Genomic DNA, 52,326 nt, shown 5'->3' with positions numbered 1-52,326 from the left:
GCGTAGGCGGTCGCGACACCCGCGGCGTTGTCGACGTCGGCGATCTGGTCGCCGGGCTTGGGTTGGGAGTACCAGACCCCGTTGTGTCGCTGGTTGCGTTCGATGCGGTCCTGCTGGGTGGTGGTGTCGGCCTCGATGATCTTGGCCTCGGCGATCGCGAGGATCCGGTTCGGTGCCTGACCCAACGCTGCAGCGACCGCGACATCGACGATCCGGGCCTGGTCGCGGGTGAGCTTGCGCGACAGGGCCGCGACACGGCGCACCACCCAGGTCTCACACTCGAGCTTCTGGGCGCCTGCCCACACGAGCGGGAGCCGGTGCCGCAGGTCCAGAGCGTCGGCCAATGCCCGTCGGGTGGCGCCGACGCCTTCGCAGCGGGCGATGGCGATCTCGTCCAACGCCAGGTCGCTGATGCCGGGGGTGCCCTCGCCGCCGGGGTGGACCAGCTTGGGTCCACCGCGCCGGACCGGCACGGCGCCGGGCTCGGCTTGAGGGTCGCCGGAGAACAGNCTCGAGGAGGACCTGGAGTGCTTCGATCTCGACCAGGCGGCGTTCGGTCACGAGGTCCTCGGCGCGCGCCAGCAACGAGGCCGGGGCGTGGGTCGAGGGGTCCGAGATCATGGGTCCATTCTACTCGAACGCCTGTTCGAACGCTACTGGGGAGTGGGTTCTCCACAGGGCACTTTGGCCAGTGTTCTAGCGGGTTCCGGGCCCATGCGCTGGTCTGCAAGCCGACCGGCGGACCCGCCCATCCACCCAGCCCTCTCGTCGCTGCCGCTTGAAAACCCGACCCCGCGACCAACGGAACCCGAAGGAGAAGTCCCAGCACCGACCACAGAGGTTTCGAGGCTCGGCGCCAGGGCGCCTCGCACCTCAACCAGCGAGGGCGACGGTCGCTGCCCGAGATCGCACCTCAACCACTGCGCGGCTCAACCCAGCGGGTAGCCCTGCACGAACTCGGTGAGCCGCGCGAGCTGGTCCGGGTCGGTCGACGGGATGACCCCGTGGCCCAGGTTGAAGATGTGACCGCGCGCCGCTCGTCCAGCCTCGATCACCTCGGCCGCGCGCGCCGTCATCACGTCGGTCGGCGCGAACACGAGCGTCGGGTCGAGGTTGCCCTGCACCGAGCGGTCGCCCACGACGGGGATGGCCCGGTCGAGGGGGGTGCGCCAGTCGACGCCGACGACGTCGGCACCGGCCTCCCCCATCAGGTCGAGCAGGTTCGTCGTACCGACGCCGAAGTGGATCTTCGGCACCCCGAGCTCACCCACCCGCGCGAGGACCCGCGCCGAGTGCGGCTGCACGTGGCGGACGTAGTCGCCCGGCGTCAGGGCGCCGGCCCACGAGTCGAACAGCTGGATCGCCGACGCGCCGGCGGCGACCTGGGTCTCGAGGAAGACCGCGGAGATGTCGGAGATCTTGCGCATCAGCGCGTCCCACACGTCGGGTGCACCAAACATCAGCGCCTTCGTCTTGGCGTGCTCCTTCGACGGCCCGCCCTCGACGAGGTACGACGCCACCGTGAACGGCGCCCCGGCGAACCCGATCAGCGGGGTCCCGCCGTTGATGCCGGCCAGCTCGCCGACGAGGTTCTGCACCGCCGCCGTGATGTAGGGGATCTGCTCCGGAGTGAGGTCCGGGATCGCCGCGACGTCGTCGAGCGTGCGCACCGGGGCGGCCACGACCGGGCCGACACCGGGCTTGATGTCGAGGTCGACACCGACGGCCTTGAGCGGCAGCACGATGTCGGAGAAGAAGATCGCCGCGTCGACGCCGTACCGGCGCACGGGCTGGAGCGTGATCTCGGTGATCAGCTCGGCGTTCATGCACGACTCGAGCATGCCGACGCCCTCGCGCACCTTGAGGTACTCGGGCAGCGAGCGCCCGGCCTGCCGCATGAACCACACCGGGGTGTGCGGCACGGCCTCCCCGCGGGCGGCCTTCAGGAACGCGGAGTCGCGGAGTGCAGTCGTCACGGGGTCAGCGTCTCAGGTGAACGGCGTGGGACGCACATCGATCCGGCCAGTCGGGCCTAGGGTGACCTCATGGTCGCCCGGCAAGAGACGCACCAGGGGTCCGGCGCTGCCGGCACCCCTCGGGAGTTCACCCAGGCGGTCGACAGCCTCCGCGCCGCGACCTTCCGGCCCGAGGTGTTCTGCGAGGAGATGCCGGCGCCGCAGCGGATCGCGCCGTACGCCACCGCCCTGTCGGCCGACGTCACCGTCGACGACGAGGAGGTCGCGACCGGACGCCTCGTGGTGCTGCACGACCCGGCGGGCAACGACGCGTGGGAGGGCACCTTCCGGTGCGTGGCCTACTGCCGCGCCGAGATCGACAGCGACCTCGCGACCGACCCGCTGCTGACCGACGTCGGGTGGACCTGGCTGACCGACGCACTCCAGGCGCACGGCGCCGAGTACGTCGCCGAGTCGGGCACCGTGACCCGGGTGGCGACCGAGAGCTACGGCTCGATGGCGGGCGAGGCGGGCAGCGCGCAGCTGGAGATCCGTGCCTCCTGGACGCCCGTCGAGACCACCGACCTGACCGCCCACGCCGAGGCGTGGGGCGAGCTGATGTGCACCGCCGGGGGCCTGGAGCCGGTGCCGGACGGGGTGGCCGTGATGCCCTCCCGTCGTGGCCAGCGGGGCGGCGCCGTCTGATGGCTGAGCAGCCGGAGGAGCCGGGCAACGACGACGTGGAGGAGACAGCTCCCGTCGAGCTGCTCACCCTCGCCGACGGCCTGCCGCCGGTGATCGACACCCCCGACGCGCTCGCGGCCTACTGCGCCGCCATCGCCGCCGGGTCGGGTCCGGTGGCGATCGACGCCGAGCGGGCGTCGGGCTACCGCTACTCCAACCGCGCCTACCTGATCCAGGTCAAGCGTGACGGCGCCGGGATCGGTCTGATCGACCCGATCCCGTTCGGCGACCTCACTCCCCTGGCCGACGCGATCGGCGACGCGGAGTGGATCCTGCACGCCGCCACCCAGGACCTGCCCTGCCTCGCCGAGGTCGGCCTGCGCCCGGCCGCGCTCTTCGACACCGAGCTCGCCGGGCGGCTGCTCAACTACCCGCGCGTCGGGCTCGCGACCCTCGTCGAGGTGCTGCTCGAGCGCCAGCTGCTCAAGGAGCACTCCGCCGTCGACTGGTCGACCCGGCCGCTGCCCGAGCCGTGGCTGGAGTACGCCGCCCTCGACGTCGAGGTCCTGGTGGAGCTCCGCAACCTGCTGGCCGCCCAGCTCGAGGAGGCCGGCAAGGCCGACTGGGCGCGTCAGGAGTTCGAGAACCTGCGCGGCTTCGAGCCGACCGTGCGCGTGGACGCGTGGCGGCGTACGTCGGGCCTGCACAAGGTCCGCGGGCGCCGTACCCTCGGCGCGGTGCGGTCCCTGTGGGAGACCCGCGACCGGATCGCCCAGGAGCGCGACGTCACGCCGGGCCGGCTGATCCCCGACTCGGCGCTGGTCGCCGCGGCGACCGCGATGCCGACCACCCGCGGCGCGCTGATGTCCACGCAGGGCTTCCACGGCCGCGGGGCGTCGCGCTACGCCAACGAGTGGCTGGCCGCGGTCAAGGAGGCCGCGGAGATGCCCGAGGACGAGCTGCCGACCCGGGTCTCGCACGGCGACGGTCCGCCGGCGCCGCGTGCGTGGGCCGACAAGGACCCCGTCGCCGCCCGCCGCCTCGACCTGGCCAAGGTCGCGATCGCGAAGATCGCCGAGGAGCACTCCCTCCCGCTGGAGAACCTGCTCACTCCCGACACGCTGCGCCGCACGATGTGGACGCCGCCGCGCACCCGCGAGCCCGTCGAGCTGCTGGAGGCGGTCATCGACCAGCTCCACGCCCTGGGCGCGCGCAGCTGGCAGGTCGGGCTGACCGCGCCGGCGCTGAGCCGGGCGATCCTCGACGCCGAGGCGCCGAAGCGTCAGTCGCGCTCGCGGTCGTCGGTGGCCGAGGAGGACGCCGACGACGAAGCGGTGCCCGACGGCGACGTACCGTCCGACGAGCCCTCCGACGGTGCGTCCGACGGCTCGTAGTCCGGGTCGAGCAGCGAGCGCGACTTCTCGTCGATCGCCAGCAGGGACTCCCGCAGGTCCTTGAAGAACGGCGTCGTGAGCAGGTCCTCGATGTCCGGGTCGACCAGTGCGCGCAGCTCGGCACCCTGCTGCATGAGCGGCGACGGCACGATGCTGCGCACCGCGTTGGTGAAGACCACCGCGTGCTCGGGCATCAGGTCGGGCTGCAGGAACTGGTCACTCAGGGCGACCGTGCGCTTGGCCGGCTCGATGTAGCCGGTCTCGGCGAGCGTGCCGACGGCGTCGTCCTCGACGAGATAGCTCAGGAAGTTGGCGGCGGCACCGGTGCGACTGGCCTTGCCGCGCGACAGGCAGATGCCGTTGAGGTCGCCGACGGTCTGCGCGGAGCCGAGGTTCGGCATCGGCATCACGTCGAAGTCGACGCCGGATGCCCGCAGCTGCGGGGTGAGGTTGCGGAAGCCGGCGATCATGCCGAGCTTGCCGCGCTCGAACCACTTCAGCGCCGGGCGCTGCGCGAGCTGCTTGGTCGACAGCGTGAGCCGCGGGTCGCGCAGCAGCTCGAGGGTCTGGCGCAGGGCGTCGACCGAGCCGTCCTCGCCGAGGGTGAGGCTGGTCGGCTCGTCGGCCTCGTTGAAGACCTGGCCGCCGCCGGAGTAGATGAACGGCGCCAGCCCGCGCAGGGTCGGGTCGATGTGGACGCCGCGGGTGTTGAGGCGCGGGCGGCTCGCGAACTCGGCGGCCGCCCTGAACTCGGCGAAGTTCCACGCGAGGTGGTCGGGCTTCGGGACCGGCAGGTCCTCGGCCGCCATCGCGTCGAAGTCGACGAGCTTGGTGTTGTAGTAGATGACCATCGGCGAGACCGTGTAGGGCATGCACTGCAGGTCGTTGTCGACCGAGAACGCCTCGACGGCCTCCCGGGCGAAGTCGTCACCGATCGGGATCTCGCGCTCGGCGACGAGGTCGAGCAGCGGCAGGTTGCGCTTCTCCGCGATCGTCTCGGCCAGCTCGGAGCGCGGCAGCAGGTAGAGGTCCGGCTTCGCCCTGCCCGAGCGCACGTCGGTCAGCATCGCCGCGACCGTCGGCCAGGACGAGATGGTGACGTTGGTGTCCAGGCTCTTGGCGTTGTAGGTGTCGACCACCGACTGGTAGGCGGCGATCTCCTCCGTGGTGCCCCACACGGCGAAGTCGAGCTCGGTCAGCGCCGGCTCGCTGGGCCGCGGGCGAGGAGTCTTCTCCTCGGTGCCCTCGGCCAGCACCATCATGCCGATCAGCACCGTCACTGCGACGACGACGACCACGGCACCCGTGCGCCAGTCGAACCGAGCCACGCGCGTTCCCTCGCTCTCCCCGCCCGTGGCGGAATCCTCGGCCACCCTACCCAGACGTCTGCTGACGCCTCGTGGTGGAACCGGGAGATCGAGCACACCGGGCCGGGAGCGCCTCACGGCGCAGGGCCGCTCGTAGCGGCTTGTTTTTGGGACCCGGGGCTGCCGCGACCCGGCGTGCTCGACTGCCTACTCTAGTCGGTCGACCCCAGTCCGCGCGCCAGCTCCACATGACCCGCCGCCTCGAGCTGCTCGGCGAGCGCCAGCATGCGGCGTACGTCGGCGTCGGCGACCTCCGCCAGACCGGCTCGTCCGGCCGCCACCACCCGCGCGAACGCGGCCGCACGGAACAGGACGTCGGCGAAGTCGCTCGACGCGATGCCGCGCAGCACCTCGTCGACCATGTGACGAAGCTCATCGGGGCCGGGCGGGTCGGCGACGCCCGCGACCACCTGGGCGAACTCCGCGCTCGACCGGCCCGCGTCGAACTGGCGCGCGACGCCGGCCGGGTCCGCGTAGACCCACGACCGGAGGAGGTAGAGGCGCCACAGGCAGCCGGCGAGCGAGTCGGCGGCGGCGTGCGACCAGACCTCCGCGATCGCCTCGATGCCCTCGGTGTCGGCGAGGTGGACCAGGCGCTCGGCGACGTCGGCGTCACCGCTGTCGTGGGCGCCGCGGACCAGCAGCACCGCGGCACGCTCGGCGGCCTCGGTCACCAGGGCGGGATCGACGCCGTCCTGCTGCTCGTCGAAGAAGGCAGCCTCCCGCGGGACGGGCTTGTGGTGGGGGCGGTCGGCCATCGGACCAGCCTAGTGCCGCCTGGTGCCGCCTGGTGCCGCCTGGTGCCGCCTCGAACCGCTCAGCCGAGCGCGTCGAAGGCCTTGCGCAGGCGTACGTCGGAGACGGGGCCGTCCACGCCGAGCTGCTGCGCCCACTGCGAGACGCGGTACTCCTCCAGCATCCAGCGGATCGCGCGCAGCCCTGCCCCCGGCGGGCGCCCCTCGGGCAGCGCGTCGACACGCGCCAGCCAGGCCTCCTGCATCGGCTGGACCAGGTCCATCCGCTGCCGGTCCTTGGCCAGCGCAGCGGGGCCACCGTTCTCGAGCGCGGTACGACGCTCGCGCATCGCCGCCAGGTAGGTGCGGTGGCGTCGCAGCCGCGTCGTGCCCGCCTCACCGACGAAGCCGTCGAAGACCAGCCGGCCGAGCTGGCCCTGCAGGTCGGTGAGGGCCGGCAGCAGCGGGAGGTCGGCGCGGCCGCTGAGCAGCCGGTCGACCTCGCGCCACACCTCGAGCACGCGCAGCAGCTCGGCCAGGGTGGCGCGCACCTCGCTGGCGGCGCTCGTGCGCAGCGCGGCGAGCAGGGCGTCGTACCCCTCGCGGGTGCGGACCGGCTCGCGGGCGTCGACGGCGTCGACGACGACGGCGCGGAGGCAGTCGGCGAGCAGCGCCTGCGTGGACGGGTACGGCGTGCCGGCGAGGCCGAGCTTCTCGGCGTTGGAGAGCGCGTCGGCGATGCCCTTGGTCGGGCCGTTGCCGAGGGCCAGGAGGAGCAGGCGCACCACGCCGAGCCGGTGGCGCGCGTCGCGCTCGTCGGCAGATCCGGAGACCTGCAGGCCGACGGTCGTGCCCTCGTCGACCAGCCCGGGGAAGGCCTCGACCTCGTGGCCGGCGCGGGTCCAGGTCGCGGTCACCGGGATCTCGTCGAAGACCCAGTCGGTCTCGCCGGTGCGCGCGACCCCGGAGTCGGAGGCGACCGCCGCGAGGGCCTCGTCGAACTGCGGCTGGAGCGGCGCCTTGAGGTCGGCGAGCGACTTGCCGCGGCCCTGCACCCTGCCGCGCTCGTCGACGACCCGGTAGGTCGGCGAGAGGTGCGCCGGCAGCGCGGCCAGGTCCCACGCGTCGCGCGGCACGTGGATGCCCGTCGTGGAGCGGAGGTAGCGCTCGAGCGCGCCGAGCAGCGCCTCCTCCCCCGCAGGTACGGCGGCGAGGAACTCGCGCGCGGTGTTCGGCGCCGGCACGAAGTTCACCCGCAGCGCCTTCGGCAGGCCGCGGATCAGCTCGACCACGAGCTGCTCGCGCAGTCCGGGCACGATCCACGAGAAGTCGTCGTCGTCGACCCGGTTGAGCGTCGACACGGGGATGTCGATCGTCAGCCCGTCGTCCTGGGCGCCCGGCTCGAAGTGGTAGCTGATCGGGAAGGTGAGCCCGCCCGCGACCGACCACTCCTCCGGGTAGTCGGCCTCAGAGACCTCCTCCGCGGCGTCGTGCGTGAGCATCGCGGGGTCGAAGGTCAGCAGGTTCGGCTGCTTGCGGCGCTCGTCGCGCCACCAGCGGTCGAAGTGCGCCCCGCTGACCGCGTCGGCGGGCACGCGGGCGTCGTAGAAGTCGAAGAGGGTGTGCTCGTCGACGACGAGGTCGCGACGCCGGGCGCGGTGCTCGAGCTCCTCGGCCTCCTCGAGCAGGCGCTTGTTGTCGCGCAGGAAGTGGTGGCGGGTGTCCCACTCGCCGTGGACCAGCGCGTGCCGGATGAACAGCTCTCGAGACAGCTCGGGGTCGATCCGGGCGTAGTTGACCGGACGGTCCGCGGCCAGCGGCACGCCGTAGAGGGTGACCCGCTCGTTGGCCATGACGGCCTGCCGCTTGCGCGACCAGTGCGGCTCGGAGTAGGACCGCTTCACCAGGTGTGCGCCGAGGCGCTCGGCCCATTCGGGCTGGATCTCGGCGTTCTGGCGGGCCCAGAGCCGGCCGGTCTCGACGAGCTCGCCGGCCATCAGGAACTGCGGGTTCTTCCGCGCCAGTCCGCTGCCGGGGAAGATCGCGAAGCGCGCGCCGCGGGCGCCGAGGTACTCCCGCGGTCCCGGGCGCCGGCCGTCCTTGCGGGCGCCGGGCCCCGACCTGCTGGACTTCTCGCGCTCCTCCAGCAGGCCGACGTGCGACAGCAGCCCGGACAGCAGGGCCTGGTGGATGCCGTCGGCGTCGGGGACGTCGCCCGGGGCCTCGAGCCGGACGCCCATCTCCTTGGTGACCTGGCGCAGCTGGGCGACGAACTCCTGCCACTCCCGCACCCGCAGGTAGTTGAGGAACTCGCGCTTGCACATCCGGCGGAAGGCGCTGCCGGAGAGCTCCTTCTGCTGCTGGCGCAGGTGGTTCCAGAGGTTGAGCCAGGTGAGGAAGTCCGAGCGCTCGGCCTTGAACCGGGCGTGCAGCTGGTCGGCCTGCGCCTGCTCCACCGGGTGGTCGGCACCGGGCCGCTCACGGGGGTCCTGCAGCGAGAGCGCCGCCACGATGACCAGCACGTCGCGCACGCAGCCGAGGCGCTCGGCCTCGAGCAGCATCCGGCCCAGCCGCGGGTCGATGGGCAGCCGTGCCAGCCGCCGGCCCGTCTTCGTCAGATCGCCCTTCGCGGAGACCGCGCCGAGCTCCTCGAGGAGCTGGACGCCGGCCTGCACGTTGCGGCGGTCCGGCGGCTCGACGAAGGGGAAGCGCGCGATGTCACCGAGGCCGAGCGAGGTCATCTGCAGGATGACCGAGGCGAGGTTGGTGCGCAGGATCTCGGGGTCGGTGAACTCCGGACGCGCCTCGAAGTCCTCCTCGTCGTACAGCCGGACGGCGATGCCGGCCGCGACGCGACCGCAGCGGCCCGAGCGCTGGTTGGCCGAGGCCTGGCTGATCGGCTCGATGGGCAGCCGCTGGACCTTCGTGCGGGCGGAGTAGCGCGAGATGCGGGCCACGCCGGTGTCGATGACGTAGCGGATGCCGGGCACGGTCAGCGAGGTCTCGGCGACGTTCGTGGCCAGGACGACGCGGCGACGCGACCCCTTCGCCGGCGCGAAGACCCGGTGCTGCTCGGCGGCCGAGAGCCGGCTGTAGAGCGGCAGGACGTCGACTCCCCGAATCCCGTCTCCCAGCGGGGCGAGCGCCTCGGCGGTGTCGCGGATCTCCCGCTCGCCGGGCAGGAACACGAGGATGTCGCCGGGGCCCTCGGCCGAGAGCTCCTTGACCGCGTCGACGATCGCCTCGGTCTGGTCCCTGACGATCGGCTCCCCGTCGGCGTCGTCCTCCGGCAGGTCCATCAGGGGGCGGTACCGGATCTCCACCGGATAGGTGCGGCCGGACACCTCGACGATCGGCGCAGGCTCGCCCGTCCGGACGTCGGCGAAGTGCTGGGCGAAGCGCTCAGGATCGATCGTCGCGCTGGTGATGATGATCTTGAGGTCGGGGCGCCTGGGCAGCAGCTGGCGCAGGTAGCCCAGCAGGAAGTCGATGTTGAGGCTGCGCTCATGGGCCTCGTCGATGATGATCGTGTCGTAGCGGCGCAGCAGGCGGTCGCGCTGCAGCTCGGCCAGCAGGATGCCGTCGGTCATCAGCTTGATGCGGCTCTGCTTCGACGTCTTGTCGGTGAACCGCACCTGGTAGCCGACCACGTCGCCGAGCTCGGTGCCGAGCTCCTCGGCGATCCGCTCGGAGACCGAGCGCGCCGCGATCCGCCGGGGCTGGGTGTGGCCGATCATCCGCGGCCGGCCGTCCTCGCCCGGCGTACCGCGGCCCAGCTCGAGGCAGATCTTCGGGAGCTGGGTGGTCTTGCCGGAGCCGGTCTCGCCCGCCACGATCACGACCTGGTGGTCGCGGATCGCGGCGGCGATGTCGTCACGGCGGGCACTGACCGGCAGGTCGGGCGGGTAGGAGATCTTCACAGCGGGGACATTCTCCCACCCGCACGTCAGCGGTTAAGGGCGAGTGCCGCCCCAGGCGACCTCCGCCGGTCGCTCGTCGGCCCCGTTGAGGGTGAACAGGTGGACGTGGCCGTCGACCTCGACCGCGAGCTGGTGCACCGTGCCCGCCTCGGCCCACCGGGCCCGGTCGGCGCCACGGACCTGCGCGTCCTCGCACGTCCATCCCCGCGGGCAGGCCTCCGCGCCACTCGCCCGCCACGAGTCGGAGGTGCCGACCGAGAGCCATCCCAGGGGCCCTGACACGCGGTCCACCAGCGCATCGGTGATCCACCGGAGCTGGCGCACCGTGATCGCGGGCAGCTCGTCCTCCCGGCTGCGCGTGGGGGCGGCGAGCTCGCGCACCCTCGCCTCCAGGTCGTCCCGCAGGTCGGCGGGCGCACCCGGCTGGATCGTCGCCGGCTCCCCCGCCACGGGAGGTGCGCTGTCGGTGTCGAGCGCGGACCAGGCCAGCCCTCCGGCCAGCGCGACGGTGAGCACGCCGCCCGCGAGCGTCGTACGACGGCGGCGCAGCCGTGCCCGCCCCCGGACCAGGTCGCCGTCGGCGTCACCGGGTGGTGCCTCGAGGCCCTCGGCGAGGCGGTGGATCTGCTCGGTCAGCTGGGCCTCGGTCATCGGTGGTCTCCTGTCGCGTCGGCGGGGACGAGGACGTCCCGCAGTCGGGCGAGAGCGGCGGAGGTCTGGCTCTTGACGGTGCCGGGGCTGACGCCGAGGTCGGCGGCGGTCTCCTCGACCGACAGCCCCCAGTAGTGCCGCAGCACGACCACCCGGCGCTGGCCCGGCGGGAGCTCACGCAGCGCCTGCCAGAGCGCGTCGGAGTCCTCGTGCGTCAGCGGGTCGGCCTGCGCGCGGTCCTGGATCTCGGCGACCACCTCGCGACGCCAGCCGCGGGCGCCGTCATCGAGGAAGGCGTTGAGCACGCTGCGGCGGGCGTAGGCGTCGACGGAGTCGGCCCGTCGTACGCGCGGCCACGAGACGTAGAGCTTCGCCAGCGCCTGCTGGACGATGTCCTCCGCCCGGTGCGGGTCACCGCACAGCAGGTACGCCGTGCGGTGCAGCCGCACCCGTCGCGACGCGACGAACTCCGTGAACTCCGCATCTCGTCGTCGAGTGCCCACCGCCACCTCCGTTGTCTCTCACCCTGCAGGACCGGGGCCGGAGCGGATCGGTTGGCTCGCGCGACCGACTTTCTCGGCGGACTCAGAGAGCCAGCACGTTGCGCACGAGCGTCTCGCTCGTGTGCTTCACGGCGATGCCGACGACCGGCTTGACCGCCGCCGCGATCGCCTTGCCCGCAGGTCCGCCGGGCAGGGTGTAGCTGACCCAGGCGTCGACGCGGGTCCGGTCGCCGCCGAGGTCGGTGAAGCTCCAGCGCTGGGTGGTCTGGATGCCCTTGACCGAGGTCAGCTCGATCAGTGCGTCCTGCTCCCAGGCGGTGCACCGGATGCGGGCCTTGAGCGGCACGCCGACCTTCATGATCCCGTCGTACTGGGCGCCGACGCCGTGGAGCTGGTCGGTGACCGGGGCGATCTTGGTCAGGCCGTACATCCAGTCCTTGGTCGTGGTGAAGTCGTCGACGTACGCGAACACCTTGCTGACGGGCGCGTCGATCTCGACGCTCTGCTCCACGACGTTGGTCACGGCGGGGATTCTGGCACGCGAAGCATGGGTTGTCGGGCGAAGCAGAGCTGGTGGCGCCACATGCGCGAGCGGAGCGAGTGCCGTCAACGCGGCGGCGGCAACGCGTCGGTCGCCTCGAGCTGGCCCATGCCGGTGACCATCAGCAGGTCGGCGACGATCGCGCGCAGCTGCGCGAGGATCGCCTCGGCGGTGAGCACCTCGCTGCGCTCGACCTGGCCCGTGGCAGCACCGACCGAGAGCAGCGCGTCGCGTGCCTCGACGGCCAGGCGGTCGGCCGCGAGCTCGCCGGCCACCGCCTCGGCGGCGTCCGCGAGGTCGGAGGCGACGAGGGCGTACGACGACGGCACCGGCCGGCGCCGGTAGGCCGCGATCGAGACCTGGCGCACGAGCACCCGGGTGCTGCGCAGCGCACGGTCGAGCGGGTCGACCAGCTCGACCATCCGGCGCAGCGGCTCGCGGTGCCGGACGCGGAAGGGCGAGGAGCTGACCACCGACATGCCCTCCTCGGCGGCGGCCTGCAGCTCGCGGATCAGCCGGTCCGTGGTCCGGGCGTCGGCGAGCAGCTCGAGCGCCGGGGTGACCTCGCCGTCCACCATCACGTCGGAGGCGGCCCGCAGCAGCTCGGCGATCTTGCGGGCGACCACGGCTGCCTGCTCGCGCGGACGGCGCAGCGGCGCGGCCGGCACGACCATCGCCGCGACGAGGGCGACGGCGCCACCGACGACGGCGTCGGTCCAGCGCAGGAAGGCGCCGTCGGCACCGGGCAGGAGCAGGGTGACCACGATCGACTGGACCGCGGCCTGCGAGACGAACATGATCCCGGCGTCGAGCAACAGCGCCATCGACATCGAGAGGAAGACGATCAGGCCGAGCTGCCAGGCGCCCGAGCCGATGCCCGCGACCAGGACGTCGGCCATGAACACGCCGATCGCGACCCCGAGGGTCACCTCGACGACACGACGCAGCCGCTGGCCGTACGACGTACCGAGGCACAGGACCGCGGCGATGGGCGCGAAGAACGGCAGGTCGTGACCCAGCAGGTCGTAGGCGACGAACCAGGCGACCCCGGCCGCGATCGAGCACTGCGCGACCACCCACAGCTTGTCGCGCCAGCGATCGATGCGGCCGCGCAGCGACAGGCGGCTGCGCGACCACATCCGATCGAGCGACGACGCCTCCATGGAGGCGAGGCTAGCGGCCCGGCTCAGACGACCTTGGTCGGGAGCACCCGCTTCGAGACGATGGCGATGACGTCCTCGTAGCGCGAGCCGGTGAACTTCTGGAAGTTGTGCAGGGCGTGGGCGTCGAGGCCGACGAGCACACGGGCCTGGTTCTTCGTGATGCCCCTGACGATGATCTCGGCGGCGCGCTCCGGCGTCATCCGCGCGAGCTTCTCGTCGAACAGCTTCGCCGTCGCGGCCTGGTCCTCCTTCTCGGAGACCCGGGCGCTGCGGGCGATCGCGGTCTTGATGCCGCCGGGGTGCACGGAGGTCACGCCGACCTTGTGGCCCGCGATGAGCATCTCCTCGCGCAGCGCCTCGGTGAACCCGCGGACGGCGAACTTGGTCGCGTTGTAGGCGCTCTGGCCCGGCATCGCGAGCAGGCCGAAGAGCGACGACAGGTTGACGACGTGGCCGTCGCCCGACGCGATCAGGTGCGGCAGGAACTCCTTGGTGCCGTAGACGACGCCCCAGAAGTTGATGCCGACGATCCACTCCATGTCCTCGTAGGTCAGGTCGACCGCGTCACCGGCCAGCGCGACGCCGGCGTTGTTGATGACGACGTTGACCTGGCCGAAGTGGGCCGCGACCTCGGTGGCGTACGACGCGAAGGCGGCCTTGTCGGCGACGTCGAGACGAGCGGTGTGCACGTCCGGCGAGCCGGCCTTGATCGCGAGCTCCACGGTCTCCCCGAGGCCGGCCTCGTTGACGTCGGACAGCGCCAGACGGGCACCCTTGCCGGCGAGGTTCACCGCGAGGGCGCGGCCGATGCCCGAGCCCGCACCGGTGATGACGACGACCTTGTTGTTGAGGTTCTTCACGAGGTGACCTTCTCCTTGGAGTGACGGACGGGCTCGACGTCGTACTTGTCGACGTCGAAGGTGCTGAGGTGCTGGCGGAACGTGAACGTCTGGCCGGGCCAGAGCGTGGTGTTGTTGCCGAACTTGTCGAGGTACCAGCTGGCGCAGCCGCCGGTCTGCCACACGGTCGGCTTCATCCTGCGGCGGATCTCGGCGGTCCACGCGTCCTGCGCGGCCTGCGTCGGCTCGATGACGCCGAGGTTCTCGCGCCGCATGGCCTTCGCGGCCTCCACGACGTACCGGACCTGGGACTCGATGATGAAGATCATGCTCGAGTGGCCGAGGGCGGTGTTCGGGCCGACGAGCTGGAACAGGTTGGGGAAGCCGTGGATCGTCGTCCCCTTGTAGGCCGCCATGCCGCCGTCGTCCCAGACGTCGGCGAGCGTGCGGCCGTCACGGCCGGTGATGTGCTGGGCGATGGGCGGCTCGGTGACGTAGAAGCCGGTGGCGACCACCAGCACGTCGATCGGGCGCTCGGTGCCGTCGGCGGTGACGATCGCGTCGCCGGTGATCCTGGCGATCGGGTCGGTGACGAGGTCGACGTTGTCGGCGTCGAGCGCGGGGTACCACTTGTTGGAGATCAGGATCCGCTTGCACCCGGCGCGGTACGCCGGCGTGACCTTCCTGCGCAGCTCCGGGTCCGTGATGCCCTTGGCGATGTTGCGCCTGCCCTGCAGCTCGACCGCACGCATCGCCTGCGGGAACCTCGCGAACGCCGGAACGCGCGCCTCGAGCGTGCCGTAGACGATCGACCGGAGGGCGCGCTGGACGCCGGGGACGTTCTTGAACACGGCCTTCTCGAAGCCGGTGAAGGCGCGCTCGTTGCGCGGGATCACCCAGTTGGGCGTGCGCTGGTAGACGTCCATGTGGCCACCCGACCCAGCAAGGACCTTCTGCAGCTCGGGGACGAGCTGGATGGCCGAGGCGCCGGTGCCGATGACGGCGACGCGCTTGCCGGTCAGGTCGACGTCGTGGTCCCAGCGGGCCGAGTGGAAGATCTCGCCGCGGAAGTCGTCGATGCCCTCGACCTCCGGCAGGCGCGGCTCGGAGAGGCCGCCGGAGCCGGAGATGACCGTACGGGCGGCGTACTCCTGCGGGCCGTCGGGACCCTCGGTGCGGACGACCCAGCGCTGGTCCTCCTCGCTCCACGTGGCGTCGACGACCGCCGTACCGAAGACGAAGCGGTCCAGGGTCCCCGAGTCCTCGGCGACCTTGCGGGTGTACTCCCAGATCTCCTGCTGCGGCGAGTAGACCCGCGACCAGTTCGGGTTGAGCGCGAAGGAGTACGAGTACAGCTGGCTCGGGACGTCGCACTCCGCGCCCGGATAGGTGTTGATGTGCCAGGTGCCGCCGACGTCGCTGTCCTTCTCGATCACGACGAAGTCGCGCTCGGCGGCCTCGTCGAGCTTGATCGCGGCGGCGAGACCGGCGAAGCCGGCGCCCACGACGAGGTGGTCGACGTTCCTGCGACCCGGAGTTGCACTCATGGCGAGGACGCTATTGCCACTATTGAACATGTGTCAATAGACTGCGTCGCGTGACGGCCACCACCCGCACCCGCCTCTCCCCCGACGAGCGCCGGACGCAGCTGCTCGAGCTCGGCTTCCGCCTGCTCGCGACCCGCTCGCTCGACGAGCTGTCCATCGACCTGCTCGCCGAGGAGGCCGGCATCTCGCGCGGGTTGCTGTACCACTACTTCGGCACCAAGCTGGGCTTCTTCGAGGCCGTCGTCCAGCACGCCGCCGACGACCTCTACGCCCGGACCGCCCCCGCCCCCGACGGCGAGCCCCTCGAGCGCCTGCTCCACTCCATCACCGGCTACGTCGACTACGTCATCGCCAACCAGGCCGGCTACCGCTCCCTGGTCAAGGCCGCCTCCGGCAGCAACGACGCCCTCCGCGCGATCTACGAGACCACCTTCACCGCCCTCGCCGACCGCTTCTTCACCGCGGACACCGGCACCCTCGACCTCCCCGACACCCCCGCCGTCCGGCTCGTCATCCACGCCTGGCAGGCCATGGTCGAGGACCTCGTCCTCACCTGGTGCGAGACCCCCGCCGGCCTCACCCGCGACGACCTCATCCACGTCATCACCGGCGCCCTCCCCGCCCTCATCGACCACCTCCCCTGACCCACGAGGTGTGCCTCCTAGGGGCGCGAGGCGTGAGGTTTTCGGGGTCGAGGTGTGAGGATTGGGGGTCCGAGAAGTCACCGATCGCGGGCCTTCCTCCGCCGGTACGACGGATGGTCGGGTCCACGCGAGTAGATCCGCTTGGCCTTGTCCGCGGGAGCGCGGGAGGCCATCGCCGCCACCAGCTCCTGCAGCCACACGGCCCGCGCCTGCTCCCCGAGTCCGTCCTTGCGCACCACGATGACGATCCAGCCGGCCCTGCGCAGCGCATCCCTGCGCAGACGATCGTGCTCACGGTCCTCCTCGGAGGTGTGGAACTCCTCGCCGTCGTACTCGACGGCGATGCGCAAATGGGCATAGGCGTTCTCGGTTCGCACCCTGCCCCACTCGGGCAGGAGGCTCCAGACCTGCGGTTCCGGAAGCGGCAGGCCGGCATCGTGAATGATCAGACGGATCCATGACTCCGCTTGGGAGTCGGCCTTGTCCGTCGAGAGCGGAATGAGCTCGCGCAGCTGGATCACGCCTCGATGACGTACGAAGCGAGGCAGCATCGCTCGCAATTCCTGCTCGGAGATGCCATGGACTCTGCGGAACTCGTCCAGGGCGGCAAGGGCCCGGAGTCGTCCGCGTAGTCGAGCGATGTCACAGACGGTACGAACAGGGGTCGTCACCCGCACGCCGTGGACCATCATGATCTCGTCAGCGCGCAGGTCGCGCTTGCCGCCGAACACCTCGGGGCGGCGCGACCCCTCGTGGCCGTCCGTCGACACCACATCGAGACGCGGCACCAGGTCGAGCTCTGCAAAGTCCAGGAGGTCGACTCCGTGCAGCCAAGCGGCGCACAGGTCGCACACCACTGCATGCTCAGGCAGCACCAGAGCGGCCGCCTTCGCGCGCAGCACCAGGGTGTCTGGTTCGGCGGCGGCGACGTACACCGAATGGAGCGGCTGCCGGACCAGACCGTGGGCGAGCAGGTCCCGCAGCCGGTCGCGGGAGAGACCCCGCTCCATCGCCATCGCTGCAGTGAACGGAGAGCCGTGGAAGGAGTCGAGGATGTCCATGCCTGCAGCGTGGCCGCAGCGACGCACCCCCATCGCAGGTCGTCGCCGAGACTGTGGACACTGCACTTCCTCCACAAGGCCACAGCGCCAAGGTGGCTGTTCCTGTTGTCAATGGCGATACCTCGATCCGCCGCACCTTGGCCATCTCGAACCCCCATTCCTCACACCTCGCGCCCCCATTCCCCACACTTCGCGGGAAAACGGAGCGAGCCGGGCTCCCGCTCGGGGAACCCGGCTCGTCAGAGCCCGTGGGGGATCAGGGGAGGGTGGACGCGACGTCCGGGCACTCCTTCTTGACGGCGTCGAGGAACTCGTCCTCGCTGCCCTTCGCGTCCTTGTTGTCCTCCGCCCAGTCGAGGAGGGCCTTGGAGGCCTTCTCGGCGGCCGCGGCGTCGCCGGACTTGACGGCGTCCTGGGCGTCCTGGGCCAGGCCGCAGTACTCCTTGGCCAGCTTCTCCTCGTCGGCACCGCCGCACGCGGAGAGCGACAGCGCCGCCGCGAGGACGATGCTGCCGAGGCCGAGGGTGGTCTTCTTCATGTGTTTCTCCTGTGCTGCAAGCAATGGTCGAGGCGGGAGCCTGCCACCGCAGCGCGAGATGAAACGTGTTTCACGAACTCCGGCCGCGCCGGCGCTTCCGGACCGACCGGGTCACGCCGACGAGACGGGGGCCGGCGAGGCGGGCCTCGACGCGGCGCGCCTCGCGCAGGACGGGCTGGGCGACGTACTCGCCGAGGATGACGCCGGAGGCGAGGGCGATCGCGACGGAGGCGGCGGTGACCATCGCGAGCAGGCCCTGGGCGACCTGCTGGCCGCCGTCCTCGGCGAGGAGGAACAGGCCGCGGTAGATCGACAGTCCCGGCAGCAGGGGTACGACGGCCGAGACCACCACGACGAGCGGCGGCACCCGGAACCGGCGCCCCACGGTGTAGCCGAACAGGCCGATGAAGAAGGCCGCGACGCCGACCGCCCAGGGGCGACCGAAGCCGGCCTCCCCGATCGATTCGGTCGCCGCGATCCCCAGGCCACCGAGGACGCCGACGGGCACGAGGGTCCGCAGCGGCGCGTAGCAGGCGAACGCGAAGGCGGCCGCCGCCACCCCGCCGCCGAGGGCGGCCGAGGTCACGCCGGCGAGGTCGAAGCGTGGGAGCGCCAGGCTCGGGATCTCCAGCCCCACCGTCGCAGCCACGGACAGGCCGCCGCTGACGCCGGCGATGATGCCCGCGGTGGCGAGCACCGCCTCGAGCACACGGGCACCACCGGTGACGAAGAACCCGGAGAGAGCGTCCTGGATCGCGCCGACGAACCCGATGCCGGCGAGCAGCATCACGATGTTCGCGGTCACCACGAGCGAGGCGTTGAGGTGGACCCACGGCTCGGCCAGCCGGGTGCCGAGGGCGGCGAGCAGCGTGGCGACGACGCCGCCGGCGACCTGCTGGTAGAAGCCGGGCAGCCGGCGCCGGGTCATCACCAGCTGCAACCGGTCGATGCAGATCGCGGCCAGCATCGCGACCAGGACGACGACGAAACCGCCACCCAGCTGCAGGCCGACGCCGCCGCACATCACGCCGACACCGAGGGTCGCGGCCCAGCGCGGCCGGGCGTGGCCCGACGACACGATCTGCCCCAGCTCGGTGCGCGCGCCCTCCAGGTCGGTGCGCCCGGCGACCACGTCACGGACGAGGTGGTCGACGCGGGTCAGGTCCTCGTAGTCGATCTCCCGCTGGGTCACGGCGCGCAGCTGGACGACCGGCGGTTCGTCGGGTCCCTGCTGCACGCTCATCGCCAGCGCGGTGAAGGTCACGTCGACCTGCGTGTGCCGTACGCCGAGCGCGCGGGCGAGCGCGCGCATCGTCGCCACCACGTCGGGCGCGCCGGCGCCCGAGGACAGCAGCACCTCCCCGACCTTGAGGCAGAGGTCGAGCGTGCGGTGCAGGGTCCGCAAGTCGTCCATGCCGCCATGCTGACAGGTCGGCAAGGCCCTACGCTGAGGCCGTGCGCATCGACTTCCACGGCTCGGCCGAGCCCACGCTGGGGGTGGAGTGGGAGTTCGCGCTGGTCGACCGTCGTACCCGCGACCTCCGCAACGAGGCCGCCCACCTGTTCGCGCGGGCCAAGCCGCGGATGCCCGACCCCGGCAAGCTCCACAAGGAGCTGCTGAAGAACACCGTCGAGGCGGTCACCGGCATCTGCCCGACCGTCGCCGACGCGATGGCAGACCTGCGCAGCACGTTGCAGTACGTCGTCTCCGCGGCCGACGACCTCGACCTCGACCTGTACGGCGCCGGGACCCACCCCTTCGCGGACTGGACCGGCCAGCAGCTGACCGAGGGCAACCGTTACGAGGAGCTCATCAACCGCACGCAGTGGTGGGGCCGGCAGATGCTGATCTGGGGCGTCCACGTGCACGTCGGGCTGCCCGAGCAGAGCCGTGTGATGCCGGTGCTGTCGGCGCTGCTCACCTACTACCCGCACCTGCAGGCGCTCTCGGCGTCGTCCCCGATCTGGATGGGCGTCGACACGGGGTACGCGTCCAACCGGGCACTGATGTTCCAGCAGCTGCCGACGGCCGGCCTGCCGTTCCAGTTCGAGCGGTGGGAGGAGTTCGAGGCGTTCGCGCACGACCAGATCACCACCGGCGTCATCGACGAGCTGAGCGAGATCCGTTGGGACCTGCGGCCCGCGGTCAAGCACGGCACCCTCGAGAACCGGATCTGCGACGGCGTCTCCACCCTCTCCGACATGGCGGCCCTGGTCGCGCTGATGCACTGCCTGGTCGTCTGGCTCGACGGCCGCGCGGCCGCCGGCGAGACGCTGCCGACGATGCCGCCGTGGCACGTGCAGGAGAACAAGTGGCGCGCCGCCCGGTACGGCGTCGACGCGATCGTCATCCTCGACGCGGACTCCAACGAGCGACTCGTGACCGACGACCTGGCCGACCTCGTCGAGCAGCTCGCCCCCACCGCGGCCCGGCTGGGCTGCGAGGCCGAGCTCGCCACGGTGCTCGACATCCCGGCGCGCGGACCGTCGTACGTGCGCCAGCGTGCCGTCGCGGAGCGGACCGGCGGCGACCTCGTCGCGGTCGTGGACTCGGTCGTGACCGAGCTCCGCAACGAGCTCGACTCCTGAGCCCTGAGCCGCGACACCTCCGAAAACGCCGGAAACACCCGATCCGGTTGTGACGGACGTCTCGAAGCGCAAGGATCGGCAGACTGCACGCGCAGGATGCGACGAAAGGTGCTCCGCATGGTCTCCGTCCCCGGCTTCCGGCCCATCGACCCGACCTCGGCGGCGTTCCTGCTCGCCGAGAACCGGAACCAGCCCATGCACGTCGGCGGCCTGCAGCTGTTCGAGCCCCCGGCGGACGCCGGACCGGGCTACGTGCGCGAGATGTTCGAGTCGATGCGCGACACCGAGAAGATCGCGCCGCTGTTCCTGAAGCACCCGTACCGCTCCGCGAAGACCGCCGGCACGCTGGTCTGGCGCGACGACGAGCAGTTCGACATCGAGCACCACGTCCGGCACAGCGCACTCCCCCAGCCCGGCCGGGTCCGCGAGCTGCTCGAGCTCGTCGGCCGCCTGCACTCCACCCGGCTCGCATGGGAGCGGCCGCTGTGGGAGACCCACGTCATCGAGGGCCTCGCCGACGGCCGGGTCGCGATGTACACCAAGCTCCACCACTCCCTCGTCGACGGCATCTCGGCGATGCGCCTGATGGCGAGCGTGCTGTCCTCCGACCCGGACCGCCGCAACATGGGGGCCCCGTTCGCCGACGGTGCGGCCCGGCGCAGGAAGCCCGAGGAGACGGCCGAGTCGTTGCCCGCCGCCGCCGTCGACGCCGCCACGACGGCCGCCAAGACCATCGCGGACCTTCCGGCCGACGTGCTGCGGGGCGCGATGAGCATCAGCGCCGAGGCCGCCGGCATGCCGATCGCGCTGGTCAAGACGCTGCGCAAGGGGTTGAGGAACGAGACCTCCGCGGTCTCGCTCGCCGCCCCGCGCACGATCTTCAACCAGTCGATCACCGGCGCCCGCCGCTTCGCCGCGCAGGACTGGCCGGTCGAGCGGATGCGCGCCGTAGGCAAGTCCACCGGTACGACGATCAACGACGTCGTCCTCGCGATGTGCAGCGGCGCGATGCGGACCTACCTCGACGAGCTCGACGCGCTGCCCGACCGCTCGCTGGTCTCGATGGTCCCGGTCGGCCTCAACGCCAAGCAGGCCGGCACCGCCTCGTCCGCCGGCGGCAACGCGATCGGCTCGGTGATGGTCCGCCTCGCCACCGACCTCGCCGACCCCGCCGACCGGCTGCGCACGATCAGCCGGTCGATGAAGGACGGCAAGGAGGCGCTGTCGTCGATGACGCCGACCCAGATCGTCGCGATGAGCGCGATCGGCATGGCGCCGTCGATCGTCATCCCGGCCCTGGGCATGCAGGGCATGGTCCGCCCGCCGTTCAACCTCATCATCAGCAACGTGCCGGGCCCGCGGGTCCCGCACTACTGGAACGGCGCGCAGCTCGTCGGCAACTACCCCGTCTCGATCCCGATCAACGGCATGGCGCTCAACATCACCTGCACGTCGTACGCCGGCAACATGGGCTTCGGTCTGACTGGTTGCCGCCGCACGGTGCCGCACCTGCAGCGGCTGCTGACCTTCCTCGACGACGAGCTCGCCGCGCTGGAGAAGGCCGCGGGGATCGCCTGAGCTAACGCTCGCGGTAGCCGCCGCCGACCTGGTCCGCGACGGCACGCAGCCGCGCCCTGGTGATGGCCGAGACGGTGGCATAGCCGGCTCGCTCGGCGTTCGAGCCGACCCGCGTCGGCTCGGGCGCGTTGACCGACAGGCAGGTGCGCACGCCGCCGTCGGCCGCGTTCGCCAGCGCCACCGCGTGCCCGGTCGTGCCGCTGCCGGCGAAGTAGTCGAGGACCCGCGCGTCGGCCGGCATGGTGTCGAGGATCCTGCGGACCAGGCCCGTGGGCTTGGGCGACTCGAAGACGTGGCCGAGCACGTCCTTGAGCTCGGCGACCGCGGTGTCGGTGGAGCCGATCTCCTCGGCCAGCCAGATGGTGCGCAGCTTCTTGCGCCGACCGCCGACCGGGTGGCGCCAGTCCCGCTGGAACACGTCGACCCGCTCCCCCCGCGGGCCCCGCACCGCCCGGCACTCGAGGTCGTCGGGCCGTTCGTCGATGCGCGGGCGCGACCAGCGCCAGACGGCCGGCGTACCGTCGCCGAAGACGGGCTTGATCTCGACCGCGCCGTCGAAGGGCGCGGTCGAGACCCGGCCGGACGACGGGTCGCCCCAGACCGCGAAGTGCAGCGTGGGCGCGGTGAGCGGGTTGAACTTCTTGTTGGTGTTGCGCAGCGGGAGCCGCCGGTAGCGGCGTCCGTCGCTCGCCTCGAGCGGGAAGTCGGACTCGACCACCGTGCTCGCCGAGGAGGCGTCGAGCACGCACTGCTCGGCGTCCCGCGCGTAGACGAGGAGGTATTCGTGCGAGGTCGCGAAGCCCCTGCCCAGCTGGCGGCCCTTCGGGTTCAGGTTGACCACCACCTGCGCGAGGAAGTTCTCCTCGCCGTACACCTCGTCGAGCAGCAGCCGCAGGTACGCCGCCTCGTGGTCGTCGATGCTCACGAAGATCGCGCCCGTCGGCGCCAGCACCCGGCGCCCCGCCTCCAGCCGCGGGCGCATGAAGGCCAGCCACGCGGCGTGCCGGCCCCGCGCACCCTCGCCGCGCTCGCCGCGGAAGTCGTCGCGGTAGGCGAAGTCGTTGCCGGTGTTGTAGGGCGGGTCGATGTAGACCAGGTCGAAGGAGTCGGCGGGCAGCGTCGCCAGCACGTCGAGGTTGTCGCCCTCGACGAAGGTGTTCCAGGCCGGCTCCACGGTCACCGGCTCATCGTGACAGGCTCGACGCCGTGACACCTGCGCAGCGCCGTTCCTTCACCCGGGCCGAGCTCGAGTCGTACCGCGACGCGGTGGTCCCCGACCTGCTCCCGAACGCGCCCGGACAGCAGCTGAGGCTGCTCTTCGTCGGCATCAACCCGGGCCTGTGGACCGCCGCGACCAGCACCCACTTCGCCCACCCGGGCAACCGCTTCTACCCCGCGCTGCTCCGCGCGGGCGTGATCACGGAGCCGATCGACCCCGCGAACGGGATGGACGAGGCCGAGCGCGACGTGCTGCGCAACCGCGGCATCGGCATCAGCAACGTGGTCCACCGTGCCACCGCGAAGGCGGCGGAGCTGAGCGACGAGGAGCTCAGGGCCGGCGGGGTCCAGCTCACCGACCTGGTCGCGCGGGAGCGACCGCGCGTGGTCGCCATCGCGGGCATCACGGCGTACCGGACCGCCTTCGGCCTCCCCAAGGCGAAGCCGGGCCGCCAGCCCGACACGCTCGACGACCTGTGGTCCGGCGCCGAGCTGTGGGTCGTCCCCAACCCGAGCGGCCTCAACGCCCACGAGACCGTCGACTCGCTCGCTGCTGCCTACCGCGAGGTCGGCGAGGCGGCCGGGATCATCTGACGGCCGTCCCCACGACCATGGGGACGACGGTCGCCGCACCGCCCGGCATCCGGAGGTGCTCGACCTCGGCGACCCGGAACGGCGAGTCCCGGAACATGCCCAGGAAGTCACGGTTCGGGTGGCAGCCGTCGGCGACCCGGACCTGCAGCGGCGTCGCCACCTCCTGCAGCACCCGTCGCAGACCGGTGCCGCGGACGTGCTCGTGGAACAGGAACGACCCGCCCGGTCGCAGCACCCGCGCCAGCTCGGCGAGCGCTGCCTCCGGTCGTTCGAGCGAGCAGAACACCAACGACGCGCTCACGGTGTCGAAGGACGCGTCCGCGAACGGCAGGTCGTAGGCGTCTCCGTCGAGGATCTGCCACGCCCGCGCCCGGATGTCCTGGGTACGACGCTGCAGCTGTTCGCGCAGCGCCGGGTTCGGCTCCACCATGACCAGCTCGGTCACGGCCGGCGGGTAGTGCGGCACGGAGTAGCCGTTGCCCGTGCCGAGGTCGAGGGTCCGGCCGGACGCGTGCGCGAGGTGCCGGGCCCGGATCGCCGCCTGGCCGGCCTCCTCGGCGCGCCCCATCACCGAGGGGTACCAGCGCGCGAAGAAGCGCTGGCCACGAGTTCCGCGTCCGGTGCTCATGGAGCGCTCGTCCTCTCGACCGTGTCCTTGCCGGAGACCCGGGCCACCATGAGCGGCTCGGTCCCGTCCGGTGGCACGCTGACCCGCACCTCCCACGTGTAGGCGTCCTCCGAGTCCGCCAGCGCGTCGCGGGCCGCCTCGACCATCGCGGCCGGGTCGACGACGGTGATGTCGAAGGGCGTCGGTTTGTCGTAGCCGGTGTAGAAGTTCTTCCTCACGCGGACGGTGACGTCGTCGGAGTAGCTGTTGGTCTCGACGTACCTGCTCTCGTCCTTGCCCGGGTCGAAGTACTCGACCGTCATGGAGTACTCGTCGAGGTGGACCGCAACCGGCTGCCGGTCGCCCTCCTCGGAGCGAGCAGCCGCCAAGCCGTCGGCGATGAAGGCCTCGTCGAGGAGCTCGAGGTCGACGTCGCCGGAGGTGTCGTCGTCGTCGTTGCCGGCGCGCACGGCCAGCGCGATCCCGACGACGACCGCCACCACGATGCCGAGGACGACCAGCGGACGCGCCCAGGGAGTTCCCGGCCTGGCAGCGGATGACGCCTTCGGCTTCGTCCGCTGCTTGCGCGGGGACCGCGGCTTCGGAGCAGGCTTCGGGTCCAGCGGGGCCCCGGACTCGGTCCGGGGCTCCCCCGGCGGTCGGTACCGGCTCCACCCGCGCTTGCTCGCCATGCGCGCAGCCTACAAAGCCGGCCGGGGTCCCAGGTCGAGCCCCATCGGGGACTTCCGCGGGATGTCCCCGGACGCCACCACGGCTGCCGACACCGGGCGCAGCAGGGCGATCAGCTCAGCCACCTCCTCGTCCGCAAGCACGGCGAGTGCACTCGCCGCGAGGACGTCGGTCTGCTGCTCGACCCGCTCCTTCAGCTCGCGCCCGGCCTCGGTCAGGCCGGCCGCGGGGTCCACGAGCCCGCGCCGAGCCAGCCCGTCGACGAGCGCGGACCACTCCTGGGCGTCGAGGTGACGAGCGGCGGCGTACACCGACGCCGGCGTGCCGCTGGACAGTGCGTGGAGGACGTGCGCCTCCCGCCCACCGATGTCGGCGGCGGTGAGCGCAGCGACGTGGCCGTCACCGCGGTGCTCCCGCAGCAGGGTCGCCGCGTGCCACAGGCGCGCGAGCGGCTCGGTGGGCGCAGGGAGGGCACGGTTGGCGGCGAACAGCGCGCGCCCGTCCACCGGCGCGGACTCCGCGGCGCGCAGGGCGAGCTCGGCGGCACGGCCCACGGCCCGCTCGTCGAGGCGCTCGCCGAGCATCCGGAGCAGCGCGGCGACCGAGCCGTCGACGCGCGCGGCGAGCGCGGCCGCCGGCGGGGCGAACGCCCAGGCGTCCGGGAGGGAGCGCGCGACGTGGTCGGCCGAGAAGTTGTGGAAGAGAGCACGGACCAGCTCAGGCGACGCCGGCCCGAGCGGCGCTGCGCGGCCGGCGAAGTAGCCCATCCAGAAGCCCTTGTAGCCGGCCGAGCGCAGTGCGGAGAGCGGCTCGGCCGAGAAGTAGGTGACGGCGTGGACGGGCTCGGCGTGACGCCAGAGCTCACGTGCCTGCTGTGCCCGGGGGTGCGCCATGCACCGGGTCTACTCCACGGGTGCCAGCCCGTCCACCGGATGAGGGCGAGGTCACTCAGCGTCCTCGAGCAGGCCTTCCTTCTCGGCCTGGGCCACGATCCGGCGTACGTTGTCGAGCGAGCCGCACCCGGCGTCGATCAGCTCGTTGCGCCGCTGTGCCCACTTCGCGCCCAGGTCGTAGCGCACCTTCGTCGAGGTCTCGGTCCGCGCCGGCTCGAGGATGCTCAGCTCCTCCTCGGCGATGTGGTGGGCGATGAGGTTGCTCAGCTCCTCGGCCGCGTCGGTGAACGCCTTGGTCTCGGTGCCCTTGAGCTCGAGCAGGGCGAGCAGCGCCTGGTTGCCCTCGGCGTGCTCCTCCTTGCCGTGCTCGACGTCGTGGGCGTCCACGTCCTCGGCGGTACGGCGCAGCACCGGGTAGACCAGCTCCTCCTCGGCCTCGCCGTGCGCGATGAGCACGTGGGCGAACGCCTGTCGAACGGCGTCGCGGTCGGCGGTGGCGAGGCGGAGCTGGGAGAGCAACCGCTCGAAGCGTCGGTGGTCGTCGGTGATCAGGTCGATGACATCGCCGGCGGTGGGGCGTCCGAGGTCGATTCCAGAGGTCATGGAGCCGTGGGTACCCGCAAACCCTCGAGGTAGCCGTGGACGAGGGAGACCGCCGAGGCACCCTCTCCGCTGGCGGCGGCGACCCGCTTCATCGAGCCGGAGCGGATGTCGCCGGCAGCGAAGATGCCGGGCACGCAGGTCGCGAGGTTCTCCGGCGGCAGGCCGTCGGCCCAGCACTCGGTGGGGACGTCGCGGCCGGTCAGCACGAAGCCGTGCTCGTCGCGCAGCACGTCGTCACCCAGCCAGTCGCAGTGCGGTGCCGCGCCGATCAGCAGGAACAGCCCGCCCGCCGAGACGCGCTCCTCCTGGCGGGTGCGGACGTCGCAGAGCTGCAGCCAGCCGAGCTGTCCCCCCTCGTCGGCGCCGCCGTCGATGATCTCCGTGCACGGACGCACCTGGATGCGCGGGTTCCACTGGAGCTCGTCGATGAGGTACTTCGACATGGTCGCCGCGAGGTCCTCGCGACGGATCAGGATCGTGACCGACCGAGCGAACCGGGCGAGGTGGACGGCGGCCTGGCCGGCGGAGTTGCCGCCACCGACGACGTAGACGTCGCGGTCCTCCATCTCGCGCGCGGCCGTCATCGCAGCGCCGTAGTTGACGCCCGCGCCGACCAGGTCCTCGAGTGGTGCGACCCCGAGGCGGCGGTAGGCGACGCCCGAGGCGATCAGGATCGAGCGGGCGTGGACCTTGCCACCCTCGGTGATCAGCGTGTGGGGGGCACCGTCGACGCCGGGCGCCAGCTCGACGACCGGCCAGCCGGTGAAGAAGCGAGCGCCGAACCGGATCGCCTGCGTGCGCGCCCGCTGCCCGAGCCGCATGCCGGAGATGCCGCGCGGGAAGCCGAGGTAGTTGCGGATCATCGAGCTGGTGCCGGCCTGGCCGCCGATCACCTCCTGCTCGAGGACCACCGTGCTGAGTCCCTCGGACGCACCGTAGACCGCGGCCGCGAGGCCGGCCGGCCCGGCGCCGACGACGGCCAGGTCGACGACGGTCGTGCAGTCGATGTCGGACGGGCGGCCGTACATCAGGGCCGACAGCTCGCGCACCGACGTCGGCGCGATGATCGGACGGTCGGCGAACGGCTTCGACGAGAGGTGGACGAGCGGGTACGTCGGCGGCGCATCATGCTGGCGTCCGTACAGCTCCTGCGCCTCCTGGCCCTGCGGCGAGTCGGGTGCGTAGGTGCGGTGCGGGAAGCCGACCCGGTCGAGGAAGTCGCGCACGCCCAGCGAGAGCGGCGTCGCCGCCGGTGTGATGATCCGGACCGTGTCGATCTCGGAGGACGCGACGGTCGCACCCCAGTCACTGAGGAGCTCGACCACGGCGTAGTGGAACTCCTCGTCGCGCCGGCCCTGCGGCAGCACGAGGTAGGTGTCGAACTTGCCCTTCGCGAGGTAGGGCCGCAGCGTGTTGGTGTCGTCGGCGAAGCGGCTGATCGGGATCGCCACGATCCGGCGGGCCGTGGGAACCAGCGTGCGCCAGTCGTGCAACGCGAGCAGCACGTTCTCGTCGGGGAGCTCCGAGTCGGTCACGACCATCGCGACCGGCTGCCCGGAGGCCCGGGCCCGCTGCAGGATCGCGGTCGCGTCGGCGGCCGTGGTGGCCGCGCGCACGTCGTACTCGCGCTCGTAGCGGCGGAACTGCTGGGTCAGGACGTCGATCTCCTCGCCCGAGACCAGGAGGATGACGGGGTCCGCTGCCGGTGCGCTCACCGGGCAAGTGTGACAGCGCGAACCTCGTCGTTCGACCCACTTCTGTCGCGGGTTGTCCCTACCGTTCCCTCATGCGGAACGCGGTGGTGGTGCTGGTCGCCCTGGCGGCGGCGCTCCCGCTCACCTCGTGCCGGCTCGTCGACGACGCGGCCCTGTCCGTGGACGCCGGCGGCGACCTGGCTGCTCCGGTCGGGACCGTGGGCCTGCCGGACGCCGACGAGGCGCGGGCGATGCTCGCCGGCCTCACCGTGACCGGCCGGCCACGACCGGCCTCCGACTACGACCGCGACGCCTTCGGGTCGAGCTGGCGCGACGTCGACGGCAACGGCTGCAACCAGCGCGACGACGTCCTGCTGCGCGACGCCGAGCCGGGCTCGGTCCGCACCGGCGACCAGGGCTCGTGCGACCACGACGTGCTGGCCGGCACCTGGACCGACCCCTACACCGCGCGGGTGCTGGTGCTCGACGACCTGAAGGACCCGGCGCAGGCCCAGGCGGTGCAGATCGACCACGTCGTACCGCTGGCGGAGGCGTGGGTGTCGGGCGCCGCGGCGTGGGACGACGCGCGTCGCGAGCAGTACGCCAACGACCTCGGCGCCCTGCTCGCCGTCGACGGCCCGACGAACGCCTCGAAGGGTGCCGACGACCCCGCTGCCTGGCGACCGCGCAAGGCCTACCAGTGCGCCTACGCCGCCCGCTGGGTCGCGACGAAGAGCCGCTGGTCCCTGACGGTCGACCCCAGTGAGGTCGCCGCACTCGAGGAGATGCTGGCGACCTGCACCGGGGCCTGAACGACGGGCCGGCGCGTCAGACCACCAGGTTGAGCGCCATCACGAAGACGAGCCCCGTGACCGACAGCAGGGTCTCCATCGCCGACCAGGTCTTGAGGGTCTGGCCGACGGTCATCCCGAAGTACTCCTTCACCAGCCAGAAGCCGGCGTCGTTGACGTGGGAGAAGAACACCGAGCCGGCACCGATCGCGAGCACCATCAGCGACACCTCGCCGCTGGAGAGCTGGTCGGTCAGCGGCGCGAGCAGGCCCGAGGCGGTGACGGTTGCCACGGTGGCCGAGCCGGTCGCGAGGCGGATCAGGACCGCGACGAACCAGGCGAGCAGGAGCACCGAGATGTTGCTGTCGGCCACACGCTCGGCGACGATCGTGCCGATCCCGGTGTCGACGAGTGACTGCTTGAAGCCACCGCCCGCGGCGACGATCAGCAGGATGCCGGCGACGCCGGGCAGCGAGGACTCCAGCGACTTCGCGACGCCGTCGCGGCCCATCCCGGCGCCGAGGGTGAACATGCCGACCACGACCGCGATGAGCAGGGCGATGAGCGGGGTGCCCAGGATGTCGAGGGTACGACGCAGCGGGTCGGTCGCGTCGTCGATGAAGATGTCGGCGAGGGCCTTGCCCATCATCAGCACGACCGGCAGCAGCACGGACGCGATGGTGACCAGGAAGGACGGCCGGTTCGCAGCATCCTCGTCGACCTGGCCCTCGAACCGGTCCGGCACCTCGACGGTGACGTAGCGGCCGACGAGGCCGAACACCGGTCCGGCGATGATCACGGTCGGGATCGCGATGGCCACGCCGAGCGCGAGCGTCGTACCGAGGTCGGCGCCGAGGTAGTCGATCGCGGTGAGCGGGCCGGGGTGCGGCGGCACCAGGCCGTGCATCGCGGAGAGGCCGGCCAGGGCCGGGATGCCGATCGTGACCAGCGACTGCCCCGACCGGCGGGCGACCAGGTAGATCACCGGCATCAGCAGGACGAGGCCGATCTCGAAGAACATCGGCAGGCCGATGATCGCGCCGACCACCGCCATCGCCCACGGCAGCGCGCGCGGCGCCGCCCGGCCGATGATCGTGTCGACGATCTGGTCGGCGCCACCGCTGTCGGCGAGCAGCTTGCCGAACATCGCACCGAGCGCGATCAGGATGCCGACACCGGCCGCGGTCGAGCCGAAGCCCGTGGTGAAGCTGGCGATCGCGACCTCGACGCTCACGCCGGCCGTGACGCCGACCGTGAGCGCGCCGGCCGTGAGCGCGAGGAACGGGTGCAGCTTCGCGCCGATGATCAGCGCGACGATGACGCCGATGCCGAGCAGCGCGGCGAGGACCAGGCGGCCCTCGGAGGCGACCGGCTGGACGAGGTCCGTGCCGGCGAGGACGAGGTGGGTGGACATGACGTGCTCCTCAGGACTGACGGCCGACGTACGGGCTGTCGACGAACTGCTGGACGATCACGTCGACCGGCTGGTCGACGTCGATGACGAGACCGACCTCGTCCTCGGCCAGCGGTTCGAGCGTGTCGAACTGCGAGTCGAGCAACGAGGCCGGCATGAAGTGGCCGGGACGAGCGGCCTGGCGCCGCGCGATGACCTCGCGGGTGCCGTGGAGGTGGACGAACACCGCCCGCGCTGCGTGAGCGCGGAGCTGGTCGCGGTACGAGCGCTTGAGCGCCGAGCAGCTGATGACGCCGCCCTGCTCGTCGTTGGCCGCGAGCCACCTCCCGATGGTCTCCAGCCACGGGATGCGGTCCTCGTCGTCCAGCGGGATGCCGGCCGTCATCTTGGCGATGTTGGCGGCCGGGTGCAGGTCGTCGGCGTCCTCGAACGGGACGCCGAGGCGCTGCGCGAGCGCCGCGCCGACCGTGGACTTGCCGGAGCCCGACACGCCCATCACGACGAGGAGGGGTGCGCCCCCGTCGTACGGCAGGGTGCTGCTCATGGAACCTCCTGGGCGTTCGGAACTCGCAGGCTGCGATGTGCTGGCCGTCACAGTGTGCAACCATTAATCTGCTTTTAACAACCCCGGAAGCCAAATAAATCTGATCTTTGGAGGAATCGTGGCCCGCACCGCGCTGCACGACGACGTCCTCGACGCGCTCGGACGGCGGATCGTCGGCGGCGAGCTCGCCGTCGGGGCGGTGCTCACGCTCGACATCATCGACACCGAGCACGACGTCAGCCGCTCCGTGTCCCGCGAGGCGGTGCGGGTGCTCGAGTCGATGGGCATGGTCGCCTCGCGCCGTCGCGTCGGCGTGACCGTGCAGCCGCGCACGTCGTGGCACGTGTTCGACCCGCGGTTGATCCGCTGGCGCCTCGACTCCGACGACCGGGCCGCCCAACTGCGGTCGCTCGGCGAGCTGCGCAGCGGCTTCGAACCGGTCGCGGCCGGCCTCGCCGCCGAGCGGGCGACCCCCGAGCAGTGTGGTGCGCTGGCCACCGCCGCGAGCGACATGGTCGTGCACGGCCGGTCCGGAGACCTCGAGGCGTTCCTGCAGGCCGACGTCGCCTTCCACCGGATCCTTCTCGAGGCCTCGGGCAACGAGATGCTGGCGGCCCTCGACGGCGTCGTCGCCGAGGTCCTGGCCGGGCGGACCCATCACCACCTGATGCCCACGCACCCCAAGGACGAGGCCGTCGACCTCCACGTCGAGGTCGCCCGCGCCGTCCGGTCCGGCGACGTGACGGGCGCCCGTGCCGCGATGGCAGCGATCATCTCGGAGGCGACGGGTGCGATCGACGAGGACCCGACTACTCTTGGCTGAGTCATGGAGACCTCCCCCGCACTCGCCGCCCTGACCGACCAGCTGCAGGGTGAGGAGTACGACGTCTCCGAGCCCCTTCCCGGCGTGCTGCACGTCCGCGGCCGGTTCTCGAACCCCGAGCGGATCGCCCTGCGCGCCGCCGCCGATGCCGGCGACCTCGCGCTCGCCGTCTGGGCGACCAGCCACCACGACGACTGGGCACTGGTGTGCTGGGAGCGGCCGGAGCTGGTGACGATCACCCAGAAGGGCGCGACCCCGCAGCGCTGGCGGCACCGCCGGATCCCGGCGACGCTGCGCCCCGACGCGCAGACCTTCCTGGAGGGCGCGTCCTCGCCCTTCGACATCGTGACCCGTCCCAAGCACCAGCCCACCGAGGCCGCTCGCGAGCTGCTCGCCCGCTTCGGCATCACCGACCCGCCGCCGCCCGGCTGGGTCCCGCCGGTCGTCGAGGTCCCCGTGGTCGAGGTGCCCGTCGTCCGCAAGACCACCGTCCCCGCAGCCGGCCCCGGCACCAAGCGCGCGAGCGCGCCGCGAGCGCCGAAGGCGCCCGCCAAGCCGGTCAAGCCGGAGCCGACCGTCGCGGTGTGCCCGAACTGCTTCATGGCGATCCCGGCGACGGGCGTGTGCGACAACTGCGGCTGACCGACCCGGACCCGCCGGCTGGCCGCGTCGCGAGCGGCGTCAGGTGGGTGCGATCGCAAGGCGCGGGCGCGACGGCGGTCTGGTTGCACCATCGAGCGTCCGCAACGCCGCGAGCGTGCCCACATGGCGACGCGCAGCAGCGGGCAGACGGTGGATCTGGGTCGTGGTTGGGACATGCTGGGGCCATGAGCGACACGTCTCCTGCTCCCGAGCCCCTCGGCCTGCGCAAGCTGTCGAGGCTCGGCCTCGCGATCGCCGTCACCGGCGCACTGATCCAGCTCGTCCTGGCGGTCTACTACCTCGCCATGGCGCACTCCCCCTCGCCGCACGACCTCCCGGTCGGCGTCGTCGGGACCGCCGAGCAGCAGGCCCAGGCCCAGCAGCTGGAGGCCGACGGCGAGTTCACCGTCGAGTCCTACGCCGACGCCGACGCCCTGCAGCAGGCCATCCGCGAGCGGAACGCCTACGGCGGTGTGGCCTTCGCCGGCAACAACCCGACCCTGTACGTCGCCTCGGCCGCCTCGCCGTCGGTGGCCAACCTGTTCAAGGCCCAGTACACGAAGGTCTACCAGCAGCAGATCGCCGACCAGGTGACGTCACTGACCGCAGCCGGCAAGCCGGTGCCCGTCGCGACGGTCGCCGCCCTCACCACGCCGCCGCCGGTCACCGACGTCGTCCCCCTGCCCGAGGACGACAGCGCCGGCAGCTCGCTCGGCTTCGTCATCCAGGCCCTGTGCCTCGGCGGCTCGATCGCCTCGATCGCGCTCGGCCGGCTGCGGCGGCTCACGGAGCGCTCGGCCCGGCGCGGGCTGGGCCATGCCTCCCTTCTCGTCGTCTACGCGCTGGGCTCCTCGGCCGTGGCCCTGCTCGCGATGGCGTTGTTCGGTGTGGGTGACCAGGCCGACCACTTCACGCTCTTCTGGGGCCTGGCCCTGATCTCGCTCGCGGTGACCGCCTCCACCGCCGCCTTCGTCGCCCTCATCGGCCCGGCCGGGTCGCTGATCGGCGGCCTGTACTTCACCGTCGGGCTGATCATCTCCGGCTCGTCGATCGCCCCGGAGATGCTGCCGAGGGCCGGTCACACGGTCGGGCAGCTGCTGCCGCCGGGCGCCGGCGCCACGGTGGCCCGCGACGCGATGTACTTCCCGGACGCGGCCACCGGCAGCGCCTTCGTCGTGCTGGCGGCCTACGCCCTCGGTGGCCTCGCGGTGATCCTGTACTGCAACACCGCGGCCAACCGGACGCGGTTCACCCAGGCGTTGCTGCGCCGCTCATCCGGCGGCGGCGAGGTCGTCGGGAGCAGCGACGCGTAGCTCGACGTCGTTGGCGAGGTGCACCGGCCAGCGGGCGCACACGCCCGACAGCGCCCGCGCCCACGCGAGGTCGCCCGGCGTGCGCCCCGGCCCGCCCGGGCGGGCGTAGAGGAAGGCGCAGCTGCGCCGCTCGTCGAGCAGGTGCTCCAGCATCCCGGCGAGGCCGGCGCGATCGGCGGACGTCGGGTGCAGCGGCACGTCCTCGACCTCGAGCAGGTGGCGTGGTCGCTCGCCGTCGACGAAGAGCAGCCACAGCTGCGGCGTCGCGAAGCCGAGCCGACCCATGAGCGTGCACCAGGTGCGCTCGAGGGCGGCCTGGTCGGTCAACGGCGGCATCAGGTGGGGCGGGAGGAGGGGTGGGTTCTCGTGGTCTCGTGTCATGGGAACCACCTTGCGCCCTCGGTCCGACATCCGGGGTCGGTCATCCACAGGCCCGGGTCGGCACAGGGAACTAGGCTGTGGATCGTGGACGAGCGGAACGTTGTCGGGAGCGCCCTGGAGCCCTGCGGCACCGACCCGGTGACCGGCTTCCTGCGCGACGGGAACTGCTCCTGCGGCCCCGAGGACGTCGGCCTGCACGCCGTCTGCGCGGTGATGACCGAGGAGTTCCTCGCCCACCAGCGCTCGGTCGGCAACGACCTGTCGACGCCTCGTCCGGAGTGGCGCTTCCCCGGCCTGCACCCGGGCGACCGGTGGTGCGTCGTGGCAGCGCGCTGGCTGCAGGCGTACGCCGAGGGGGCTGCCGCCCCCGTCGTCCTCGCCTCGACCAACGAGCGCGCGCTCGAGCTGATCCCGATCGAGCTGCTGCGCGAGCACTCGGTCGACGTGCCCGACGACCCGGGCGCGCTCAGCGCCGACTGACGTCTCGGCCTGACCGGGTCACTCGCCCCACGAGCCCCGCAGCACCTCGCGGTGCGTCGGCAGCGCCGCGTCGTAGACCTCGCGGCCGCGGGCGGTCAGGCAGACGAACACGCTGCGCCGGTCGTCGACGCACGCGGAGCGCTCGACGAGCCCGTCCTTCTCCAACCGGGTGATGGCGCGGGACAGGGCGCTCTGGCTGAGGTGGATGTCGCCGGCGAGGTCGGCCATGCGGTACTTGCCGCAGTTGGCGTCGACCACGCGGTCGAGGGTCTCGAACTCGCTCAGCCCGATGCCGTGGCCGTCCTGGAGCGCCTTCTCGAGCGCACAGCTGACGGCGGCGTGGCGGTCGAGCAGCTGGCGCCACTCGGCGACCAGCGGGCTCCTCGCAGCGGCCTTCGTCACGCTCGCATCCTAGCCAGCAGGTAACTTTTATGCAAACGCATTATTTGCACTTGCATTGAATGCACACGCATGGAACGCTACTCGCCATGTCCTCGACATCCCCCGCCACCTCCCCCGCCACCGGCGCGATCCGCTGGTCCGGCCGCACCTGGGCCCTGCTGATCACCCTGTGCATCGTGCTCTTCCTCGACGGCCTCGACGTGTCGATGATCGGCGTAGCACTGCCCTCGATCGGCGACGAGCTCGACCTGTCGACGTCCTCCCTGCAGTGGCTGATCAGCGGCTACGTCCTCGGGTACGGCGGCCTGCTGCTCGTCGGCGGCCGGACCGCCGACCTGCTCGGCCGACGTCGCGTGTTCTTGGTCGCGCTCGCGGTCTTCGCCGCCGCCTCCCTGCTGGGCGGGCTGGTGAGCTCCGGCCCGCTGCTCATCGCGACCCGCTTCATCAAGGGCCTGGCCGCGGCGTTCACCGCGCCGACCGGCCTGTCGATCATCACGACGAACTTCGCCGAGGGGCCGGCCCGCAACAAGGCCCTGTCGATCTACACGGTCTTCGGCGCCGGCGGCTACTCCTCGGGCCTGCTGTTCGGCGGCCTGATGACCGGCGTCGGCTGGCGCTGGACCTTCCTGCTCCCGGTCCCGGTCGCCCTGCTGGCGCTGGCCGCGGCGTGGATGCTGGTCCCGCGCGACGAGCCGGCCGAGGAGGGCGGCCACGACCTGCTCGGCGCACTGACCTCGGGCGCCGCGATGCTGCTGCTGGTCTACACCGTGGTGTCCGCGCCCGACGCCGGCTGGAGCTCGCTGCGCACCGTGTTCTCGTTCGTCGGCGTCGCGGTCCTGTTCACCGCCTTCGTGACGATCGAGCGTCGGATCGCCCACCCGCTGGTCCGCCTCGGCATCCTGCGCAAGGCCACGCTGGTCCGGGCCAGCATCGCGATCGTCGCCGTCGGCGGCTCCTACTTCAGCTGGCAGTTCATCGTCACGCTGTTCCTCCAGGACGGCCTCGGCTGGTCGCCGCTGCGGCTGGCGCTCGCCCTGCTGCCGATCGGCCTCATGGTGACGCTCTCGGCGGTCTTCTCCGACAAGCTGGTCGACCGCTTCGGGACCGGCCCGATCATCGCGGTGACCATGGCGGTCATGGCGGTCGGCTACCTGCTGTTCCTGCTGCGGCTGGACACCTCCCCGTCGTACCTGACCGTGCTGCTGCCGCCGCTGCTCCTGATCGGCGCCGGCTGGATCGGCTTCCCCGCCATCAACATCCAGGCCACCAGCGGCATCCACGACGACGAGCAGGGCCTGGCCGCCGGGGTCCTGCAGACCTCCATGCAGGTCGGCGCGGCGATCGTGCTGGCGATCACCACCGCCATCATCACCTCGGGCACGGCCGACGCCACGACCCCTGCAGCCGCGCTCGACGGGTTCCGTCCCGGTCTCGCCTTCGCGGCCGCCGTCTCCGCGCTCGGCGCCCTCGTGGCGATCGGCGGTCTCGTCCTCGACCGCCGCACCCGCCTGGCCGGCGACGAGGTCGTCGCCGGCCAGGCGGAGCCGGAGCTGGCCGGCGCCGCGTAAGGGTCAGCCAGGTCAGCCGACGCCGGCCTGCGCCTCGGCCGTCACCGTCACCCCTTCGGCGAACTCGACCACCTGGTCGTCGCTCAGGCCCAACGTGCTCCAGGCCTGGACGACGACCCGGTGGTCGCCGTCGTCGTAGGTGAGCACCTGGGTGCCGCCCTCGGCCGAGCGCAGCCAGCCGTCGTGGTCGCCGACCCGGACCGGCCTGCCCTCCGGCGCGGACGTCACCGACGACGACTCGAGCATCACGACGAGCTTGTCGCTGAACACGTCGAGCCCGCTGTCGTCGCCGGCGCGCGCGACGTTGAGGTTGTACGGCGTCGCGCCCTCGAGCACGAAGCCGGCCGGCACCTTGGTGACCACGAAGCCCGGCTGCTGGGCTCCGGTGTAGGCCACCAGCTCGACCGCGCCGTCCGCGCTCTCGCTCGGCTGCGCGACGGCCGGCGGGACCGGCGTACGCCCCTGGTCGGCGCCCACGGCGATGGTCACGCCGACGGCGGTCACGGCGGCGACGCCGAGGCCGGCGGTCGCCCGGCGGAGGGTACGGCGCCGCGAGGCCCCCCGCGCGCGGAGCACGTCGCGTCGTACGGTCTCGTCGGTCGCGTCGGGCGCGGTGGCCTCGAGCCGGTGCAGCCGCTGGGTCAGGTCGTCGAGCTCGGTCATGACGGGTCTCCTTCGTGGGGGATGGGCGGGACCGACGCGCGCTGCGGCAGCACCTCGCGCAGCTTGGCGAGGCCGCGAGCCGTCTGGCTCTTGACCGTGCCCTCGCTGCAGCCGAGCAGCTCCGCGGTGTCCTCGACGCTGAGGTCGACGACGTGGCGCAGCGCGACCGCGGCCCGCATCCGCGCCGGCAGCGCACTGAGCGCGGCGAGCAGCTCGGCGTCCACCGGCTCGTCCGCCGCCGTGGTCGGTCCGCCCGCGTGGTCAGGGAGCTCGGCGGTCGCCGTCTCCCGCGAGACCGACGGCCGCCGGCGGTGGTCGATGAAGCTGTTGACGAGGACCCGGCGGGCGTAGGCCGCCGCTCCCCCTCGCTTCGTCGCCCGCCCCCAGGCGAGGTACATCCGCACCAGCGTCCCCTGGACCAGGTCCTCGGCCAGGTGGTGGTCGCCGGCGGTCAGCACCGTCGCCGTCCCGAGCAGCCTGCTGCGGTTGCTCCGGACGAACTCCTCGAACTCCGCGTCGCGGGGCTTCGGTCTCATGTCCCTCTCACGAGTGGGAGGTCCTGCGGGGTTGCATCCCGCGGAAGGGCGTCAGCCGTAGTGGCAGACGTAGCCGAGCGTCTCGACGACCTCGATGTCGAACGACGAGTCGCCCGGGACGCTGATGGACTCGCCCGCGGCGTACTCGGTCCACTCCTCGGAGCCCGCGAGGCGGATGCGGCAGCTGCCGGCGTTGAGCTCCATGACCTCGGGCGCGGCGGTGCCGAAGTTCAGGCTCGCCGGGAAGATCACGCCCGCCGACTTCTTCGTGCCGTCGGCGAGGAAGAAGGTGTGGCTCACGCAGGCGCCGTCGAAGTAGACGTTGGCCCGCGGGTCGAGGGTGACGTTCGCGTAGGTCTCAGTGCTCACGGGCCGAAAGCGTAGTGCCGGGGCTCGGTGCCCGCGCACTGCGCCTGTACGCCGACACGGTCGGGTCGCCTGCGATCCAGAACCGCCACGGCACGTCCGCCGCCTTCGACACCCCGACCCTGGGGCCCGACGCGATGCGCCCGCCGGCCGGTGCCTCGGGGCCGAGCCGGACGCCCTCCCCCGGTCCGAGCAGGTCGGTGCCGAGGTCGTCGAGTGTGATGCCGAGCGCCTGCGCGAGGTTGCCGGGGCCGCGGGCGAGCTGGCTGTCCTTCGCCGGTGCGTTCCGGCGCAGCCGAGCGAGGTCGACGCCGTCGACCACCTCACCGGCCCGCAGCAGCACCGCCGCCCCGATCTCGGCCGGCCCGGTCACGACGTTCGCGCAGAAGTGGATGCCGTAGGAGCGGTAGACGTAGAGCCGGTACGCCGGGCCGTACATGATCTCCGAGCGTGGGGTCCGGGTGAACGCGTGCGACGCCGGGTCCTCGCGGCCGGCGTACGCCTCGACCTCGGTGATCCGGACGGTGACGCCGTGGCCGGTGATCGTGCGGCCGAGGAGCGCCCTGGCTCGTCGTACGACGTCGGGGTGGTCGGGCACGGGGCGACGCTAGCAACGACGCCGCGGACCGGCGCGCCCTAGGCTGTCGCCGTGGACGACCGGCTCGCCGTACGGGAGATCGAGGTCGTGGGCGCCGTGGTCGTCCGCGACGGCCGGGTCCTGTGCGCCCAGCGCGGCCCCGACGGGTCGCTGTCGGGCAAGTGGGAGTTCCCGGGCGGCAAGGTCGAGGCCGGCGAGTCCCCGACCGCCGCGCTCGTCCGGGAGATCAACGAGGAGCTCCGCTGCTCCGTCGAGGTCGGCGCACCCATCGCCACCACCCGGTACGACGACGGCACGGTCGTCGTCGTGCTGACCACCTTCTGGTGCCGGCTCGTCGCCGGGACGCCCGCGCTGACCGAGCACTCCGCGCTGCGGTGGGTCGGCCCCGGCGAGCTGGCGGCGCTGGACTGGGCGCCGGCCGACGTCCCCGCGGTGGAGGCGGTCACCGGCGCGCTCGTCTCCTTCGAGACCGACTGAAATCGAACCGGCCGGGACCTGTGAGGGTCCCGGCCGGCGAAGGGTCACGCTGCGTCAGGCCGCCGCGCCCATGCACAACAGCGTCTTGCGCTTCTTGTTCTCCCACGGCTGAGCCCCGTTGGCGCACTTGTCACCCGGCTTGCCCACCGACGCGACCTCGGCAATGGTGGACCCAGCCGTCGCCTCGGTGCAGGCGACCTTCTTGGCAGGCGTCGAGATGCCGCCGAGATCGAAGCAGTCGCCCACCGCGGCGTTCAGGTCGAGGCAGAGGTCCGCGACATTGCCGGAGTCGGTGCTGCCGATCGAGATCGTGTAGTTGAGCTCGACCTCGTCACAGCCGCCCTTGTCGCTCATGATCTTGTAGGTGGCCTTGGCGTCGTCGCACGAGAGCTCCTCGTGATCGGCGTCGAAGCTGGAGCCGGTCATGTTGACGCACTCCCCGACCTTGGGGGCCTTGGCCTCCTCGACCTTCTCCTGCCCCTTGTTCCAGATCAGACCGCCGACGACAGCGATGACGACCGCCACGCCGATGCCGATGATGCGCGTTGCAAGGCTCTTGCCCATGTCAGGTGTCCCTCTTCCGAGTAGGGGCGGTCCCGAGTCACCCTCAGCGAATTCTCAGGAGCACCCTAACCACGCAGAAGCCTCACCAAACTATCGGAGGAGATCCCGTCCGATGACCATCCGCTGAATCTGGTTGGTGCCCTCGAAGATCTGGGTCACCTTGGCGTCGCGCATCATCCGCTCGACCGGGTACTCCCGCGTGTAGCCGTTGCCGCCGAGCACCTGCACCGCATCGGTGGTCACGCGCATGGCCGCGTCGGTCGCGGTCAGCTTCGCGATCGAGGCCTGGCGCGAGAACGGGCGGCCGGCGTCCTTGAGCCGCGCCGCGTGGAGGTACGACGCCCGGGCCCGCTCGACGTCGGCGGCCATGTCGGCGAGGAGGAACTGCATGCCCTGGAACTCGCCGATGGCCCGGCCGAACTGCTGCCGCTCCTTCGCGTACTCCACGGCGTACGCCAGCGCGCCCTGGGCGATCCCGGTGGCGACGGCCGCGATGCCGAGGCGGCCGGCGTCGAGGGCGGAGAGCGCGACGCGCATGCCGGCGCCCTCGTCGCCGACGAGCTGGGCGGCGGGCACGCGGGCGCCGTCGAAGAGCACCTGCGTGGTGACGTCGCAGTGCAGGCCCATCTTCTTCTCGGGGGCGCCGAAGCTCATCCCCTCCGTCCCGTCCGGTACGACGAACGCCGACAGGCCGCGCTTGGGGTCCTCGGACGTGCGGGCGAACAGGACGTAGTAGTCCGCGCAGGAGCCGTTGGAGATCCACTGCTTGGTGCCCTTGACGACGTACGCGTCACCGTCGCGGACCGCCGCGGTCCTGATGCCGCTCACGTCGGAGCCGGCCTGCGGCTCGGAGAGGCAGTAGGCGCCGAGCCACTCCCCCGAGAGCATCCGCGGCAGCCAGGCGTCGCGCACCTCCGGTGAGGCGTTGGCCGCGACGACGGTCGCGGTGAGGGCGTGCACACTCGTCCCGACGCCGACGCTGGGCCAGGCGGTGGCGATCTCCTCGACGACCTGGAGGTAGACCTCGTAGGGCTGGCCGCCGCCGCCGAGCTCCTCGTCGAAGGGCAGGCTGAGCAGGCCGGCGCGGCCGAGCAGCCGGTACGCCGCCTCGGGGAAGACCGCGGCCTCCTCGGCCTCCGCGACCTGCGGGGCGAGCTCCTTCGTCGCGATCTCGCGGGCGAGGGCGAGCAGCTCCTCGGCCTCCTCGGTGGGCAGCAGACGGTCGACGGTGGTGGCCATGGTCGCAACCTAACGCGCGCAGCGTCAGCCGCCACCCTCCTCCGAGGGGTTCAGTAGGTCAGCGCCACCCACGGGTCGACGTCGTAGCGCCCGTTGGTCTGCAGGGTGACCGACTGGATCCCGACGGGCCGGCCGTCGCGGTAGGTGATCAGTGCGACGCCGGCGGGCCGGCGCAGCTTGCTGCCGATCGCGATGGCGTACGCCGCGCCGCCCGTCGTACCGACGGTGTAGGTCCAGCCCACGTCGCCGTTGCTGCCGGTCACCGCGGTCGGGCCGTCCTGCACGTGCGTGTGGCCGCCGACCACGAGGTCGACACAGCCCCGCTCGAGCGCCTGGTCGCCGAAGTCGGCGTCGTGGACGAGCAGGGTGTTCACGCGCCGGCCGTCGGCATCGGCGTCGCAGGCCGCCTCGGTGAGGCGCTCGGCGACCTCGGCGGAGGTCAGGCCGGTCTCGTCGCGCCAGTTGCCCAGGCCGCTGGAGCGCGGGTCGTCGACGCCGAGGATGCGGGAGCTGCCGGGACCGCGGAGGACCGTGCCGTCGAAGTACTGCCAGCCGAGGTCGGTCATGTGCGCGCGGACGAACGTGCCGTTGTCGTGGTTGCCGGCGACGGCCCAGCGCTCCTCGAGGTCGTCGAAGGCGGCCGAGACCGAGTCGAGGGAGAAGGCCTCCCAACGCTCGCCCGTCGACGTGTCGTCGCCCGCGTCGAGCACGGCCGTCGCCCCGCCGCGGTCGCCGATCGCGCGGGCGACCTCGTCCATGCCGACGTTGAGGTGGCGGTCCGAGACGAGGAGCACGACGGTCTCGTCGTCGGCCGGCTCGCGCAGGTCGAGGGCGGCGGCGTCGTCCGCAGCCTTGGAGTAGAACGCCTGTCCCTGCTGGTAGCTGCTCACCGCGCTCGCGATCAGGCGCTGCGTCTCGCCGGTGGTGACGTCGCCCATGATCTCGACGTCGCGCGCCTGCTCGGGCAGGGGTACGTCGTCGCCGACGAAGTCCGCGAGCGGCATCCAGCGCTGCGGCAGCGGGTCCTGCCGGCCCCACGTGAACGGCGCGACCAGGGCGGCGACGAGAACGAGGACCAGCAGCCCGGCGATGGTGCCGGGGCCGGTCGGCAGCCCGCGCAGGAGCACGCCCCACCGTTCACGCCCCACCACGAACCACAGGACGAAGGGCAGCGCGGCCAGCGCGGCCCCCTGGACGAGGGCAGCGAGTGCCATCGTGCGCACCGCGCGCGCGACGACGGCGATCTGGCCGTCGGGCTGCGAGGCGATGGCGGCGTACCGCGACATGAGCTCCTGCAGCGACGTGGTGTCGGTCTTGCCGAGCTCGATGTCCAGGCCCAGCACGGTGTCCGACGGCGCGCGCAGGTCGGGCAGGACCGGGCCCGTGCGCAGCACGATCTCGCCCGAGAAGTCCGGGCTGACCGTGGCCTCGTGGCTGGCGAGGTCGACGGTCCGCTCGCTGCCGGCGAAGATCACCGCGGCGATCGTCAGCGCGAGCGCAGCCCAGGCCACGACGCCGAGGAGGACCCCCAGCAGCCGGAGCACGGACGCGCGCGACATGGCGATGGCTGGTGGTCTCCTAGTGCTGGGCGCGCGCCTCGGAGATGGCGTAGAGCGCCACCGAGGCGGCCACCCCTGCGTTGAGCGACTCGAGCACGCCGGCCATCGGGATCGACAGCAGGCGGTCGCAGTTCTCGGCGACCAGGCGGGACAGCCCGTCACCCTCCGAGCCGACCACGACGACCAGCGGACCGCGAGCCAGGTCGGCGTCGGCCACCAGCTCGGGCAGGCTCAGGTCGCCGTCGGCGGCGAGGCCGACGACGAAGCAGCCCGCGTCCTGGTAGGCCTTGATCTGGCGGGTCAGGTTGACCGTCTGCGCGACCGGGCAGCGAGCGGCAGCACCGGCCGAGGTCTTCCACGCGGCCGCGGTCATCGAGGCCGCCCGGCGCTCCGGGATCACCACGCCGTGGGCGCCGAAGCCGGCGGCACTGCGCACGATCGCGCCGAGGTTGCGCGGGTCCGTGATGGAGTCGAGGACGACCACCAGCGGCGCCTCGCCGGCCTCGGCGGCCTGCTCCAGCAGGTCGTCGGGGTGGGCGTACTCGTAGGCGGGGATCTTCGCCGCCAGCCCCTGGTGGACGGCGCCGTCGGTCAGCCGGTCCAGCTCGGTGCGCGTCACCTCGAGCAGGCCCACGCCGTTCTCGGCGGCGATGCGGAACACCTCACGCAGCCGGTTGTCGCGCTCGGCACCCTCGGCGACGTAGACCGAGGTCACCGGGACCCGCTCGCGCAGCGCCTCGAGCACCGAGTTGCGCCCGGCGATCCACTCGTCGCCACCGGTCCTGCGCCGCCCGCGCTGGCCGCCCTTGGCCTCGGCCCGCTTCTTGGCCTCGGCGATCTTGTGCGCCTTGTGGTACTCGCGCTCGGTGGCCTTCGGCGTCGGGCCCTTGCCCGCGAGCCCGCGGCGCACCTGCCCGCCCGAGCCGACCTGCGGCCTCTTGCTCGACTTGCGGATCGCGCCCTTGCGGCTCGAGTTTCCAGCCATTGTCAGTTCACCGTCCAGGTAGGTCCGTCAGGGGTGTCGGTGACCTCGATGCCGGCCGCCTTGATCCGGTCGCGGATCGCGTCCGCGCGTGCCCAGTCCTTGTCGGCCCGGGCCTGGGTCCGCTCGTCGAGGAGGCCGGCCACGAGGGCGTCGACCGCGGCCGTGAGCCGCTCCTCGTTGTCGGAGCCGCCGCTGCCGGCCCAGGCCGGGTCGGCGGGGTGGACGCCGAGCACGTCGAGCATCGCCGCGACGGCACCGGCCGTGGTGGTGGCGTCCTCGCCGGCCGCGAGCTGGCGGTTGCCCTCGCGCACGGTGTCGTAGAGGACGGCGACGGCTGCCGGCGTACCGAGGTCGTCGTCCATCGCGGCCGCGAAGGCCTCCGGGAGGTCGCCGGACGCGGACGACCCGGCACGCTCGAGGAAGGCCTCGATCCGCCGGTAGCCGACCGCGGCCTCGTCGAGGGCCTCGAAGGAGAACTCGACGTGCGAGCGGTAGTGCGCCGCGACGACGTAGAAGCGCAGCTCCGCACCGCGGTAGCGCTCGAGGATCGAGGGGATCGACAGCGTGTTGCCGAGCGACTTGCTCATCTTCTCGCCGGCGGTCGTGATCCACGCGTTGTGCATCCAGTACGACGCGAAGGCACCGCCCGCCGCACGCGACTGCGCCTGCTCGTTCTCGTGGTGCGGGAAGCGCAGGTCGACGCCGCCGCCGTGGATGTCGAAGGCGTCACCGAGGTACTTGCCGGCCATCGCCGAGCACTCGATGTGCCAACCCGGTCGCCCGGGTCCCCACGGGCTCGGCCAGCTCGCGGTGGCGGGCTCGGACTCCTTGCGGCCCTTCCAGAGCGCGAAGTCCCGCGGGTCGCGCTTGCCGCGAGGGTCCGCGTCGGCAGCCGGCTCCATGTCGTCGACGCCCTGGTGGGTCAGCTCGCCGTACGACGCCCAGGAGCGCACGTCGAAGTAGACGTCGCCCGAGCCGTCGGCCGCCGGGTAGGCGTGGCCGCGCTCGATGAGCCGCTCGATGAGGACGATCATCTCGGGGATGTGCCCGGTGGCGGCCGGCTCGTAGGTCGGCGGCGCGACGTTCAGCGCGGCGTAGGCCTTGTCGAGCTCGATCTTCATCGCGTAGGCGAGGTTGTACCAGGGCCGGCCCTGCTCGGCCGACTTCGCCAGGATCTTGTCGTCGATGTCGGTGATGTTGCGGATGAACGTGACGTCGTAGCCCCGGTGGCGCAGCCAGCGCTGGAGCACGTCGAAGTTGACCGCGGAGCGGACGTGCCCGACGTGGGGCTCGCTCTGCACGGTCAGACCGCAGACATACAGACCCGCCCTGCCCTCGACGAGGGGCACGAAGTCACGGACTTCGCGGGTCGCAGTGTCGTACAGCCGGATGCTCACCCGCCAAGTCTAGGGATCAGGCGGGGTCTCCCGCGCATCCAGAGCGGAGCTTGTAACTCGGTGTCCGCGCCTCCACCACGGTGGCCTGACCGGTCACCACACCGTGGCAGTGCTCCGTAACACCGAGTTACAAGCGGGTCAGACGCCGTAACCGCCGTCGACGTCGAGCTTCTGGCCCGTGATGAACCCGGCCCGCGGGGAGGCGAGGAAGCAGACGGCCTCGGCGATGTCGACGGCCGTGCCGAAGGTCCGCAGCGGGATGTTGCCGCGGGTGACCTCGAGCGCCCGCTCGTCGAGCTCGCCGCTGCTGATCAGCCGCTCGGCCATGCCGTCGGTCAGCATGCCGGGGCCGACGGCGTTGACCCGGACGCCGAAGCGTCCCTCCTCGGCCGCCAGTCCGCGGACCATCGCCTCGACCGCGGCCTTGGGCGCCGACGAGAGCCCGTCACGGACGGGGAAGCGCGCGGTCGCGGCGGTGGTGACCGCGGTCAGCGACCCTCGGGCGTCGCGCAGGAAGGGCAGGGAGGCGTGCGCCACGGCGAAGAAGCCGGCCGCGTCGACGGCGAGCTGCGTGGCCATCTCGGCGGGCGGCACCCGGGACAGGTGGACCATCGGCACGTGCGGGCCGGCGGCGTACACGACCGTGTGCAGGCCGTCGAGCTCGGCGGCGGCGTGCCCGACGACACGGGGGACGTCGGCGGGGTCGGCCAGGTCGAGCCCGTACGACGCGACGCCCACCTCCGCCGGTCGGGTGCGGTGGGTGACGGCCACCCGCGCACCGCGCTCCTCGAGCAGCTCGGCGATCGCGCGGCCGAGGCCGCCCGAACCGCCGACGACCAGCGCCCCACCCGGGAGCGTGGAGAAGTCGTTCAAGATCAGCCCTTCGCGTTGACGTCGATCGTGTGCCAGCCGGTCGCCCCGTCGGGGAGGACGTCGGCGACGACACCGGTCTGGACCCTGCCGTCGCGGTCGGTGGCGCGCACGCGGAGCTGGTGCTCGCCCTCCTCGACCTCGACCACCCGGCGCCACTGGACCCAGGTGTCGGTGTTGACGGCGGTCGCGAGCTGCGCCTCCTGCCACGGGCCGCCGTCGACCTGCACCTCGACCCTCGCGACGCCGGTGTGCTGCAGCCAGGCGCTGCCCGCGACGACGAGCTCGCCGGCCGCGACGTCGTCGCCGTCGTGCGGCACGTCGATGCGCGAGGACAGCTTGACCGGCCCCTGCTCGGACCAGCCCTTGTCGGTCCAGTAGCCGGCCGCCTCGCCGAACCGGGTGACCTCCATGTCGACGACCCACTTCGTCGCCGACACGTAGCCGTAGAGGCCGGGGACCAGGGTGCGGACGGGGAAGCCGTGCTCGATCGGCAGCGGCTCGCCGTTCATCGCGACGGCCAGCATCGCGTTGCGGCTCCGGTCCGTCATCGCGGCGAGCGGGGTGAGGCAGGTCCAGCCGTCGTCCGAGGTCTGCAGCACCGCGTCGGCACCGGCGAGCGGGCGCGCCTCCGCGAGCAGCGGGGACAGCAGGAAGCCGCTCCACCACGCGTTGCCGATGAGCTCGCCGCCGACCGGGTTCGACACGCAGTTGAGCGTGATCCAGTCCTCGGTGATCTCGCGGGCCACTAGGTCGGCATAGGTCAGCGTGATCTCGTTCTCGACCATTCCGTGGATGCGCAGGGACCAGTCGGCGGGCTCGATGGTCGGCTTGATGAAGGCCGTGTCGATCAGGTAGAAGTTGTTGCTCGGCGTCTGCCAGGGCACGATCCGCTCGATGTCGAGCTCCGCCCCGTTCGGTACGGCGGGCGCGGTCACCCCCTCGATCCGCAGCAGCCGCCGGCTCTCCTCCGCCCGGCGCCGCGCGGATCCCGCGATCCGGCCGACGAGCCCACCGGCCGCGGCCAGCGCCGCGGCACCGCCGACGGCGACGAAGAAGTGGCGGCGGGTGTGGGTCGGCTCGACGGCGGGGTCCTCACCATCCTCGACCAGCTCCCAGCGGCGCAGCCACTCGGCCAGCACGGCCAGGGTGACCACCCAGGCGACCAGGCCGACGACGACCGGCGCGAAGTCGGTGACCTTCGGGGTGGGCTTGGAGGCGACGGCGACGAACGCGACGGCGGCCAGCACGACGTACCCGGTGACGGCGGCCCACCAGCGCCGCCGGGCGGAGCGCCCGAGCAGCGCGAAGGTGACCGCGAGGACGACCAGGATGCCGACGACGAGCACCTTCTTGTCGTCGCGGTCGAAGGTGTTGATCGCCCACTTCACGACCGACCCGGGCGTCAGTGCGGTGACGCCCTCGGCGACCGCGACGACCGGTGACTCGCGCACGTGGAGCAGCGCCGCGGCGGCGTAGCTCAGTCCGAGGCCGACGGCGCCGGCCACCAGGCCGGACAGCGCCCACCAGGTGCGGGAGGTCCTCACCCGGGTGATTCTCCCTCAGGCATGATCGGCGCGTGAACACCACCGGCTTGCGTATCGGCATCGGCTCCGACGTCCACCGCCTCGTGCCGCGCGCGACCGACGGTCCGCCGCTCGCCCTCGGCGGCCTGCAGTGGCCCGACGAGGACGTCGTGCTGGAGGGTCATTCGGATGCGGACGTCGCGGCGCACGCGGCCTGCGACGCGCTCCTGTCGGCGTCCGGCCTGGGTGATCTCGGCAGCAATTTCGGTACGTCGGAGCCCCAGTGGGCCGGCGCCAGCGGTGCCGCGCTGCTCGGCGAGACGCGCCGGCGGGTCGAGGCCGCGGGCTTCGCGATCGTCAACGTCGCCGTGCAGGTGATCGGCAACCGCCCCAAGGTCGGCCCGCGCCGCGCCGAGGCGGAAGCGGCACTCTCTGCCGTGCTCGGCGCTCCGGTGTCGCTGTCGGCGACGACGACCGACGGGCTGGGCCTGACCGGGCGCGGCGAGGGCGTCGCGGCGATCGCGACCGCGCTGCTCACGTCGTAGGAACGCACCTGCGACACGCTGTCGCACGAGGGCCCGGACGTGGCAGGGTGGTGCTCCGACACCGACGTCGAGGGGGACCTGATGAGCGAGCGCACCGTGATCACCGAGGACGGGCTGCAACTCCACGTCACCGTGCGCGGGCGCGACGACGCCGCGCTGACCGTGCTGCTGTCGCACTGCTGGACCGCCGAGGAGTCGGACTGGCACTACCAGGTCACCGACCTGCTCGCGCGCTACGGCCACGACGTCCGGATCATCACCTGGGACCACCGGGGCCACGGCCGCTCGGACCGCGCGCCTGAGCACGCCTGCACCATCCCGCACCTCGCGCGCGACCTCGGCCTCGTGGTCGACACCTTCGCCCCCGACGGCCCGCTGGTCGTCGCCGGCCACTCGGTCGGCGGCATGACGATCACGGCGATCCCCGAGGAGCGCCCGGACCTGATGCCGCGCGTCGTCGGCGTGCTCTTCGTCAGCACGACCAGCGGCGAGCTCTCCAAGGTCACCCTCGGCCTGCCCGCGGCGACCGGCCCGATCCTGCGCGACCGGCTCCCGTTCATCCTCGCCAGCCGCTCGAGGATGCTCAGCCTCAGCCGGCGCGAGCGCTTCCCCGTCGTGGAGCGGCAGATCGCGAAGCGATTCCTCTTCGGCCGGCCCGCCCGCCCTCGCGACGTCGGCCACGTCGTCGACCAGCTGATCCACGCCTGGCCCGAGACCATGTCCGGCTTCTTCCGCGACATGATGGCCCACGACCGGATCGGCAACCTGGCCGCGTTCGACGACATCCCCGCCACCGTGCTGGTCGGCAGCCGCGACCTGCTGACGCCGCCCGAGCACGCCGGCAAGATCGCCCAGGGCATCCGCGGCGCGCGCCTGCTCGTCGCCCCCGACGCCGGCCACTACCTGCCCTTCGAGCGGCGCGAGCTGGTCAGCGCTGAGCTCTGCGTGCTGATCGACCGGGCGCTCGCCCGGATCGCCACCCAGCCCGACGGCGAGCGCGACGGCAAGCGAACCCCGCGCGGCAGGCACCGCGCGAAGGCCTGAGCGTTCCTGGTCCTAGGCCGCCGGCAGCTTGCGGCTGCCGATGAGCACCACGCCCTCGACCACCTTCACGTCGTACGCCGGAACGGTGACGTGGTGGTCGTCGAGGCACTTGCCCGTGCGCAGGTCGAAGGCGTGCCGGTGCGCCGGGGACGCCACGAAGGGCGTCTCCCCGCGGCGTCCGACGATGCCGCGGGAGATCCCGCCGGCCGTGTGGCGTGCGAACGGGTCGTGGTTGCCGAGCGCGTAGACGATGTCGTCCCCGGTCCGGAAGATCGCCACCGCCTGTCCGTGCACCAGCGCGGTCACACCGCGGTCGACCTCGAGCTCGATCATCCGGCAGACCGGCTGCCACTCCTCCGCGGCCCTCATGGAGCCGAACGTAGGCGGCGACTGTTCTCGTGGACGTTTCGTCGTGTAACGGGCATGAAAACGCTTCCTCTCAACGTCGGTAGGCTCGGTGCGTGATGACCACGGGTACCAGCGCTGCCGTCGTGGTGCTGGCTGCCGGGAGCGGGAGCCGGGTCGGCGCCGAGGTCAACAAGGTGCTGCTGCCGCTGCGCGACCTGCCCCTGCTGGCCTGGTCGGTCCGCACCGCGCTCGAGGTCCCCGGCGTGGACCCGGTGGTGCTGGTCTGTCGCCCCGGCGAGCGCGCCGCCGTGGCTGCCGCGGTGCAGCCGGTGATCGGCGAGCGCGAGGTGCTCCTCATCGACGGCGGGGCGACCCGCCAGGCCTCCGAGCAGGCCGCCCTCGACCTGCTCGCCCCCCGGATCGCCGCGGGGGCGGTCGACGTGGTCGCGATCCACGACGGCGCCCGCCCGCTGGCCCCGGTGGCGCTGTTCGAGAGCGCGATCGCCACCGCACGGGAGTACGGCGGCGCCGTACCCGCCTGCGGGCTACCGGGCCTGCTCCCCCGCGAGTCGGCGGGCGTGCCGGCGCCGGGTGGGCCGGGCACGCGGCTGGTCGGCGTGCAGACGCCCCAGGCGTTCCGGGCCGCTCCCCTGCTCGCCGCCTACGCGGCAGCCGCGGAGGCCGGGTTCGACGGCACCGACACGGCGGCGGCCTACGCGCGGTTCGCGCCCGGCGCGGACGTCCGCGCGGTGCCCAGCGGCCCGGGCAACCTCAAGGTCACCTTCGCGGAGGACCTCGCGGCCGCCGAGCGGCTGCTCGGCTGATCGGCTGATCGCGGGTCAGCCTGCTCAGCGGGGGTCGGTCAGCGCGGCCAGGACCGCGATGTCCTCGTCGCCGGCGACCCGGCGGGCCTCGGGAGGCGCGTCGGCGAGCTCGACCCGCGCGTCGCCGTACCGGTCCCGGAGGGCGGTGACCAGCGCGACGAAGTCGGTCGAGGGCAGCGAACCGCCGTCGCCGAACAGGTCGGCGACCACGGCGTGCGGCAGCACGACGGGCGAGCAGACGGTGACCAGCCCGTCGCGGTCGACGGTCGCCCCCAGGACGGCACCGCCCGCGTCGGTGGCCGCGTGGGCCTCCTTGACGGTGTCGGTCACCGGGCGCACGCCGACCACGATCCGGTCCTCGACGGCCGCGCGGTCGGCGCAGCGGGCGATGAAGTCGGGCGGCGTCATCGGGCAGAGCGGGTCGTGGAGCACCAAGGCGCCACCGCGCTCGATCACCGACTCCCAGGAGAGGGTCTGGTCGATCAGGTCGACGCCGGCCTCGCCGACGGCCCAGGCGGCGGTGGCGACGAGCGACTCGCCGTGGATCAGGTGGAACGGGAGGGAGCCACGGCCCTCCTCCACGACGATCCCGGAGACCGGGGCCGAAATGTCGACGACGTCATACGGATGCGGGTTCATCAGAACCCCACCGTATGACGTCGTCGATCTGACTACTGCGTCAGGAGGCGAGGACCTCGTCGAGAATCGTCTCGGCCTTGTCCTCGTTGGTGTTCTCGCACAGGGCGAGCTCGGAGACGAGGATCTGGCGCGCCTTGGCCAGCATCCGCTTCTCGCCCGCGGACAGGCCGCGGTCACGCTCGCGGCGCCACAGGTCGCGGACGACCTCCGCCACCTTCATGACGTCGCCGCTGTGGAGCTTCTCGAGGTTCGCCTTGTAGCGCCTCGACCAGTTGGTCGGCTCCTCGACGTGCTCTGCGCGGAGCACCCCGAAGACCCTGTCCAGCCCGTCCTTGTCCACGACATCCCGAACACCCACGAGGTCCAGGTTGTCGGCCGGCACGCGGACCACGAGGTCCTGCTGGGCGACAATCCGAAGCACGAGGTACTGCCGTTCCTGGCCCTTGATCGTCCGCATCTCGATGTTCTCGATGACAGCGGCCCCATGATTGGGATAGACGACCGTTTCGCCGACGGTGAAAGTCATATGAGCAAAACCCCTTCCTAGGGTCACCTATCCTACCACGTCCCAAGCCTTCGCCAGAATGCGTTTGCGCAGGTCAGGGCGGCAATCGGCGGCTTGACAACCCGGGTGAGGTGTGGTGCTGGCGCACGGTGGCCCTGTGGGGCAGATCACCCGATCAGGGTACGACGGCCGCCCCGCCGCCCTCGGCGACGTCCTCGTGTGGGATCGGCCGGAGCACCGCCCAGATCGGCGGGCCCGCGCCCACGCGGGCGGCCCGTGGTCAATACTGCTCGCCATGGCAAAGATGCAGCGCTGGCGGCGCAGTCGCTCTGCCGGGGAGGGAACGGGCCCGGAGTCGGAGGTCGAGGAGACCACCGTGATCGAGCTCGGCGAGCCCGCGGAGACGGTCGACGAGGACGTCGAGGTCGCCGAGCTCGCCGAGGACGCCGAGCCGGAGGAGGCCGACGCCGTCGCCCCGGTCGCGGACGACGACCTCGAGGCCGACCTCGACCCCGACATCGCGACCGGGCTGGACGAGCTCGACGCGGACGAGGAGACGGACGAGGAGACGGACGAGGACGACCTGCCCCCGCTCCCCGTCGCCGCCGGAGGACGGCGCTTCCTGGGCGGCAACCTGGTCGCCGTCCAGCTGCTCCAGGCCGCGCACGCCAAGCAGGCGATCACCACGGCCCTCGCGATGGGACTGGTGGCCGCGGTCGCCGGCCGCCCGGCGCGTGAGACCGCCGTCGTCCTGATCACCGTGCTCGTCGGCCAGACGATCCTCGGCTGGCACAACGACATCGTCGACAAGCAGCGCGACCGGGCCCACGGCCTGACCGGCAAGCCGGCCGCGATGGGCCGGATCTCGACCGAGACGCTCTGGTACGCCCTGTTCGTGGCCGCCCTGCTGCTCGTGCCGCTGGCGATCACCACCGGCATCAAGGCCGGATGCCTCTACCTCGCGTCGGTCGCCGTGGGCCTGCTCGGCAACGTCGTGCTGCGCACCGGCTTCTTTTCCTGGTGGTCGTGGGCCCTGTCCTACGCCCTGCTGCCGGCGTACCTCTCGTACGGCGGCTGGGGCGGCCAGGCCGAGGGCAACCCGCCCGAGACCGTGATCGTGGTGCTGGCCGCGCTGCTCGGCATCGGCGTCCACTTCACGCGCGCCGTCTGGGGCCTGGTGGCCGACCACGAGGACGGCTGGACCTACCTGCCGCTCAAGCTGGGACTCAAGCTGGGCGCGACCCGCCTGCTGGCCCTGTCGACCGTCTACACCGCC

At 72.2% G+C, this 52,326-nt stretch carries 53 protein-coding genes; 16 read left to right on the top strand and 37 right to left on the bottom strand.

Annotation, left to right across the window (positions count from 1 at the left end):
• Positions 1 to 929 precede the first annotated feature (929 nt).
• A complete protein-coding gene (gene hemE / locus ASE20_RS20855; RefSeq protein WP_056896505.1) occupies positions 930 to 1,976 on the bottom strand; it encodes a uroporphyrinogen decarboxylase in 1,047 nt (348 codons plus the stop codon).
• Between the two features lie 69 nt (positions 1,977 to 2,045).
• On the opposite strand from hemE, the gene ASE20_RS20850 reads away from it, so the two are divergent.
• On the top strand, positions 2,046 to 2,660 hold the full coding sequence (locus ASE20_RS20850) for a DUF3000 domain-containing protein (RefSeq protein WP_056896504.1): 615 nt from the start codon (positions 2,046 to 2,048) through the stop codon (positions 2,658 to 2,660).
• The gene (locus tag ASE20_RS24480) at positions 2,660 to 4,033 is read left to right on the top strand and encodes a ribonuclease D (protein WP_082612720.1); all 1,374 of its coding nucleotides are present in this window, start codon (positions 2,660 to 2,662) and stop codon (positions 4,031 to 4,033) included. The genes ASE20_RS20850 and ASE20_RS24480 overlap by 1 nt, the downstream gene beginning before the upstream one ends.
• Here ASE20_RS24480 and ASE20_RS20835 read toward each other — a convergent pair.
• The 9 genes from ASE20_RS20835 to ASE20_RS20795 all read right to left on the bottom strand — a co-directional run bounded on the left by ASE20_RS20835 (position 3,922) and on the right by ASE20_RS20795 (position 15,298).
• Positions 3,922 to 5,361: an extracellular solute-binding protein gene (locus ASE20_RS20835; protein ID WP_056896501.1), complete on the bottom strand. Its 1,440-nt coding sequence runs from the start codon at positions 5,359 to 5,361 to the stop codon at positions 3,922 to 3,924. The genes ASE20_RS24480 and ASE20_RS20835 overlap by 112 nt on opposite strands.
• A gap of 191 nt (positions 5,362 to 5,552) precedes the next feature.
• On the bottom strand, positions 5,553 to 6,158 hold the full coding sequence (locus ASE20_RS20830) for a hypothetical protein (RefSeq protein WP_056896500.1): 606 nt from the start codon (positions 6,156 to 6,158) through the stop codon (positions 5,553 to 5,555).
• 59 nt (positions 6,159 to 6,217) lie between these two features.
• Positions 6,218 to 10,054 (bottom strand): ATP-dependent RNA helicase HrpA, encoded by a 3,837-nt coding sequence (hrpA, locus tag ASE20_RS20825; protein WP_056896499.1) that lies wholly within the window; start codon positions 10,052 to 10,054, stop codon positions 6,218 to 6,220.
• Positions 10,055 to 10,087: 33 nt separating this feature from the next.
• A complete protein-coding gene (locus tag ASE20_RS20820; RefSeq protein ID WP_056896498.1) occupies positions 10,088 to 10,705 on the bottom strand; it encodes a hypothetical protein in 618 nt (205 codons plus the stop codon).
• On the bottom strand, positions 10,702 to 11,208 hold the full coding sequence (locus tag ASE20_RS20815; RefSeq protein ID WP_056896497.1) for a SigE family RNA polymerase sigma factor: 507 nt from the start codon (positions 11,206 to 11,208) through the stop codon (positions 10,702 to 10,704). Before ASE20_RS20815 ends, ASE20_RS20820 begins: the two co-directional genes overlap by 4 nt.
• Before the next feature lie 82 nt (positions 11,209 to 11,290).
• Positions 11,291 to 11,731 carry an SRPBCC family protein gene (locus ASE20_RS20810; RefSeq protein ID WP_056896496.1) on the bottom strand — a complete coding sequence of 147 codons (441 nt, stop codon included), beginning with the start codon at positions 11,729 to 11,731 and terminating at the stop codon, positions 11,291 to 11,293.
• A gap of 83 nt (positions 11,732 to 11,814) precedes the next feature.
• Entirely contained in the window at positions 11,815 to 12,912 is a 1,098-nt protein-coding gene (locus tag ASE20_RS20805) for an FUSC family protein (protein ID WP_056896495.1), read from the bottom strand.
• Positions 12,913 to 12,935: 23 nt separating this feature from the next.
• The gene (locus tag ASE20_RS20800) at positions 12,936 to 13,772 is read right to left on the bottom strand and encodes an SDR family NAD(P)-dependent oxidoreductase (protein WP_056896494.1); all 837 of its coding nucleotides are present in this window, start codon (positions 13,770 to 13,772) and stop codon (positions 12,936 to 12,938) included.
• Positions 13,769 to 15,298, bottom strand: a complete 1,530-nt coding sequence (locus ASE20_RS20795; RefSeq protein ID WP_056896493.1) for a flavin-containing monooxygenase — start codon at positions 15,296 to 15,298, stop codon at positions 13,769 to 13,771. Before ASE20_RS20795 ends, ASE20_RS20800 begins: the two co-directional genes overlap by 4 nt.
• A 50-nt stretch (positions 15,299 to 15,348) precedes the next feature.
• Here ASE20_RS20795 and ASE20_RS20790 point away from each other — a divergent pair, with 50 nt between their 5' ends.
• Positions 15,349 to 15,942: a TetR/AcrR family transcriptional regulator gene (locus tag ASE20_RS20790; RefSeq protein WP_056896492.1), complete on the top strand. Its 594-nt coding sequence runs from the start codon at positions 15,349 to 15,351 to the stop codon at positions 15,940 to 15,942.
• A 77-nt stretch (positions 15,943 to 16,019) separates the two neighbouring features.
• On the opposite strand, the gene ASE20_RS20785 is transcribed toward ASE20_RS20790, so the two are convergent.
• The 3 genes from ASE20_RS20785 to ASE20_RS20775 all read right to left on the bottom strand — a co-directional run bounded on the left by ASE20_RS20785 (position 16,020) and on the right by ASE20_RS20775 (position 18,955).
• Entirely contained in the window at positions 16,020 to 17,003 is a 984-nt protein-coding gene (locus ASE20_RS20785) for a hypothetical protein (RefSeq protein WP_157538593.1), read from the bottom strand.
• A gap of 256 nt (positions 17,004 to 17,259) precedes the next feature.
• Positions 17,260 to 17,541, bottom strand: coding sequence for a hypothetical protein (locus ASE20_RS20780; RefSeq protein WP_056896490.1), 282 nt, complete (start codon positions 17,539 to 17,541; stop codon positions 17,260 to 17,262).
• Between the two features lie 70 nt (positions 17,542 to 17,611).
• Positions 17,612 to 18,955, bottom strand: a complete 1,344-nt coding sequence (locus ASE20_RS20775; protein ID WP_056896489.1) for a threonine/serine ThrE exporter family protein — start codon at positions 18,953 to 18,955, stop codon at positions 17,612 to 17,614.
• Positions 18,956 to 18,996: 41 nt separating this feature from the next.
• Here ASE20_RS20775 and ASE20_RS20770 point away from each other — a divergent pair, with 41 nt between their 5' ends.
• Both ASE20_RS20770 and ASE20_RS20765 read left to right on the top strand, forming a co-directional pair.
• Positions 18,997 to 20,130, top strand: coding sequence for a glutamate--cysteine ligase (locus tag ASE20_RS20770; RefSeq protein WP_056896488.1), 1,134 nt, complete (start codon positions 18,997 to 18,999; stop codon positions 20,128 to 20,130).
• A gap of 117 nt (positions 20,131 to 20,247) precedes the next feature.
• Positions 20,248 to 21,708 carry a WS/DGAT/MGAT family O-acyltransferase gene (locus ASE20_RS20765; RefSeq protein ID WP_056896544.1) on the top strand — a complete coding sequence of 487 codons (1,461 nt, stop codon included), beginning with the start codon at positions 20,248 to 20,250 and terminating at the stop codon, positions 21,706 to 21,708.
• Between the two features lies 1 nt (position 21,709).
• On the opposite strand, the gene ASE20_RS20760 is transcribed toward ASE20_RS20765, so the two are convergent.
• The gene (locus tag ASE20_RS20760; protein ID WP_225869172.1) at positions 21,710 to 22,888 is read right to left on the bottom strand and encodes a site-specific DNA-methyltransferase; all 1,179 of its coding nucleotides are present in this window, start codon (positions 22,886 to 22,888) and stop codon (positions 21,710 to 21,712) included.
• 26 nt (positions 22,889 to 22,914) lie between these two features.
• Here ASE20_RS20760 and ASE20_RS20755 point away from each other — a divergent pair, with 26 nt between their 5' ends.
• The gene (locus tag ASE20_RS20755; RefSeq protein WP_056896487.1) at positions 22,915 to 23,520 is read left to right on the top strand and encodes a mismatch-specific DNA-glycosylase; all 606 of its coding nucleotides are present in this window, start codon (positions 22,915 to 22,917) and stop codon (positions 23,518 to 23,520) included.
• On the opposite strand, the gene ASE20_RS20750 is transcribed toward ASE20_RS20755, so the two are convergent.
• From ASE20_RS20750 to ASE20_RS20730, 5 genes are read right to left on the bottom strand one after another with little or no spacing between them, the layout of a single operon-like run.
• Entirely contained in the window at positions 23,513 to 24,148 is a 636-nt protein-coding gene (locus ASE20_RS20750) for a class I SAM-dependent methyltransferase (protein WP_056896486.1), read from the bottom strand. The two genes, ASE20_RS20755 and ASE20_RS20750, sit on opposite strands and share 8 nt — an antisense overlap.
• A complete protein-coding gene (locus ASE20_RS20745) occupies positions 24,145 to 24,819 on the bottom strand; it encodes a hypothetical protein (protein WP_056896485.1) in 675 nt (224 codons plus the stop codon). The genes ASE20_RS20750 and ASE20_RS20745 overlap by 4 nt, the downstream gene beginning before the upstream one ends.
• 9 nt (positions 24,820 to 24,828) lie before the next feature.
• Positions 24,829 to 25,710: an SCO6745 family protein gene (locus tag ASE20_RS20740; protein ID WP_056896484.1), complete on the bottom strand. Its 882-nt coding sequence runs from the start codon at positions 25,708 to 25,710 to the stop codon at positions 24,829 to 24,831.
• 51 nt (positions 25,711 to 25,761) lie between these two features.
• Complete coding sequence (locus ASE20_RS20735; protein WP_056896483.1) at positions 25,762 to 26,313, bottom strand: hemerythrin domain-containing protein; 552 nt, start codon at positions 26,311 to 26,313, stop codon at positions 25,762 to 25,764.
• Positions 26,310 to 28,028, bottom strand: a complete 1,719-nt coding sequence (locus ASE20_RS20730) for an FAD-dependent oxidoreductase (RefSeq protein WP_056896482.1) — start codon at positions 28,026 to 28,028, stop codon at positions 26,310 to 26,312. The genes ASE20_RS20735 and ASE20_RS20730 overlap by 4 nt, the downstream gene beginning before the upstream one ends.
• A 71-nt stretch (positions 28,029 to 28,099) precedes the next feature.
• On the opposite strand from ASE20_RS20730, the gene ASE20_RS20725 reads away from it, so the two are divergent.
• Positions 28,100 to 28,819: an HNH endonuclease family protein gene (locus tag ASE20_RS20725; RefSeq protein ID WP_056896481.1), complete on the top strand. Its 720-nt coding sequence runs from the start codon at positions 28,100 to 28,102 to the stop codon at positions 28,817 to 28,819.
• A 16-nt stretch (positions 28,820 to 28,835) separates the two neighbouring features.
• On the opposite strand, the gene ASE20_RS20720 is transcribed toward ASE20_RS20725, so the two are convergent.
• Together ASE20_RS20720 and ASE20_RS20715 are read right to left on the bottom strand one after the other, a co-directional pair.
• Complete coding sequence (locus ASE20_RS20720) at positions 28,836 to 30,212, bottom strand: GntP family permease (protein WP_056896480.1); 1,377 nt, start codon at positions 30,210 to 30,212, stop codon at positions 28,836 to 28,838.
• A 10-nt stretch (positions 30,213 to 30,222) separates the two neighbouring features.
• Positions 30,223 to 30,756, bottom strand: coding sequence for a gluconokinase (locus tag ASE20_RS20715; RefSeq protein WP_056896479.1), 534 nt, complete (start codon positions 30,754 to 30,756; stop codon positions 30,223 to 30,225).
• Between the two features lie 118 nt (positions 30,757 to 30,874).
• Between ASE20_RS20715 and ASE20_RS20710 the strand changes: the two genes are divergently transcribed.
• The 3 genes from ASE20_RS20710 (at position 30,875) to ASE20_RS20700 (ending at position 33,534) form a co-directional block, all read left to right on the top strand.
• Positions 30,875 to 31,579 (top strand): FadR/GntR family transcriptional regulator, encoded by a 705-nt coding sequence (locus tag ASE20_RS20710; RefSeq protein WP_225869171.1) that lies wholly within the window; start codon positions 30,875 to 30,877, stop codon positions 31,577 to 31,579.
• A gap of 3 nt (positions 31,580 to 31,582) precedes the next feature.
• Positions 31,583 to 32,221, top strand: a complete 639-nt coding sequence (locus ASE20_RS20705; RefSeq protein WP_056896477.1) for a hypothetical protein — start codon at positions 31,583 to 31,585, stop codon at positions 32,219 to 32,221.
• A gap of 185 nt (positions 32,222 to 32,406) precedes the next feature.
• Positions 32,407 to 33,534 carry an ABC transporter permease gene (locus ASE20_RS20700; protein WP_082612718.1) on the top strand — a complete coding sequence of 376 codons (1,128 nt, stop codon included), beginning with the start codon at positions 32,407 to 32,409 and terminating at the stop codon, positions 33,532 to 33,534.
• Here ASE20_RS20700 and ASE20_RS20695 read toward each other — a convergent pair.
• Entirely contained in the window at positions 33,493 to 33,915 is a 423-nt protein-coding gene (locus ASE20_RS20695) for a hypothetical protein (protein WP_157538592.1), read from the bottom strand. The genes ASE20_RS20700 and ASE20_RS20695 overlap by 42 nt on opposite strands.
• An 84-nt stretch (positions 33,916 to 33,999) precedes the next feature.
• On the opposite strand from ASE20_RS20695, the gene ASE20_RS20690 reads away from it, so the two are divergent.
• Positions 34,000 to 34,395 (top strand): DUF2237 family protein, encoded by a 396-nt coding sequence (locus tag ASE20_RS20690; RefSeq protein ID WP_056896475.1) that lies wholly within the window; start codon positions 34,000 to 34,002, stop codon positions 34,393 to 34,395.
• Positions 34,396 to 34,413: 18 nt separating this feature from the next.
• Here the strand turns inward: ASE20_RS20690 and ASE20_RS20685 are convergent, their stop codons facing one another.
• On the bottom strand, positions 34,414 to 34,797 hold the full coding sequence (locus ASE20_RS20685; protein WP_082612716.1) for a MarR family winged helix-turn-helix transcriptional regulator: 384 nt from the start codon (positions 34,795 to 34,797) through the stop codon (positions 34,414 to 34,416).
• Between the two features lie 86 nt (positions 34,798 to 34,883).
• On the opposite strand from ASE20_RS20685, the gene ASE20_RS20680 reads away from it, so the two are divergent.
• Positions 34,884 to 36,365, top strand: a complete 1,482-nt coding sequence (locus ASE20_RS20680; protein WP_056896474.1) for an MFS transporter — start codon at positions 34,884 to 34,886, stop codon at positions 36,363 to 36,365.
• 12 nt (positions 36,366 to 36,377) lie between these two features.
• On the opposite strand, the gene ASE20_RS20675 is transcribed toward ASE20_RS20680, so the two are convergent.
• The 4 genes from ASE20_RS20675 to ASE20_RS20660 are packed head-to-tail and all read right to left on the bottom strand — an operon-like array spanning position 36,378 to position 38,528.
• Entirely contained in the window at positions 36,378 to 37,028 is a 651-nt protein-coding gene (locus ASE20_RS20675; protein ID WP_056896473.1) for a hypothetical protein, read from the bottom strand.
• On the bottom strand, positions 37,025 to 37,564 hold the full coding sequence (locus ASE20_RS20670; RefSeq protein WP_056896472.1) for a SigE family RNA polymerase sigma factor: 540 nt from the start codon (positions 37,562 to 37,564) through the stop codon (positions 37,025 to 37,027). Before ASE20_RS20670 ends, ASE20_RS20675 begins: the two co-directional genes overlap by 4 nt.
• 51 nt (positions 37,565 to 37,615) lie before the next feature.
• Positions 37,616 to 37,933, bottom strand: coding sequence for a pyrimidine/purine nucleoside phosphorylase (locus tag ASE20_RS20665; RefSeq protein ID WP_056896471.1), 318 nt, complete (start codon positions 37,931 to 37,933; stop codon positions 37,616 to 37,618).
• Positions 37,923 to 38,528, bottom strand: a complete 606-nt coding sequence (locus ASE20_RS20660; RefSeq protein WP_056896470.1) for a DNA-3-methyladenine glycosylase — start codon at positions 38,526 to 38,528, stop codon at positions 37,923 to 37,925. The genes ASE20_RS20665 and ASE20_RS20660 overlap by 11 nt, the downstream gene beginning before the upstream one ends.
• 51 nt (positions 38,529 to 38,579) lie before the next feature.
• Between ASE20_RS20660 and ASE20_RS20655 the strand changes: the two genes are divergently transcribed.
• Positions 38,580 to 39,005, top strand: coding sequence for a (deoxy)nucleoside triphosphate pyrophosphohydrolase (locus ASE20_RS20655; RefSeq protein ID WP_056896469.1), 426 nt, complete (start codon positions 38,580 to 38,582; stop codon positions 39,003 to 39,005).
• 54 nt (positions 39,006 to 39,059) lie between these two features.
• Here the strand turns inward: ASE20_RS20655 and ASE20_RS20650 are convergent, their stop codons facing one another.
• The 7 genes from ASE20_RS20650 to ASE20_RS20620 all read right to left on the bottom strand — a co-directional run bounded on the left by ASE20_RS20650 (position 39,060) and on the right by ASE20_RS20620 (position 47,166).
• Complete coding sequence (locus ASE20_RS20650; protein ID WP_056896468.1) at positions 39,060 to 39,569, bottom strand: hypothetical protein; 510 nt, start codon at positions 39,567 to 39,569, stop codon at positions 39,060 to 39,062.
• Positions 39,570 to 39,659: 90 nt separating this feature from the next.
• Entirely contained in the window at positions 39,660 to 40,808 is a 1,149-nt protein-coding gene (locus ASE20_RS20645; protein ID WP_056896467.1) for an acyl-CoA dehydrogenase family protein, read from the bottom strand.
• Positions 40,809 to 40,858: 50 nt separating this feature from the next.
• Positions 40,859 to 42,367, bottom strand: coding sequence for a metallophosphoesterase (locus ASE20_RS20640; protein ID WP_225869170.1), 1,509 nt, complete (start codon positions 42,365 to 42,367; stop codon positions 40,859 to 40,861).
• A gap of 19 nt (positions 42,368 to 42,386) precedes the next feature.
• Positions 42,387 to 43,352 (bottom strand): 23S rRNA (guanosine(2251)-2'-O)-methyltransferase RlmB, encoded by a 966-nt coding sequence (gene rlmB / locus ASE20_RS20635; protein WP_056896466.1) that lies wholly within the window; start codon positions 43,350 to 43,352, stop codon positions 42,387 to 42,389.
• Between the two features lie 2 nt (positions 43,353 to 43,354).
• Positions 43,355 to 44,749 carry a cysteine--tRNA ligase gene (gene cysS / locus ASE20_RS20630; protein WP_056896465.1) on the bottom strand — a complete coding sequence of 465 codons (1,395 nt, stop codon included), beginning with the start codon at positions 44,747 to 44,749 and terminating at the stop codon, positions 43,355 to 43,357.
• Between the two features lie 138 nt (positions 44,750 to 44,887).
• Positions 44,888 to 45,622, bottom strand: coding sequence for an SDR family NAD(P)-dependent oxidoreductase (locus tag ASE20_RS20625; protein WP_056896464.1), 735 nt, complete (start codon positions 45,620 to 45,622; stop codon positions 44,888 to 44,890).
• 2 nt (positions 45,623 to 45,624) lie between these two features.
• Positions 45,625 to 47,166, bottom strand: coding sequence for a molybdopterin-dependent oxidoreductase (locus ASE20_RS20620; RefSeq protein ID WP_056896463.1), 1,542 nt, complete (start codon positions 47,164 to 47,166; stop codon positions 45,625 to 45,627).
• A 32-nt stretch (positions 47,167 to 47,198) separates the two neighbouring features.
• On the opposite strand from ASE20_RS20620, the gene ispF reads away from it, so the two are divergent.
• Complete coding sequence (gene ispF, locus ASE20_RS20615) at positions 47,199 to 47,690, top strand: 2-C-methyl-D-erythritol 2,4-cyclodiphosphate synthase (RefSeq protein ID WP_225869169.1); 492 nt, start codon at positions 47,199 to 47,201, stop codon at positions 47,688 to 47,690.
• Between the two features lie 81 nt (positions 47,691 to 47,771).
• On the top strand, positions 47,772 to 48,734 hold the full coding sequence (locus tag ASE20_RS20610; protein ID WP_157538591.1) for an alpha/beta fold hydrolase: 963 nt from the start codon (positions 47,772 to 47,774) through the stop codon (positions 48,732 to 48,734).
• A gap of 12 nt (positions 48,735 to 48,746) precedes the next feature.
• Here the strand turns inward: ASE20_RS20610 and nirD are convergent, their stop codons facing one another.
• Positions 48,747 to 49,103 carry a nitrite reductase small subunit NirD gene (gene nirD, locus ASE20_RS20605; RefSeq protein WP_056896461.1) on the bottom strand — a complete coding sequence of 119 codons (357 nt, stop codon included), beginning with the start codon at positions 49,101 to 49,103 and terminating at the stop codon, positions 48,747 to 48,749.
• Between the two features lie 95 nt (positions 49,104 to 49,198).
• On the opposite strand from nirD, the gene ASE20_RS20600 reads away from it, so the two are divergent.
• Positions 49,199 to 49,906, top strand: coding sequence for an IspD/TarI family cytidylyltransferase (locus tag ASE20_RS20600; protein WP_056896539.1), 708 nt, complete (start codon positions 49,199 to 49,201; stop codon positions 49,904 to 49,906).
• A 24-nt stretch (positions 49,907 to 49,930) separates the two neighbouring features.
• Here ASE20_RS20600 and ASE20_RS20595 read toward each other — a convergent pair whose 3' ends face one another.
• Complete coding sequence (locus ASE20_RS20595; protein ID WP_056896460.1) at positions 49,931 to 50,545, bottom strand: 2-C-methyl-D-erythritol 4-phosphate cytidylyltransferase; 615 nt, start codon at positions 50,543 to 50,545, stop codon at positions 49,931 to 49,933.
• A 40-nt stretch (positions 50,546 to 50,585) separates the two neighbouring features.
• The gene (locus ASE20_RS20590; RefSeq protein WP_028654642.1) at positions 50,586 to 51,071 is read right to left on the bottom strand and encodes a CarD family transcriptional regulator; all 486 of its coding nucleotides are present in this window, start codon (positions 51,069 to 51,071) and stop codon (positions 50,586 to 50,588) included.
• Positions 51,072 to 52,326: the final 1,255 nt, after the last annotated feature.

Source organism: Nocardioides sp. Root240 (genome assembly GCF_001428825.1).
GTDB lineage: Bacteria > Actinomycetota > Actinomycetes > Propionibacteriales > Nocardioidaceae > Nocardioides.
The sequence above is the reverse complement of the archived record's forward strand: the minus strand, read 5'-3'. Positions and strand labels throughout refer to the sequence as shown.

Bases quoted from the DNA above. Each gene is read 5' to 3' on its own strand.
- ASE20_RS20775 (WP_056896489.1), bottom strand. From the start codon at position 18,955: ATGGACGACTTGCGGACCCTGCACCGCACGCTCGACCTCTGCCTCAAG.
- ASE20_RS20735 (WP_056896483.1), bottom strand. From the start codon at position 26,313: ATGACCTCTGGAATCGACCTCGGACGCCCCACCGCCGGCGATGTCATC.
- ASE20_RS20595 (WP_056896460.1), bottom strand. From the start codon at position 50,545: ATGAACCCGCATCCGTATGACGTCGTCGACATTTCGGCCCCGGTCTCC.
- rlmB (WP_056896466.1), bottom strand. From the start codon at position 43,352: ATGGCTGGAAACTCGAGCCGCAAGGGCGCGATCCGCAAGTCGAGCAAG.
- ASE20_RS20820 (WP_056896498.1), bottom strand. From the start codon at position 10,705: ATGACCGAGGCCCAGCTGACCGAGCAGATCCACCGCCTCGCCGAGGGC.
- ASE20_RS20805 (WP_056896495.1), bottom strand. From the start codon at position 12,912: ATGGAGGCGTCGTCGCTCGATCGGATGTGGTCGCGCAGCCGCCTGTCG.
- ASE20_RS20720 (WP_056896480.1), bottom strand. From the start codon at position 30,212: ATGTCCACCCACCTCGTCCTCGCCGGCACGGACCTCGTCCAGCCGGTC.
- ASE20_RS20740 (WP_056896484.1), bottom strand. From the start codon at position 25,710: ATGGCGCACCCCCGGGCACAGCAGGCACGTGAGCTCTGGCGTCACGCC.
- ASE20_RS20750 (WP_056896486.1), bottom strand. From the start codon at position 24,148: ATGAGCACCGGACGCGGAACTCGTGGCCAGCGCTTCTTCGCGCGCTGG.
- ASE20_RS20670 (WP_056896472.1), bottom strand. From the start codon at position 37,564: ATGAGACCGAAGCCCCGCGACGCGGAGTTCGAGGAGTTCGTCCGGAGC.
- ASE20_RS20795 (WP_056896493.1), bottom strand. From the start codon at position 15,298: ATGAGTGCAACTCCGGGTCGCAGGAACGTCGACCACCTCGTCGTGGGC.
- ASE20_RS20725 (WP_056896481.1), top strand. From the start codon at position 28,100: ATGCGGAACGCGGTGGTGGTGCTGGTCGCCCTGGCGGCGGCGCTCCCG.
- ASE20_RS20680 (WP_056896474.1), top strand. From the start codon at position 34,884: ATGTCCTCGACATCCCCCGCCACCTCCCCCGCCACCGGCGCGATCCGC.
- ASE20_RS20705 (WP_056896477.1), top strand. From the start codon at position 31,583: ATGGAGACCTCCCCCGCACTCGCCGCCCTGACCGACCAGCTGCAGGGT.
- ASE20_RS20780 (WP_056896490.1), bottom strand. From the start codon at position 17,541: ATGAAGAAGACCACCCTCGGCCTCGGCAGCATCGTCCTCGCGGCGGCG.
- ASE20_RS20785 (WP_157538593.1), bottom strand. From the start codon at position 17,003: ATGGACATCCTCGACTCCTTCCACGGCTCTCCGTTCACTGCAGCGATG.
- ASE20_RS20715 (WP_056896479.1), bottom strand. From the start codon at position 30,756: ATGAGCAGCACCCTGCCGTACGACGGGGGCGCACCCCTCCTCGTCGTG.
- ASE20_RS20600 (WP_056896539.1), top strand. From the start codon at position 49,199: ATGACCACGGGTACCAGCGCTGCCGTCGTGGTGCTGGCTGCCGGGAGC.
- ASE20_RS20850 (WP_056896504.1), top strand. From the start codon at position 2,046: ATGGTCGCCCGGCAAGAGACGCACCAGGGGTCCGGCGCTGCCGGCACC.
- ASE20_RS20650 (WP_056896468.1), bottom strand. From the start codon at position 39,569: ATGGGCAAGAGCCTTGCAACGCGCATCATCGGCATCGGCGTGGCGGTC.
- ASE20_RS20640 (WP_225869170.1), bottom strand. From the start codon at position 42,367: ATGTCGCGCGCGTCCGTGCTCCGGCTGCTGGGGGTCCTCCTCGGCGTC.
- ASE20_RS20610 (WP_157538591.1), top strand. From the start codon at position 47,772: ATGAGCGAGCGCACCGTGATCACCGAGGACGGGCTGCAACTCCACGTC.
- ASE20_RS20745 (WP_056896485.1), bottom strand. From the start codon at position 24,819: ATGGCGAGCAAGCGCGGGTGGAGCCGGTACCGACCGCCGGGGGAGCCC.
- ASE20_RS20675 (WP_056896473.1), bottom strand. From the start codon at position 37,028: ATGACCGAGCTCGACGACCTGACCCAGCGGCTGCACCGGCTCGAGGCC.
- ASE20_RS24480 (WP_082612720.1), top strand. From the start codon at position 2,660: ATGGCTGAGCAGCCGGAGGAGCCGGGCAACGACGACGTGGAGGAGACA.
- ASE20_RS20645 (WP_056896467.1), bottom strand. From the start codon at position 40,808: ATGGCCACCACCGTCGACCGTCTGCTGCCCACCGAGGAGGCCGAGGAG.
- ASE20_RS20695 (WP_157538592.1), bottom strand. From the start codon at position 33,915: ATGACACGAGACCACGAGAACCCACCCCTCCTCCCGCCCCACCTGATG.
- ASE20_RS20700 (WP_082612718.1), top strand. From the start codon at position 32,407: ATGAGCGACACGTCTCCTGCTCCCGAGCCCCTCGGCCTGCGCAAGCTG.
- ASE20_RS20765 (WP_056896544.1), top strand. From the start codon at position 20,248: ATGGTCTCCGTCCCCGGCTTCCGGCCCATCGACCCGACCTCGGCGGCG.
- nirD (WP_056896461.1), bottom strand. From the start codon at position 49,103: ATGAGGGCCGCGGAGGAGTGGCAGCCGGTCTGCCGGATGATCGAGCTC.
- ASE20_RS20590 (WP_028654642.1), bottom strand. From the start codon at position 51,071: ATGACTTTCACCGTCGGCGAAACGGTCGTCTATCCCAATCATGGGGCC.
- ASE20_RS20830 (WP_056896500.1), bottom strand. From the start codon at position 6,158: ATGGCCGACCGCCCCCACCACAAGCCCGTCCCGCGGGAGGCTGCCTTC.